The organism is Qipengyuania polymorpha (assembly GCF_019711435.1).
GTDB classification, from domain to species: Bacteria; Pseudomonadota; Alphaproteobacteria; order Sphingomonadales; family Sphingomonadaceae; genus Qipengyuania; species Qipengyuania polymorpha.
Genome location: NZ_JAIGNK010000003.1, coordinates 108358 through 163126, shown reverse-complemented (window position 1 = coordinate 163126; position 54769 = coordinate 108358). Strand labels below are relative to the sequence as shown.

Below are 54769 nucleotides of genomic sequence, written 5' to 3'. Positions count from 1 at the left end.
CGCCCGGATGCGCCTCGCGCAGCGCGGGCCATTTCTCCTGCGCTTCCTGCACGCGGTTCTCGCCGAAATGGCGGTGACCTTCGAGAAGCAAGGGCTCGATAGCCGAGGCCGGATGTTTCTTGCTCACCGCGACGAGCGTCACCTCGCCCGGGTCGCGGCGCGCGCGCTTGCACACCTGCGCGATATTGTTGCGGACCGAAGCGAGCGGAGTGTCTGCCTTTTCCATCGCGGTGCGCTATAGCGGTTTCATGAATACGCGCCAGACCCTGTCCTGAGCCTTGTCGAAGGGCCTTCCCCTGCTGTGGCTGCTCTCCGACGCGCGCAATGATGCGGGGCTGGAGGATGCAATCGCAGCTCTTCCGCGCGGGTCGGGCTTCGTTTTCCGTCACTACCACCTCGACGCCGACGAGCGCCGCGAGCGATACCAAGATCTTTCATCCATCGCGCGCAGCCGTGCGCATACCGTGCTCCTCTCACGCGCAAACGGGTGGGGAGAGGACGGCACGTACGGGGCGCAGCGGCATTCCGACGGTATGTGGCTGGCGACGGCGCATAACGGCGATGAAATCGCTCGAGCGGTGGGCAACGGCGCGGATGGCATCTTTCTCTCGCCGGTCTTCCCGACTGCCTCGCATCCGGGCGCGGCGCATCTGGGCGTGCACGGTTTCCACGTCCTCGCGCAGCAATCGCCGCTCCCCGTCATCGCGCTCGGCGGGATGAATCATGAGCGCGCCCGAGAGCTCGACTGGCCGCGCTGGGGGGCAATCGACGGACTCGTCTCGACGAAGAGCGCTTGACCTCGGACTCGCCGAGGATTCATACTGCGGCCCAAGACGGCAGAAGGGAAACATGAGAATGGCCACGCGCGCAGGCGCCAAACCCGACTGGCGGGCGGCATTCCGCCGTTCGCTGCGGCGCGCCACGCATATGGCGGGCGCTGGCGTGCTTTTCGCTCTGCTGCTGTTCCTTGCGCTCGCGCTGGTGAGCTACACCCAGACCGACCCCAGCCCCTCCACCGCCGCTTCCGGAACGTCCATCGGCAACTGGATGGGCCTCAGCGGCGCATGGGCTGCCGAGCGCGCCTATTTCCTGTTCGGCCTTCCCGCATTGTTGCTCCTGCCGTTACTCTGGATTGCCGCGCGGCGTCTGTGGACCGGCGTCGAGGACCCGGACGAAGAGGAAACGCCCGGCAAGTGGTGGAGCCCGCTGGCGCTGCTGATGCTCGCCATGGTGCTGCTCGGTACGGTGATTTCACTGCTCTTCGCGGAGAACGCTGGCCCCTTCCCGTCGGGCGCAGGCGGCTTGGCCGGTCTCTTGGGGGCAGGCGGCATCGAAGCGGTTGCGACACGATTCGGCGGAGCTTTCTCCGGCTGGATTATCGCCGCGCTCGGCCTCGTCGCTTTGGGCGGGGGGCTCGCGCTGGTCACCAAGGTCTTCGCCATCGACTGGGCGCAGTTCTTTACCCTGCCCGAAATGCTCAAGCGCCGCCCGCAGCTGTCGGACATCGACCTGCCGCTCGCGCCGAAAAAGCAGAAGCGCGCGAAGAAGCAGGTCATCGAGGACGATATTGAAGACGAGGACGATGCGCCCGCGCGTCCCGCTCGCCGTGCGCCCGAAATCGCCGACCCGGTTGCCGCGCCCGCGCCGTCAAAGGCGGCCAAGCCCAAGCAGCGCGACATGTTCGCCAATTACCAGCTGCCGAGCACCGACCTCCTCGCCGACCAGCCCGAGCACAAGGCCGCCAAGCTCGACAAGATTGCGCTCGAACGCAACGCGCGCCTGCTCGAAAACGTACTCGACGATTTTAACGTGAAGGGCGAAATCACCGCCGTGCGCGCTGGTCCGGTGGTGACCATGTACGAGCTCGAGCCCGCTCCCGGCATCAAGGCCAGCCGCGTCGTCGGCCTCGCCGAAGACATCGCGCGCAACATGAGCGCCATCAGCGCGCGCGTCTCGCCCATTCCCGGCAAGACCGTCATCGGCATCGAACTGCCCAACGCCGACCGCCAGATGGTCAGCTACAAGGAACTCGCGACCTCCAGCGCCTTCGTCGATCACAAGGGCAGCCTGCCGATGATCCTCGGCAAGGACATCGCGGGTGAGCCCATCATCGCCGACCTTGCCGCCATGCCGCACCTGCTGGTCGCGGGTACGACCGGCTCGGGTAAGTCGGTCGGCCTCAACGCCATCCTGCTGTCGCTGCTCTATCGCTTCACGCCGGAGGAATGCCGCCTCATCCTGATCGACCCCAAGGTCCTCGAACTGAAGACCTATGACGACATCCCGCATCTCCTCAGCCCGGTTGTCACCGAGCCGGCCAAGTCGGTCCGCGCGCTGAAATGGGCGGTCGAGGAGATGGAAAAGCGCTACCGGATGATGAGCAGCGTCAACTCGCGCAATATCGCGGGCTTCAACGAAAAGGTCCGCAAGGCCGCCGAAAAGGGGAAGCCGCTGGGCCGCCGCGTGCAGACCGGCTTCGACCCCGAAACGGGCGAGGAACTCTACGAGGAAGAGCAGCTCGATTACGAACCGCTGCCGCTCATCGTCCTCATCGTCGACGAGCTGGCCGACCTCATGGTCACCGTGGGCAAGGAAATCGAAGTCCTTATCCAGCGCCTCTCGCAAAAGAGCCGCGCCGCCGGCATCCACCTCATCATGGCGACGCAGCGCCCTTCGGTCGACGTCATCACCGGCGTCATCAAGGCCAATTTGCCGACGCGTATCAGCTTCAAGGTGACGAGCCGCATCGACAGCCGCACCATCCTCGGCGAACAGGGCGCTGAGCAGCTGCTCGGCAAGGGCGACATGCTCTACAAGCCCAACACCGGCGCCGTCGTCCGCGTCCACGGGCCCTTCGTCGGCGACGACGAGGTCGAACGCGTGGCCGACCATTGGCGCGAACAGGGCAAGCCCGATTACGTCGACGCTGTCACCGAGGAGCCCGAAGACGGCGGCTTCAATTTCGAGGACGAATTCACTGCCTCGGACAATCCCGAAGAGCGCAAGTACCGTCAGGCCTGCCAGATCGTCATCGAGAACCAGAAGGCCTCCGGAAGCTGGCTCCAGCGCCAGATGGGCGTCGGCTACAACACGGCGGCGAAGTGGATCGAGCGCATGGAGAGCGAAGGCCTCGTCGGCCCCGCCAACCACGTCGGTCGCCGCGAAATTTACCGAGACCAGGACGGCAATCCCATCTAGAGTGCAGGAATGAACGCAGCCAACGCCAATCCTGCCGCCGACGAACGGTCCGACCGAACAGCGGGCTGGGTGTTCTCGCCGATCGGTCGCTCGGTCGTGCCCTTGCGCAAATATTGGCGCGACAACGTGGTAGAGGACGTCGATCACCAGGCGGTGGTTGCCAAGATTGCCGTCGAGTGTCCGGCAACCGCGCGCTACATCCTGATGATCATGATGTCGGCGGGCATCGCCATCCTCGGCCTGCTGCTGTCGTCGCCGGCCGTGGTCATCGGGGCCATGCTCCTCTCGCCGCTGATGAGCCCGATCCTCGGGGTTGGCTTTGCGCTGGCGACGGGCAAGCGCAAATGGCTGGTCACAAGCGCCCGCTCGCTCCTGATGGGAAGCGTGGCAGCGGTGCTGTTCACCGCGCTGATCGTGCTGATCTCGCCACTGCAGACCGTGACCGAGGAAATCGCGGCGCGCACACGGCCGAACCTGTTCGACCTGTTGGTGGCGCTCTTTTCTTCCATCGCGGGCTCCTATGCGATGATCCGTGGGCGGGAAGGGAGCATCGTGGGTGTCGCCATTGCAACCGCCCTGATGCCGCCGCTGGCCGTGGTCGGCTTCGGCCTCGCAACCTTCAACTGGACGGTGTTTTTCGGCGCCTTCGGCCTGTTCGTGACCAACTTCCTGACCATTGCGCTCACGGCCACGCTCATGGCGCGCCTGTACGGTTTCCGGACCACGCTCTCGAGCAAGCAAGGCTGGTTCCAGAGCGGGGGCATCTTCCTCATCTTCATCGCGCTCGCCATCCCGCTGGGCCTGTCGCTGCGCAACATTGCATGGGAATCGAATTCGCAGCGCATCGTCCGCAACACGATCCAGGCCGAATTCGGCAGTCGCGCGCGTATCAGTGAGCAGGATATCGACTGGGGCACCGAACCCTTGTCCATTTCGGCCACCGTACTGACCCCCGAATTCGACACCGGCGCCAATGCGGACATCTCCCGCGCGCTCAAGGAGCGGCTCGGGCGCGATGTCGCGGTGCGGGTCGAACAGTTCCGTGTCGGAGCCGATCCGGGCGCTGCCGAGCAGGCCGCACTTGCCCGGGCGCGGGCCGCCGAACAGGCGGCGGCGACCGAGCGCCAGATCTCGACGATGGTCGGCCGCATGGCGATGGCCGCAGGCGTCGAGCGGGGCGATGTCATGCTTGATCGCGACACGCGCCGCATCGGCGCGACGGCACGACCGCTCCCGGGGCTCTCTCTCGAAGGCTATCGCGAGCTCGAGCGTCGCGTTGCCGGGGACACTCCCGGCTGGACCGTGCGCCTGCGCCCGCCACCGCTGGGCCTGCCGCCGCTCGCCCTGGGAGACGATGGCCGCGTCGTATCGGGCCAGGTCGCCGAGGGCACGGTTGCCTGGGCCGCCAAGCGAATCGACTTGCCGCTCGCCCTGCGCGGTCCGGAGGAGCCCGTCCAGGCACTTGCTACCCGCCTTCGGGCCGAAGGGATCGCAATCGAGCAAGTCGAAGTGGCCAATGGCGACCGGATCGAAATACGGTGGGCCGCCCTGCCGCAATAAGCTTGCGTGTTTGCGGGGGCGCTTGCGGGAGGTTGGTTGCAGTTGTAACGGCCCTCTCAAGAGAAGGAGTCCTCCCCATGCGCATCGGTTGCCCCAAGGAAATCAAGAACCACGAATATCGCGTCGGCCTCACGCCGGAGAGCGCGAAAGAACTGGTAATGCAGGGCAACGAGGTGTGGATCGAGACGCAGGCCGGCTGCGGCATCGATGCGACCGACGACCAATACATCGAGGCGGGCGCGAAAATCGTCGGCACGCCCGACGAGATTTTCGCCGAATGCGAAATGGTGGTGAAGGTCAAGGAACCGCAGGCGGTCGAGCGCGCCAAGCTGCGCGAAGGCCAGATCCTCTACACCTACCTCCACCTCGCTCCCGATGCGCCGCAGACCAGGGAACTGGTCGAAAGCGGCGTCACAGCAATTGCCTATGAAACCGTGACCGGTCCCAATGGCCAGCTCCCGCTCCTCAAACCCATGAGCCAGGTCGCCGGCCGTATGAGCGTACAGGCGGGTGCCACCGCGCTGGAAAAGGCCCACGGCGGCCGCGGCGTGCTGCTCGGCGGCGTGCCGGGCGTGATGCCGGGCAAGGTCGTCGTCATCGGCGGCGGCGTGGTCGGCTTCAACGCGGCGCAGATGGCGGCAGGCCTCGGCGCGGACGTCACCATCCTCGATCGCGACCCCGATGTGCTGGAAAAGGTCGGCACCCATTTCGAAAGCCGCGCCAGCACGCGCTTCTCCAACGCGGCCAACCTTTATGATGCGGTGTGCGGAGCAGACCTCGTCATCGGCGCGGTGCTCATTCCGGGCGCGGCAGCGCCGAAGCTTGTCACGCGCGAGATGCTCAAGGACATGCAGAAGGGCGCCGTGCTCGTCGACGTCGCCATCGACCAGGGTGGCTGTTTCGAAACATCACGGCCGACCACGCATGCAGAGCCGACCTATGTCGTCGACGACATCGTGCATTACTGCGTCGCCAACATGCCGGGCGCGGTTGCGCGCACCAGCACCTACGCGCTCAACAATGTGACCCTGCCGCATGCGCTGCGCATCGCGCGGATGGGCTGGAAGAAGGCGCTGGGCAACGACCCGCATCTTGCCGAGGGTCTCAACGTCCATGCCGGAGAAGTGACTTATCAGGCGGTTGCCGAGGAACTGGGCTATGATTACCGCCCGGTTGCAGAGGTCCTGACCGCCTGAGACCCGCAGGAAACGGCGCGCATGAAGTTTAACGCGCCTTTTACGATTTCCTTGCTATAGCTCCGCAGTATGGGACGGGGTATCCATCACCTGTTGCCGTTTTCCCTCGGGCGAACGGTCGCCGCGCTCGTGCTTTGCGCGCTGCTGGCGCTCGTCCACGTTCCGGCGCAGGCGCAGGAAACCTTCGAGCCCGGGTCGATCTGCCACGTCTCGGTCAAGTCCAGCGTCTCCTATGAGGATGCCGCCAGCAAGCCTGCCGACTGGACCTGCGAGGGCGCGGAGTTCGACTGGCATGCCGAGCGGCACATCATCCGGCACGATTTGTCCAATGCGACCGGAGAAGCTGCCAATCCCCGCTTCGCCGAATTCAGCCGCTACGAATTCGAGCGACTGACGGTCAGGGTCGAGGGGGAGGATGGCCATGCCGTGTCGCGCGCCTTCAGCTTTCGCGACCTCAAGCTCGGCCCGTCCAGCCTCAAGGCCATGGTGGAATTGCCCGACCCCGGGAGCCGTGTGACCAGCGTGGTGATGATCCACGAAGGCGGCTGGTTTCCCGAAAGCTTCGTGACGGCCACGCTTTCGCAGGAAGCCAAGGTGCCCGCCATCGCGGGTTACCTCCATATCCTCGCCGCAATCCTTTGCGGACTGCTGCTCGCCCCGGTGATCTTCGACCTCGTGTTCTTCAAGGCTCTGCGCGAGCCCTTCCCGCTCTATCATGCCCTGTTCTGCCTGATGGCCTTCGTGCAGACGGCATCGGTTTCCGGACTGCTGCCGATGATGCTTCCGGTTTCCTATACGGCCGAGCTCAACATCACCTATCTCAGCCTCGACGTGATGGTCGCGGCGACATTCCTGTTCGCCTATCATTTCATCGAGGACGGGCGACTGCCGCGTCGCTTTCGCCGCTGGCTGCTCGTCCTGCCGCTCGTCACCATCGTCAACGGTCTCGTTACGACCTTCAAGATGGAGTGGTTCGGATACTGGATCGACCACTACTATTTCGGCGTGCTCGTCTCGATCTTCGTAGCCTATTTCTACATCCTCCACCTTGCTCGCAAGCAGGGCAGCCGGATGGCGCCTTACCTCATCTTCGGTATTGCGCCGCTTTTCGCAATCGTCGTCCTGCAAGGTGTGGCCGTAGCGGCGATGCCGAATGTGCTCGATTTCGACGAGACCTGGCCGCAGAACTTCGCGCTGCTTTTCGAAGTCGTCGCCACGGCGCTTGCCGTTGCCGACCGTTTCATGATGATCCGGCGCGAGCGCGACCAGGCGGTGGATGCTGCGCGCGACCTCGAGATGCTGAGCGAACTTGACGAGCTGACCGGCCTCAGGAACCGCCGCGCGCTGGAAGCGCATTTCGCCGAGCTCGTCCGGCAGGGGTTCCATGCCATGGCCGTCGTCGATCTCGACCATTTCAAGTCGATCAACGACATCCACGGCCACCCGGTCGGCGACCGCGTGATCCGCAGCGCTGCGTGGGCGCTCAGTCCAGGCGACGATGCGGACCTCGCCGCTTTCCGCATCGGCGGAGAGGAATTCATCCTGCTGCTGCGCGGCGAGGATGCGGCGACCAAGGCCGAGAACCGCCGCAAGGCCATTACGGCTCGGATCATGGCCGAAGTCGACGAATTGCACCGTCCGGTCACGGCGAGCGTCGGCTATGTCGATTTTGCCGATAGCGAAGAGGATCGCTCGATCGATTTCCTGCGCCTCTACGCGCGCGCCGACCAGCTGCTGTACGAAGCCAAGTGCGAAGGCCGCAATCGCATGTTGTCGGGCGAACTGGAACTGGCCGAAGGGCTGGGCGACCCGGGCCGTCGGGCTGCCGCCGCCTGAGCGCCGCGGGCCAGACGGGCGCGTGCACCAGGGGAGATGCAGCTACTTTTCGGTAAACGGTTCCAGCACTTCGGGACGCACGCGCACCAGACGCTGGCTGTCCCGGTCGAGCATCGCCCAGGTCGTGGCCGCCGAGACGATCACCTTGCCCTGCGCATCGCGGAAGTCGACCCGGCGAATGGACGTCGCGCCGCGCGGGCTGCCCTCGATCCATGTGGAGCCGGTCACGGTCTCACCCTCGACGACATTGCCGCGGTAATCGATTTCGTGCCGCGTCACGACCCAGAAGAAACGCTTGGTATCCTCGCTCCGCGCAGCCGCATTCCAATGGGCGGTGGCCATGTCCTGAACCCAGCGGACCCACACGGTGTTGTTGACGTGGCCGAGCTCGTCGATGTGCTCGGGAGCGGCCACGAAGGTGCTTTCGTACTTATGCGTCAAGGTCTTGGCCCGAAACTGTTCGCTGTGCGATGGTGGATTAGACGTGGCAGCCGGTCCCCGTCGAGAGTAACCTGCGATAAGCACTGGTGAAACAGGCTTGGCGATCTTGGGGGAAGCCATGGCAAGACGGCAAACAGGCATCATCCGGCGGATACTGCGCGGGCTTGGTTTCCGGCTCGTCTTTCCGATCGGGACCATGCCGGTTCCCTATCATCCGCTGGTCTTCCCGCTGGCGATCGCGGGCCTCATCGGCTGGCTCGGCCTCACCATAGCCGGCACGCTGGACCGCGTGGGCGAAGGACCGATCTGGTGGCAGCCGATCGCGCCGTTCCTCGTACTCGGCGTGCTGATGTCGCTTCCCATTGTGGCATGGGCGGCAATGGTTTTCCGCGCACCGCTGCTGCAGGGGCTGCTCGGCGCGGCAATACCGCTGCTGGTCGCGGTCGAAGTCCTGACGGGGACATTGCCTCCTGCATGGCTCGTCCTGCCCGTGGCCTATGTGGCGGTTTTCGTGTTCCAGGCCTGGTACGGGCCGCGCTGGCTGGCGCAGGTGAAGACACGGAACGAGGCTTTCGAGCCGGTCGAGCCGGGCCAGGCAACGCTCGCGCTCCAGTTCAGGACGGGCCAGCCCCAGAACCTGCTCGACGATATCGACGCCGCGCGGATCTGGGCGCGCAAGGTGACGGGAAAGGACGGTTATCTCGTCCATCGCCTCACGCTGGAAGATGCGGACCGGATCGAGGCGGCAAGACCATCGCGGCTGCCGCGCAGCTGGCAATTGTCGCGCCGTGAAAGCTGGGCGGTGCTGGTGCAGTCTTGTGCCGAACCGCCCGCGGATTCGATTCCGGTCTGGGACAGGAAGGCACGCGCGCCCTTGTGGTGTGTCACCGGTCTGCGCGAATTTGCCGTACGGATCGACGGCCACACGCTCCGGCTGCACCAAGGCGCAGCGAAGCTCGTAGGATGGCTGCCCTTGTTTGTCCTTTTCCACTGGACTGCGATCTTCGGCGGCAGGAGCGAGTGGCACATCGGCTTCCCGCGCACCCGCGTCGAGAAAGTCGAATTCGACAGCCAGCAGGCGAATTCCGCCCTGCGTTCGCTCTTCGCCAGTCGTCCCGAAAGCGGCGGGACGACAGACACCACCCATGTGGACGAAATCATCGCCCATTTCGAAAAGCTGGTGGCGGAGGAGCGGAGCGAGGCGGATGCGCTCATCGCAAGGCAGGAAGAGTTCTGGAGCGAGCTGCCATCGCTTGCCGACCTGCCCAAGGAACTCAAGCCTGTTCAGGAAGCATTGGTCTCGAAGCCGGAAGCTGTCGATCACGGGCGGCTGGGCGACGTCCTCGACTGGCTCGAGAGGTGCCGCGATAGGCCCTCGCAGGCCGGTTTCTATCGGGCCTGCGCATTGCTCGACACTTTCCCAGACGAGGTACTGCTGGCCGAGGGTGCGCGTATCGCGACGATATTCAACAGCCGCAGGATCGCCTTGCAGTGGAACATTGCGCATGTTCCCGATCCCGACAAGCTACCGCCGCGCACCCCGGTCTGCGCAATGAACACGGCTGGCTTTGGCGTCTTCCGGGGCTATCCGCATATCTACCAGAGGCTCGGGGACGTGCTGCCGCAGATGGCAGGCGTTAACGAAGGCCTCGCCCGCGAATACGCCGACCCCGAACCCGGCCTCAGGACCGCAGGGACCATCAGGTCCCTGTGAAGCCCATCTGCCACAGGATGAAGGCGTATTCCTCGGCCACCTCGTAAATCGAGGCGAAGCGTCCGGACTTGCCGCCATGGCCTGCACCCATGTTGGTTTTCAGCAGCAGCTCGTTGTCGTCGGTCTTCAACTCGCGAAGCTTGGCGACCCACTTCATCGGCTCCCAAAAGGTTACGCGCGGGTCGTTGAGGCCGGCGGTGACCAGCAGCGGCGGATAGTCCTGCGCCACAACCTGGTCGTAGGGCGAATAGCTCAGTATATAGGCGAAGGCCTGCTTGCTCTCGATGGGGTTGCCCCATTCGGGCCATTCGCCCGGGGTCAGCGGCAGGTCCTTGTCGAGCATGGTGTTGAGCACGTCGACGAAGGGCACATGCGCTACCACCGCGCCCCAGAGCTCGGGATTGGTGTTGAGCACCACGCCCATCAATTCGCCGCCCGCCGAACCGCCGCTGGCGCTGATCTTGCCCTGCTCGGTGTAGCCCTTGGCAATCAGGCCCTTCGCGACATCGACGAAATCGTTGAAGGTGTTGGTGCGCTCGTTCAATTTTCCCTGCAGATACCAGTTGCGGCCCAGATCGTCGCCGCCGCGGATATGCGCGATGGCGAAGGCGAAGCCGCGGTCGACGAGGCTGAGGCGCGTGGTCGAGAAATTGGGCGGATAGGCGAAACCGTAGGCGCCATAGGCGTAAAGATGGAGCGGGCCGCCAGCTTCGCGGTCCTTGCGGCTGACGATGGAGACAGGGACCATGGTCCCGTCGCGCGCGGCAATCTCGATCCGCTCGACCTGGTAGAGGTTCGCGTCGTACCCGCTCGGGATTTCCTGCTGCTTGAGCAGTTCCAGCTCGCCGCTGGCGACGTGGTAGTCGTAGACCGAATCCGGAGTGACCATGCTCTCGTAGGCAAGGCGCAGCTTCTGCGTGTCGTATTCGGGATTGTTCGAAAGCCCGGTCGAGAAGCTCGCTTCGGTGAAGGCAACCGGCTTCACGAGATTGGGGTCGGCGTAGCTGCGCAGCTGGATCTGGTCCAATCCGCGCAAACGGCCCTCGGTGACGTAGAAGTCCTTGAACAGCTCGAAACCGTCGAGATAGAATTCGTCCGACCCGGCGATGAGCGTGGTCCATTCGCCCGGATTGTCGAGGCTCGCGGTGGCGAGGCGGAAATTCACGTGGTCGTCGTTGGTGTGGATGTAGAGCGTGCCGTCGCGCAGATCGACATCGTATTCGCGGCCCTTCTTGCGCGGCGCGATGAGGATTTGCTCGCCTGTCGGATTGTCCGTGCGCACGAGACGGACTTCGCTCGTCTCGCTGTCGCCGACGGCGATGATGAGCCAGTCTTCCTGCGCCGACAGGCCTGCGCCGACGCGAAAGCCGTCGTTTTCGGTCTCGCGGTAAAGCTCGACATCCTCCGACACCGGCGTGCCGAGGACGTGCAGCGTCGCATCGTGGACGCGCCATTGTTCGTTGGCGAGACCGTAGACCACCGCCTTGTCGTCCATCACCCAGGCAAGACCCGTCAGCGTGCCGGGAATTTCGTCGGGCAGCATCTCGCCCGTCTCGAGATCCTTGAAGCGCGCGGTGAAGCGCTCGGACCCGTTGGTGTCGCTCGAATAGGCGAGATAGCGCCCGTTCTTCGACACCGAGAACGCGCCGAGGCGGAAATACTCATGCCCCTCGGCCAGCTCGTTCTCGTCGAGGATGAGCTGCGCTTCGCCGCCCGCCACGGGCTTGCGGTAATATTTGCGGTATTCCTTGCCCTCTTCGAATTCGGACCAGTAGAGCCAGTCGCCATCCTTCTGCGGGACGGTGGAATCGTCCTGCTTCACCCGCGCCTTCATCTCTTCGTAAAGCTCGTCGACCAGCGCCTGCTGCGGTGCCATGCGCGCTTCGAACCAGGCATTCTCGGCCTTCAGGTGTTCGAGCACATCCTCGTCGTCGATGGTCGGATAGCTCTGGTCCTTCATCCAGTGATAGGGATCGGCAATCGTGATTCCGTGGTGCGAATAGGAATGGTCGCGCTTCTCGGCGATGGGCGGAGAGGTCGGTGCAGTCACGGATGTCCCTTCGGTTTCCTGGGCGTGGGATGGCGCGGCGAATGCCAGCGATGCGGCAGATAGGCATGCAGCCAGTCGAATGAAAGTCACAGGCTAACCCTCCTGTGGCGGCACAAAGGTGGAAAGACGCCGCCCAAAGTCCTATTGAGGGGAGGTGATTATGCGGGACGCCTCGTCCCGGCAAGCGCCGCATCGCCCAAAGGCAGAGCGGCCCCGATGAAAGGATTTGTCGCCCATGCTGATGCAGACCCATGAAGCCCGCCTCGACGCACTGCGCACCGAACTGCAAAAGCGCGGCCTCGACGGTTTCGTCATTCCCATTTCCGACGAGCATATGAGCGAATATGTCGGCTCCTACGCCCAGCGCCTTCACTGGTTGACCGGCTTCGGTGGCAGCGCGGGCAGCGCGGCAGTGCTCAAGGAAAAGGCCGCGATGTTCACCGATGGCCGCTACACCGTGCAGGTGCGCGAGCAGGTCGACGGCAAGCTTTTTGACTATGAGGACGTGCCCGCGACCTCGCCCGCCAAGTGGCTGGCCGAACACGCCGGGAAGGGCGCGACAATCGGCTATGACGCGTGGCTCCACGGAGTCGAGTGGGCGGAAGAGGCGACGAAGCTTTTCGCCAAGAAGGGCATCGAACTGGTGCCGGTCGACGGCAATCCTATCGATGCGGTCTGGGCCGACCGCCCCGAGCCTTCCAAAGCCGTTGCCGTCCCGCATGACGACAAATTCGCGGGCCGCTCCAGCGCGGACAAGCGCGCCGAGATTGCCGACTGGCTGAAGCAGGAAGGCTATGACGCCACCGTCATCACCGCGCTCGATTCGGTCGCATGGGTGCTCAACATGCGCGGGCAGGACGTGGACAACACCCCCGTCGCGCTGTCCTATGTGCTGGCCCATGCCGACGGCACGGCGGAACTCTTCATCGCGCCCGAAAAGGTGACGCCGGAACTCACCAAGCATTTCGGCAACGCCGTGCGCGTGCGCGACCGGGCCGATTTCGAGCCTGCGCTGGCAGGCCTCAAGGGCAAGACCGTCGCAGTCGACCCCAAGCATGCGGTCGCGGGCATTTTCCACGCGCTCGAGGATGGCGGCGCGACCGTTGTGCGCGATGCCGACCCCGCGGTCCTGCCCAAGGCGATCAAGAATCCCGCCGAGCAGCAGGGCCACCGTGATGCGCAGGCGCGCGACGGTGCGGCGGTGGTGAAATACCTGCGCTGGATCGAGGAGAACGCTCCTTCCGGCGAGATCGACGAGTTGACCGCGGCGGCCAAGCTGCGCGAATTCCGCGGCCTCAGCCCCGACATGAAGGACACCAGCTTCGACACCATCAGCGCTGCTGCCGGCCACGCCGCGCTGCCGCATTACAAGGTGGACGAGGACAGCAATATCCCGATCCCGCCTTCCAGCATCTACCTGTGCGACAGCGGCGGCCAGTATATGGACGGCACGACCGACATCACCCGCACCGTGTGGGTCGGTCCGGGCGAACCGACGGCCGAGATGGTCGACCGCAACACGCGCGTGCTCAAGGGCCATATCGAGCTCGACCTCGCGCGCTTCCCCGACAAGACCAGCGGCGGCGCGCTCGATGCGCTGGCGCGCATGCACCTGTGGCAGGCGGGTGTGGATTATGGCCACGGCACCGGCCACGGGGTCGGCAGCTATCTCTCGGTCCACGAAGGCCCTCAGCGCATCTCCAAGCCCGGCGGCGCATTCCCCGGCACCGAGACCCCGCTGCAGGAAGGCATGATCCTTTCGAACGAGCCGGGCTATTATAAGCCGGGCGAATACGGCATCCGTATCGAGAACCTCGTGCTGGTGGTCGACGCCGATATCGAGGGCAGCGAGGGCAAGTATCTCACTTTCGAAACGCTCACCCATGTGCCGCTCGACCGGAAACTGGTCGACAAGAGCCTGCTGACCGAGCGCGAAATTCACTGGTGGAACAGCTACCACGCGAAGACGCGCGACATCCTCGCGCCGCAGCTCGAAGGCGAGGACCTCGCCTGGCTCGAGCGGGAATGCGCGCCCTTGTAGGATTACGTGCGTTCCCGTAATGTTCCAATGGTCGCGAGTCGTTTGAAAGAGGAGTCACGCGGATGATTGGATATGTTACGGTCGGCACCAACGACCTCGAGAAAGCCGCCAGGTTTTATGACGCCATCGCCGCCGAAATGGGCGTCGGGCGGATGATGGAATTCGAGACCTTCATCGCCTGGGGCAAGTGGGATGGCGGCGCGGGCATCGCGGCCACCAAGCCCTTCGATGGCAATGCGGCGAGTGTCGGCAACGGCGTGATGGTCGCGCTCGAGGCCAAGGACCGCGAGCAGGTCCAGCGGCTCTACGACATCGCGCTGGCCAATGGCGGCAGCTGCGAAGGCGAACCCGGTCCGCGCGGCGAACCCGACGAGAATGGCATGCTGTTCTATGCCGGCTATTTCCGCGACCCTGATGGCAACAAGCTCAACGCTTACCTGATGGACAAAGTTGGCTGAGCTTTCGCCCGTGTGAATGGGGGCTACCCGCTGCGACACTTCGATACAATTCGGCTGTGATCGGGCATAAAGCTGCGACAATGCGCCTTTAGAAAGGATACACGAGTTGCGGCGGGTCCCTCCTGTTTCTCCCCCTCCCAATGGGTCCGTCGCAACTCTCCTTAGATTTCTGGAGACAGCCTGATGAAAAAGACCGCCCTGACCCTTTCCGCCGCTGCCCTTGCCCTGACCGGCACGGCAGCGCTTGCCCATAACCACATGGCGAAGATCGATGCCGATGGTGACGGCAATGTCACCCGCGCCGAACTGACCACGCATGGCGCGGAAATGTTCGCCAAGATGGATGCCAATAATGACGGCGTCATCAACGCGGGCGACCGCGCAGCCCACCGCATGGAACGCTTTGCCGAGGCCGATACCAATGGCGACGGCGAACTTTCGCAGGCCGAAATGAAGGCCATGCGCGAAGCTCGCATGGAGCGTCGCAGCGAGCGCCGCGAAGCCCGCGCCGAGCGCCGTGCAGACCGCATGGCAGAACATTTCGCCAAGATGGACACCGACAATTCGGGCGGCCTTTCGCAGGAAGAACTGCAGGCCATGCACGAAATGCGCGGCAAGCGTGGCCATCATGGGATGCGCGGCGGCCATCGCGGCGGCATGAAGATGCTTCGCATGGCAGATGCAGACGGCGACAAGTCCGTCACCCGCGCCGAATTCGACGCAGCTCTCGCCGCCCATTTCGCCAAGGCCGATGCCAATGGCGACGGCAGCATCTCAGCCGAAGAGCGCGAAGCCGCTCACAAGGCGATGCGCGCCGAATGGAAGGCCAAGCGCGAAGCGCGCACGCAGTAATCCGCTTGCGCCAGAGGCAAACCCGAAGGTAGGCGCTCAACGCGAAAGATGAACGAAACAGCGCCCACCACCCTGCTGCTCGTCGATGACGAAGCGACATTGCGCGAACCCCTGGCCGAGTATCTCACCGGCCAGGGGTTCGACGTGCGGGAGGCGGAAAGCGCCGCCGCGGCGCGGAGCCTGCTGGGCAGCGAAACTCCCGACCTCGTCCTGCTCGACATCATGATGCCGGGCGAGGACGGCTTGTCGCTCTGCCGCCACCTCGTCGAAACGCGCAAACTTCCCGTAATCCTGTTGACCGCCAAGGGAGAGGCGATGGACCGCATCATCGGCCTCGAAATCGGGGCGGACGATTATGTCACCAAGCCCTTCGAACCGCGCGAGCTGGTGGCACGCATCCGCTCGGTCCTGCGCCGCGCCGACCGTGCGCCGGAAGCTCCGGCTGACGAGCTTTCGTATCGCTTCGAAGGCTGGACGCTCGACCCGCTAAAGCGCCGCCTGACCGACCCCGAAGGCACGCTGGTCCCCATCTCGACTGCCGAGTTTCGGATGCTGCGCGCCTTTTGCGACCACCCGCGCCGCGTGCTCGACCGCGACCAGCTCCTTGACATGGTGCAGGGCCGCGAGGCGCATCTTTTCGACCGCGCGGTCGACAACCAGGTCAGCCGCCTCCGCCGCAAGATAGAGGCGGATACGAAGGACCCGCAGTTCATCCAGACCGTGCGCGGCGGCGGCTACCGTTTCGGCGCCGACGTCACCCGCGTCGCGCCGGACGAGGCATGAAGCGCCTGCTGCCCAAGAGCCTGCTCGGACAGGTCACGCTGGCAGTCGCGCTGACGCTTTTCCTCGTGCAGGGCGTGAATGCCGTTTTCGCCTGGAATATCGAAAAGGACCGCGTCGAGACCGCGCTTGTCAACACGCTCGGCCTGCGTCTCATCGCATCGCAGCGCTTGCGCGATTCCGATGAAACCAACCTCGTAGTGCGTCTCGACCCGCGGCCCCCTCGCCAATTCGAGCAAAGGGATGGCGCGCCGCGACCGCCGCGCCGGGGAGGACGCCGGTTCAGCGGGACCGACTTTACCCGCGCTGAAATTTTCGAAAGCCTCCCTGTCGACCGCGCCCTGCCGGAACTCGAAGAGCGGCTGGCCGAAACGCTGCGCAACAATGGCCGCGACTTCACCGAATTGCGAATGGTCGCCCGACCCGTCTCTGCCGACCCCGTCGCCCAGCGCTTCCTGCGCCGTCTCGCCATGCGCTGGGGACTGCAGGATGACGACATTCCCTCTGAAATCGCAGTCGCCGGGGTGAGCGATGGGGAGCGATGGGACATCGTGCGTGCGCCCATCCGGTCGCCGCATCGCCATTTCGGCCCAGTCTTCCCGATGGCTCGCGCGGCGTTGCTGACCGCATTGCTCTGTTTCGTCCTCTGGTTGGTCCTGCGCCGCATCACCGGCCCGCTTGCCCAGCTTACGCAGCGCACCGAGCGCTTTTCGCAAAAGCCCGGCGCGGGGAAGCCGATGGAGCCGAGCGGCCCGGAAGACGTGCGACGCCTCATCGCCGCGCACAACGCGATGGAGGCGCGCATCGGGGCAATGCTGGACGAGAAGGACGTGATGCTCGGCGCCATCGGGCATGACCTCAAAACCCCGCTCGCCGCCTTGCGCGTGCGGGTCGAAGGCGTGGAAAACGAGACCGCCCGCGCGCGCATGGTCGACAGTATCGAGGACATCACCCGCACGCTCGACGAAATCCTCGGCCTCGCCCGCGTCGGCAAGTCCGATGCGTCCCCTGAGAAGACCGACCTCGCCGCGCTCGCCGCCTCGGTGGTCGAGGAGTTCGAAGATACCGGCGAGACGGTCGCGCTCGAAGCTGCGCGCGTTGTCGCGCCCGTGCATCTCACATGGCTGAAGCGCGGTTTGCGCAACCTCGTCTCGAACGCGCTTCGTTACGGCGGCAATGCGAGTGTCACGGTCCTCACCGAAGAGAATTCCGCCATCCTGCGGGTCGAGGACACGGGCCCGGGCATCCCCGAAGAGCGCATCGCCGACATGCTCGAACCCTTCACCCGCGGCGAAGCCAGTCGCAACCGGGCAACCGGCGGCGCGGGGCTGGGCCTCACGCTGGCGCGTGCAGTGGCCGAACAGCATGGCGGGACGCTGGAGCTATCGAACCGCCCCGAAGGCGGCCTGCGCGCCGAATTCCGCCTCCCGCTCTAGCGCATCAGCCCGCCGACGATATTGCGCACGAAGGCATTGAGACCCGTGCGGACCGGGTCGGCGCGTGATTTCTTCCCCAACACGGTGGCTACCGCGACCGAGGTCAGCGATCCTGCCGCAGCCTTGGCCGCTGCCTTGCCTGCCTTGGTCCACATGGACGTGGTCTTGCGTTCGCGCTTGCCCACTTCCTCGCGGCCCTTTTCTTCGACCTCTTTCGCCGTTGCCGCGGCATCGGCGGTCTTGGCGGCGAGAACTTCCTCGGCGCTTTCGCGGTCGACCGCCTCGTCATATTTGCCGTCGAGGTCGCTCACCGAATTGATGATTTTTCGCTCCTTCTCGGTGACAGGGCCGAGGCGCGAATGCGGCGGCTTGATAAGCGTGCGCTGCACCACCGTGGGCGCGCCGTCTTCGGAGAGCGTCGAGACAAGCGCCTCGCCGACCTTCAACTCGGTGATGGCCTGCTCGACATCGAGCTCCGGGTTGATGCGAAAGGTTTCGGCGGCGGCCTTGATGGCGCGCTGGTCGCGCGGGGTGAAGGCGCGCAAGGCGTGCTGGATGCGATTGCCCAGCTGGCCGGCGATTTTCTCCGGAATATCGATGGGGTTCTGCGTGACGAAATAGACGCCGACACCCTTGGAGCGGATAAGTCGGACGACCTGCTCGACCTTGTCTTCGAGCGCTTCGGGAGCGTCGTCAAACAAGAGGTGTGCCTCGTCGAAGAAGAACACCAGTTTCGGTTTCTCCGGGTCGCCCACCTCGGGCAGCGTCTCGAACAATTCGGCCAGCAGCCAGAGCAGGAAAGTCGCGTAGAGTTTGGGGCTGCGCATCAGCTTGTCGGCGGCGAGCACGTTGATGATGCCGCGGCCCTGCTCGTCTTTCGCGAGGAAGTCGTCGATTTCCAGCGCCGGCTCGCCGAAGAACATGTCGGCGCCTTGGGCTTCAAAACTCAGCAGCTGGCGCTGGATGGCACCGACGCTGGCCTTGGAAACATTGCCGTATTTGCCCGAAAGGTCCTTCGCGTTTTCGTAAGCGAAGGTCAGCATCGCCTGCAAATCGCCGAGGTCGAGCAGCAGGAGGTTGTTCTCGTCGGCATAGCGGAAGACGATGTTGAGCACGCCTTCCTGCGTCTCGTTCAGGTCGAGCAGGCGCGCGAGCAGCAGCGGTCCCATTTCTGAAATCGTCGTGCGGATGGGAAAGCCCTTTTCTCCGTACAAGTCCCAGAACACCGCGGCGTTGTCGGCATAGGCATAGTCTTCCATGCCCAGTTCCTTCGCGCGGCCTTCGAGCTTGTCGGCATGCTTGAACTGGGGCGAGCCGGCCATGGAAATGCCCGCAAGGTCGCCTTTCACATCGGCGACGAAGACCGGCACGCCATTGGCCGAAAAGCTCTCGGCCAACCCCTGCAGCGTCACCGTCTTGCCGGTCCCGGTCGCGCCTGCAATCAGCCCGTGGCGATTGGCCTGCTCGAGCCGAAGGTGCTGGTTCTCGCCATTCGCGCCCAGTCCAAGGAAAATCGTGCTCACATGCGCTCCCGCCATAGGTTCAGTCCTCCCCCGATGTGGCGCAGGGGTGGAGCCAAGGTCAAGCAATGGCTCGACTTGGGGCGCAAGGGCTGTAAATGCTCATCGCACATGGCGGGCAAAACTCCCTTCGTATTGCTGGACGATGCACGGACAAGCGGCGCGGCCGACGCGCTGCTCTATGAAAATCCGCGCGAGGTGTTCGTTGCCTACCGGCCCGAGGAGGTCGAGACGGTGCTCGAAGCTGCCGAGGCTGCGCGGCGCAGCGGCGGCGAGCTTGCTGGATACATTGCCTATGAAGCGGGCCTTGCACTGGAAGAGCGACTGGCCGGATTGGCCGCTGCAAAGACCGGCGCTGCTGGGCCGCTGGTTTGGCTAGGCCTGTTCGATGCGCCCGAGCGTATTGCCGCGAGCGACATGCCAGAATGGCTGGCGTCGCGCGCACAAGGTCCTGGGAGTGTCGGCCCGCTTGAGCCACAGGTTTCTCCCGGAGCTTACGAGAAAGCGTTTGGTGAGCTGCAGGAAGCCATCCGCGCGGGCGACATTTACCAGGCGAACCTGACCCTTCCGCTCGCAGGCAATTTCACCGGTGACCCGCTGGGACTCTATGCCGCGCTCAGACCAGCGGCGCAGGCGGGCTATGGCGGGGTGATTTACGACGGTTCGCACTGGCTGCTCAGCCTGTCGCCCGAACTCTTCGTCTCGCTCAAGGGCAGCGAGGCCAAGGCCAAGCCGATGAAGGGTACGCGGCCTCGCTCGTCCCATGCGGTGCAGGACGAGGCGCTGGCCGACGAACTGGCCTCCTCGGTCAAGGACAAGGCCGAGAACCTGATGATTGTCGATCTGATGCGCAACGACCTCGCCCGCGTGGCTGAGGCGGGCAGCGTGGCGGTCGACGAACCCTTCGCCATCGAGAGCTATCCCACCGTCCACCAGATGGTCAGCGTGGTGAGGGCTACCTTGCGCGAAGGTATGGGCGCGACCGACCTCGTGCGCGCGCTCTTCCCCTGCGGCTCCATCACCGGCGCGCCCAAAATCCGCGCGATGGAGCTTATCGACGCGGTCGAGCGCAGCCCGCGCGGGCCCTATTGTGGGGCCATCGGACGTATCGGTGCTGACGGCGATGCGGCCTTCAACGTCGCCATCCGCACGCTGCGCCTCACCGAAATCGAGAACCAGCGCGGCAAGGCAGTGCTGGGTGTGGGCGGGGCCATCGTCGCCGACAGCGAGCCGCGCACCGAATGGCGCGAGGCGCTGCTCAAAGGGGCCTTTGCCAGCAAGTCCTCGCCCGAACATCGCGCCGCGCAATTCGACCTTATCGAGACCCTGCGTTTCACGCCCGAAGAAGGCATCCCGCTGCTCGAACGCCATCTCGAACGCATGAAGGCGAGTGCGGCGGAACTGGGTTTCAGCTTCGACCGCCACGAAGCGCGCAATCAGATGCACGCCTGCTGTTTCGTGCTCGACAAGCCATCGCGCGTGCGGCTGCTCGCGGCTCGTAGCGGAGCCATCGTGCTCGAAGCGCAGGAAATGCCCGAGGCCTGGCCCGAGCCTGCGGAGTGCATCATCCTCCCGCTGCCCGTAGACCCGGGCGACTGGCGGCTGCGGCACAAGACCACCGACCGCGGCTTTTACGAGGCCGCACAGGCCGTGGCCCGCCGCAACGGCGCGAACGAAGCGCTCTTCGTGCGCGAGGATGGCTTGCTGACCGAAGGCGCAATCACCAATATCTTTGTCGAGCGGGACGGTGTATTGCTGACCCCGCCCGCCTCGCTGGGGCTTCTGCCCGGCGTGCTTCGCCAGTCGCTTATCGACGAAGGCAGAGCGCGCGAGGCCGAGCTGACCCTTGCCGATATCGAGGACGGTTTCCTCCTCGCCAATTCCCTGCGCGGCCTGATGCCTGCGCGATTGAAAGTCTCATGACCCAGATTCCTATCATCTTCGAAGACGGCGAAGCGCTCGTCATCGACAAGCCCGCCGGCCTCCCGGTCGACCGCCCCAAGCGCGGCGGCCCGTGCCTCGAAGACCATTTCGAGCAGCTCAAACTCGGCTTCCAGCGCGCCCCGCATCCCGTGCACCGGCTCGATACGGACACGAGCGGCTGCCTGCTGCTGGCGCGCAATCCCAAGGCGCTCAAACGCTTCGCCAAGGCCTTCGAGGAGCGGCTGGTCGAAAAGCGCTATCTCGGCATCCTTGCCGGTATTCCGGAGGGCGATGAGGGCACAATCGAGATCTCGCTTTCCAAAATCAGCAGCGCGGGCAAGGGCTGGCGCATGATCGCCGCGAAGAAGGGCAAACCCTCGGTCACCCACTGGCGCAAGCTGATGGAGCATGACGGCAAGGCGCTGGTCGAATTCCGCCCCGAAACCGGTCGCACGCACCAGATTCGCATTCACTGCGAGGCCGGGCTCGGCCTGCCGCTGCTGGGCGACCCGGTTTACGGCAATGGCCCGAACAAAAAGGGCGGTGCTCCGCGCACCATGCTCCATGCCGCCGGCCTGATGGTCCCGCGCGAGAACAAGCCCGCCATCGAGGCCGCCGCGCCATTGCCGCAGGATTTCGCGCGCCTCGGCTTCACGGATGGGTAGAATTGCCGACCGCGCGCTGGAGGTGGCCGAGGAGAAATTCATCGCCTCCTCCGGCCCCGGCGGGCAGAATGTAAACAAGGTCGCCACCGCGGTGCAGCTGCGGGTCGATGTGTTCCAGCTTGGCATGCCGCCCGAAGCCCTCGAACGGTTGAAGGAAATTGCGGGCAGCAAGTTCACCAAGGCGGGTGAAATCGTCCTCACCGCAAACGAATACCGCACGCAGGAGCAGAACCGCGAAGCCGCGCGCGAACGGCTGGTGGCGCTGCTCGGCGAGGCACTGACCCCGCCGAAGAAGCGCAAGAAAAGCCGCGTGAACCGCGTCGGCAAGGTGAAGCGCCTCAAGGCCAAGAAGGCGCGCGGCGAAGTGAAGGCCAAGCGCGGCAAGGTCGACTGGTAGCGCTTACGACGCTTGACTTTTCCCCGTGAATCACCCAATGGGCGCGCCACACGGCGGTGCAGCTCGCGCCGCCCTTATTATTTCGGCCGGATTCGGCCCCTCAGAAAGATCTTTAGGAACACGCCATGGCGAAGCCCGCAACCGTCAAGATCAAGCTCGTCTCGACCGCCGACACGGGCTTCTACTACGTGACGAAGAAGAATCCGCGCAACCACACCGAAAAGTTCGTCTTCAAGAAGTACGACCCGGTGGCGCGCAAGCACGTCGAATTCAAGGAAGCCAAGATCAAGTAATCCTGGCGGGGCGTCGGCTCGTTTCGTCGCTCCATTAGCTGAACCTCGGGAACGCCATTGGTTCAGTGACAGTTCAATGCTCCAAGTGTAATTCCAGGAGCATGAGCACCTTGTCTATCTTCAAGAATCGCCCCGTCGCATCGGCCCTCGCATTGGCGATGGCCGTCGGCGTCCCCGCGTCTTTCTACGCTGCCCCGGCCCCTGTCGAGGCAGCCGCTGGCGACCTCGATAAGGCCGTCGCTGCGCTGCGCGGCATTTCCACCATGAAGGCGGATTTCGTCCAGACCGACCGTAACGGCCAGGCCGTTTCGGGCGTCATGACGCTGAAACGCCCCGGCAAGATCCGCTTCGAATACGAAAAGGGCGTGCCGCTCCTCGTCGTTTCGAACGGCAAGTCGATGTATATGATCGACTACGAGGTGAACCAGGTCCAGCGCTGGCCGATCAAGAATTCGCCGCTCGGCGCGCTGCTCGACCCGAGCCGCGACGTGAAGAAATACGGCCGCCTCATTCCCACCAGTCACGACGACGTGGTGAGCATCGAGGTGCGCGACCCCAAGCGTCCGGAATTCGGCGTCATCACTCTCATCTTTGCCCGCGATGCCTCGGCCCCCGGAGGCCTGCGCCTCACGCACTGGGTGGCGCTCGATTCGCAGAATCACCGCACCACGGTTCGCCTCAGCAACAACCGTTACGGGGTTGCCGTTGCTGACAGCGCGTTCAGGTTCCGTGACCCGCGCCGTTCGTCCCGTCGTCCGGGATAAACGCTTCGGCGACGAACCGTTTGGCTTGTGCGATTCGCTGAAGGCGAATGTTCATTGAGCAGCAAGCCAAAGGGGCCTAAAAATGGGGCTATCGAGACGGCGGTCGGCAATTTCCCCCCTGTTGATTGACCGATCCAAATGTCGCTCGGTATCCAAGCGTGACGAACGCTCACAAGGAACCCTCAAGCCAATGCCCCCGGCTTGAGGGTTTTTTGTGCGCTTTTGTGTTTCGAGCCCGCCTCCGCGGGCTCGTCCGGCCCGGTTCTTGGTCGCGGCAGCCAAAGCGCGACCGCGCGTCGGCCGGTTAGGCCGAAGCCAAGCCGCACGTATGTGCGGCGCCCGGCGTTTGAGGGCGCAAAACAAAAAACTTCACCTAGACCCTCGCGCCAACGCCCCCTATCCGATGGCCATGGTTTCTGTCGCTACCTGGAATATCAATTCCGTCCGCCTTCGCATGCCTATCGTCGAGCGTTTCCTGAAGGAGACCTCGCCCGACGTACTCTGTCTTCAGGAAATCAAGTGCCAGGAGCACCAGTTTCCCTACAAGGCCTTCAAGGCGCTGGGATACGAACATGTCGCCGTGCATGGTCAGAAGGGCTATCACGGCGTGGCCACGGTCAGCCGCCTTCCCTTGCGCGAATTCTCGCGCCACGACTGGCAGGACAATGGCGAAGCGCGGCACGTCGGTGTCGAGCTTCCCGAGCATGACGGGATGATTATCGAGAACGTCTATGTACCCGCGGGCGGCGACGAGCCCGACCGCGAGAAGAACGTGAAATTCGGCCAGAAGCTCGACTTCCTCGAGCGTATGACGCGCTGGGCCGATGCCATCGATCGTCCGACACTTATCGTCGGCGACTTCAACATCGCTCCGCTCGAAAGCGATGTGTGGAACCACAAGCAGCTGCTGAAGGTCGTCAGCCACACGCCTATCGAAGTCGAGAGCCTGCAGCGCTTCATGGATGCGCATGGCTGGTCCGACATCGGGCGCGAGCACATCAAGGCGCCCGAGCGCTATTACAGCTGGTGGAGTTACCGCGCGAAGGACTGGAAGGCGAACGATCGCGGCCGCCGTCTCGACCATATGTGGGCGAGCCCCGAGCTGGCGAAGCAGGCGAGTGCCCACTCGGTCCACGAATATGCGCGCGACTGGGAAAAGCCGTCGGACCATGTGCCGCTGGTGACGGAGTTCGACATCTGAGCGAGCCCTCTCCTTCGCGGCGCGCGGCGCTGGCGGTGGACGCGCTGCGCCACGGCTGGCCGCTCGCCATCGAGGGCGCGCCGCTGTTGCAGCCGGTGGAGACCGCGTTCTCCGATGTGTCGGGAGAGGCCATGCTGGTTTCGGCCAGCCGGGCGGCGACGCTCAAACTCGCCAACCAGCGCGAGGCGGCCGTACCGCGCCAGCCAGTGTTGATGCGCGGGGCGGAGGTTTTCGATTTGCCCGCAGCGCTGGCGGTCGCGGACCCGGCGCTCGATTTGCAAAGCCCGCTCAAGGGCCCGTTCAAGGCGCTTGAACTCGGATGGGAAGAGCAGGCGCGTGCCGCGCTCGAACTGGCGCGTATCGCGGGTATTCTCCCTGCCTTTCTAGTCGCGCCTGAAGGTTCGGGAGAGGCTGCCTGCCTGAAGGCGAGCGATGTCGAAGCTTTTTCCGACCCTTCGCGCCTGCGCATTGCAACACGTGCGAAGCTGCCGGTCGCGGCGGCCGAAGGTGCGCGCATCGTCGCTTTCCGCAGCCCGGACGACACGCGCGAGCATGTCGCGCTCGTCATCGGCAAGGAAGATTCCTCCAGCCCGCCGCTGGTGCGCCTGCATTCCGAATGCTTGACCGGAGATATTCTCGGCAGCCTCAAATGCGACTGCGGCCCGCAGCTCGATGCTGCCCTCCAGGCGATGGCGGAAGAGGCGGAGAAGGGCGGCTGGGGCGTGCTGCTCTATATGCGGCAGGAAGGGCGCGGCATCGGCCTCGTCAACAAGCTGCGCGCCTATCGGCTGCAGGACCAGGGGTTCGACACGGTCGATGCGAATACCCGGCTCGGCCTGCCCGATGAAGCGCGTGATTTCCCCACCGCCGCGCGTATGCTCGACTTGCTCGGTGTGAAGGAGATCCGGCTGATGACCAACAATCCTGCCAAGGTCGACGCGCTCGAGGCGACCGGGGTGAGCGTTGCCGAACGCGTGCCCCACTCGCTCCCCGACAATCCGCACAACGCGCGCTACCTCGCGACCAAGCGCGACCGGGCAGGACACATTCTCCCATGAGCGCGCTGACTATCCGTCCTGAAAAGCCTTCCGACCACGCGCAAATCGGCGTCGTCACTGATGCCGCGTTCGCCGAAGTCGAACATAGCGACGGGAGCGAGGTGCAAATCGTCGAGAAATTGCGCAGCGACGGCGACCTGACGCTATCGTTGGTAGCCGAAGACGGAGAACGCATTGTCGGCCACGTCGCCGTCTCTCCAGTCACGATTTCCGGCGGCAGCACCGGCTGGTACGGCCTCGGCCCCATCAGCGTATTGCCCGCCCACCAGCGCGAAGGTGTCGGGCTGCGCCTCATGCAGCGCGCGATTGCCGACATGCGCGAAATGGGCGCGAAGGGCATCGTGCTGCTGGGTGAGCCTGCCTATTACAGCCGCTTCGGCTTCGAACACGACCCTGAGCTTTCCTATCCGGGACCGCCCGCAGAATATTTCCAGCGCTTGGTGATGGAGGGCGAAGCGCCCAGCGGAACAGTGACCTACGCGCCCGCGTTCGGCTGAAGCCGCTTGCCGATGGCCTGTCCCATGCGGACGGCATCGCCCGCCTTCAAACTCTCGTCCCACGCGACCCGGCCGGGTTCGAACAGCAGCACCACGGTCGAGCCGAGGATGAAGCGGCCCATCTCGTCGCCTGCGTCCAAATCATGCGCGCCCGGGTCGAAACTCTCGCGCACCAGCTTGGGGTGATGCGTCTCGACGAGGCCAGACCATACGGTCTCGATACCGGCGACAATCATCGCGCCGACCATGACGCTGGCGAAGACACCGTCGGGACCGGTAAAGAGGCAGGCAAGCCGCTCGTTGCGCGCAAACAGCCCGTCGACATTCTCCGCCGTCACCTGGTTCACCGAGAACAGCTCGCCCGGCACATAAGTGGTGGAAGCGAGCGAGCCCGCTGCGGGCATGTGGACGCGGTGATAATCGCGCGGGGAGAGGTAGATGGTGGCGAACTGGCCGCCTTCGAAGCGCCTGGCCGCATCCTCGTCCCCGCCGAGCAGCTGCGCTGCCGTGAAGTGCCGCCCCTTGGCCTGGAATATGCGACCCTCCTCGATCGTGCCAATCTGGCTTACCGCGCCGTCGGCAGGGCTGAGGATATGCGTCGAAGTATCGGCCAGTGGACGCATCCCGGGCTTCAGCTCGCGCGTGAAGAAGTCGTTGAAGCTCTTGTATTCGTCGATACCGCGCGCCGCTTCGCTCATGTCGACATCATAGGCATCGATGAAGCGGCGAATCAGCAGGTCCTTGAGGAAAGGCACCTCGGACGAGGCAATCTTGCCCGCCCCGCGCGAGACGAGATGATGCGGCAGGGCATGCTGGAGCCAGATGAAGGGGGATGTCATGGAATTTGTCCTTAGTGGCAGCGCGCCTCAGCGCAACTGGCTGTCCTTGCTGCCGCGGCGGTTGATGCCCGACTGGCGGGTGGCGGCATCGCGGCCCGACTGGCACTCGACACAGGTGCGCACGCCGGGAAGCGCCTTGCGCCGCCTTTCGGGGATAGGCTCGCCGCATTCGTCGCAATATTTCGCGCTGTCGCCTTTCGGCATGCGGGCGCGCGCCGCGCTGACTGCGTCGCTTACGGTGTCGTCGATCTGGTCCTGAACGGCGCCGTCGCGCGCCCATCCGCCTGCCATGGGAAACTCCTTTGCCCGCTCAACGGGCGGAGGCCTCGAGGCGTTCCGTCAGAGGAAAAGCGCGGCGAAGGGGATGAGACCGACCGAAGCTGCCGCAACCGCGCCCACAATCCACTCGGGAAAGCGATGGGGGTTCGAGGCAAATGGCTTGGCCATTGGGCGGGTTTATGATGGAAAGGTTAATATCTGCCTTACCGCCATCCCCGCAAACCGCTTCGCTGCGGCTAATTGTCGGAGGGCGGACGACCCCGGCGCGGGGCGGGGCTGTGCTTGACCTCGATCCCGCGCTTGGCGAGCGCTTCGCGTAGTAGCATTTCGATCTGCGCATTGGCGCTGCGCAATTCGTCTGCTGCCAGGCGCTCGACCGCGGCGTGTACCGCCGGGTCGAGACGCAAGGCGAAGGCTTTCTTCTGTGCCATCGGACCCTTGGGCGCTCGCTCAGTAAATCGAACCGGCGTTGACCACCGGATGCGCGTCCTTTTCGCCGCAGAGTACGACCAGGAGGTTCGAGACCATCGCTGCACGCCGTTCATCGTCGAGTTCGACGATGTTGTCTTGCGATAACTTGGTCAGCGCATCCTCGACCATGCCCACTGCGCCCAGCACGATCTTGGCGCGCGCCGCAATGATGGCATCGGCTTGCTGGCGCTTGAGCATGGCGCTGGCAATTTCGCTGGCATAGGCAAGGTGGGTTAGGCCCGCCTCGTCGACCACCACGCCCGCGACCTGCAGCCGGTCGTTGAGTTCTTCGAGCAGCTCGCGGTTGACCACCTCGGCCCCGCCGCGCAGCGTCACTTCCTCGCCCTCGAAATCATCATAGGGATGGCGCGAGCCGACCGTGCGCAGGCCTGCCTCGATCTGGATGTTCACGAACTCCTTGTAGTCGTCGACGTCGAAGCTGGCCTGTGCGGTGTCGCGCACGCGCCACACGACGTTGCAGGCGATCTCGATCGGGTTGCCGCGCAGATCGTTGATCTTCACGCGTTCGGAATGGATGTTGTGCGCGCGTGCCGAGATCTTGTTCTTGCCCATCCACGGCCATACCCAGCGCAGCCCCTCGGTGCGCTCGGACCCCTTGTATTCGCCGAACAGCGTGATGACCGCAGCCTGGTTCGGCTGGATCATGAAGAAGCCGGAAGCGAGGATCAGAACGCCGATCAGCGAAAGCACGAGAGTGCCTGCGAAGGCGAGCTTGGCGATCTTGGGCGATCCGTCAGCCGGCACCATGCCGGGAATGAGGAACGCAAGTACGGCGAGCACCGCGACCAGAACGAGAAGCATGATGTAACCGTTGAAGCTCTTCGCCGCGGTCTCGCGGCTGGTCTTCATTCCGGAAAGTTCGACCGACATATGAGGTTCCCCTGTGATATAAACATGATATCATATTTATATCGAATCTTACCTTTGTCAATCGGAACCGGTCAGTGGCGGGCAATCTCCATGAGGAAGCGCTCGCCATAGGCCTCCAGCTTCTTGGCACCGACCCCGCCCACCTGTCCCAGTGCCGCGATGCTGGCAGGGCGGGTCGCGGCCATTTCGCGCAGGGTGCTGTCGTGGAAGATGACGTAGGGGGGGACCTGCGCTTCGCTGGCGAGCTCGCGACGCAATTCGCGCAAGGCTTCGAACAGCGGGTCGCCAACGGGATTGGCTTCGTCGCCTCCGCGGCGGGAGCGACGCTGCCGCTTGGGCGGTACAACGATTTCGACCTCGCGTGTCCCTTTGAGGATTTCGCGCGCGCTGCCACCCAGCGCGAGGCCGCCGTGCTCGGTCGGCAGCAAGTCGCCGCGGGCCTGCAGGGCGCGCCCCAAGGGCTGGAGCAGCCGCGCGTCATCGCCCTCGACGATCCCGTAGACACTGAGCTTATCGTGACCGCGCTGGCGGATGCGGTCGTCCTCTGCGCCGGTCAGGACTTTTTGGAGGTGTCCCATGCCGAAGCTCTGCCCCGTGCGGTAAACGGCGGACAGCAGCTTGCGCGCCAGCTCAGTCACATTGGTGAGATCGGGCGCGTCGAGGCAGTTGTCGCAATTGCCGCAAGTCTCGGGCGGGTTCTCGCCGAAATGGCGCAGCAGCACGGCGCGGCGGCAATGCGGCGTTTCGACAAGCCCTGCCAGCGCATCGAGCCGCGCGCGCTCGGCATTGCGGCGGTCCTCGTCGACTTCTGCCAGCCTCGAGCGCGCGGTGGCGAAGTCGCCCGCGCCCCAGAACATGGTGGCAGCCGAAGGGTCCCCGTCGCGGCCCGCGCGGCCTGTCTCCTGGTAATAGGCCTCGATCGACTTGGGCACGCCGACATGCGCGACGAAGCGGACGTCGGGTTTGTCGATGCCCATCCCGAAGGCGACGGTGGCGACGATGACCATGTCCTCACTGGCCACGAAGGCGGCCTGGTTTGCGGCGCGTGTCTCCGGCGCCAGGCCGGCATGATAGGGCAAGACCTCGCGGCCCGTTGAAGCGGCGAGCTTTTCGGCGAGGTCCTCCACCTTTTTGCGTGTCTGGGCGTAGACGATGCCGGGGCCGGGCCGCTCGGTCATCAGCGTGGCAATCTGGCGCACCGGATTGTCGCGGTGGCGGATGGTGTAGCGAATATTGGGGCGGTCGAAACCGGCCAGCACAAGCCCATCTTCGGGAATACCGAGCTGGGTCAGCACATCGCCGCGTGTTTGCCGGTCTGCCGTCGCGGTCAGCGCGAGGCGAGGCACCTCCGGGAAAGCATCCATCAGCGGGCGCAGCATGCGGTAGTCGGGGCGGAAATCGTGGCCCCATTCCGATACGCAATGCGCCTCGTCCACCGCGAACAGCGCTATCCGTGCCGAGCCCAGAAAGTCGCGGAACTGCGGCTGGCTCGCGCGTTCGGGAGCGACATAGAGCAGGTCCAATTCGCCCGCGCGGTAGGCGTCCTGCGTCTCGCGCCAGTCGGCATCGGCGCTGGTCAGCGTTGCAGCGCGGATGCCATTGGCGCGCGCGCTCCTCAACTGGTCGTGCATTAGCGCGATGAGCGGGCTGATGACGACGCAGGTCCCCTCCAGCATGACCGCGGGAAGCTGGTAGGTGAGCGACTTGCCCGCGCCGGTCGGCATGACCGCGAGGCTCGACTGGCCTGCCAGCGTGCGCTCCACCACCTCGTGCTGCCGCCCGCGAAAATCGTCGAAGCCGAACGTGGCGCGCAGGGCTTCGCGGGCGTTGTCGAGTGTTGCGACCATTCGCCCCTGTTGCCACACGGCGCGCCGCGCGCAACCGCCGCAGGTACATTTTCCCTTGGCGAAGTCGCAAACAAGCGATTAACCACGGCTCACAGCCTATTGAAGGAGAACAAGATGAAGTTCCGTATCGCTGCCGTTGCAGCCACCAGCCTCGCCCTTGCCGCCTGCGGCAGCGCGGACGATGCCTCGACCGAAGCCGAAGCCGACACGGTCGAAGTCGCAGCCGATGAAGCCATGGCCACGGTCGAGGAAGAGCCCGTCGCCGACCCCGAGGCAGCCGTCGAGCCAGTCGAAACCACGCCGAGCGCAGCCGAAGCCGCCTCGGTCGAAGCAGCAGGCGACAGCGCCGCAGCCACCGCAGAAGCCGCGATGGACGCGATGGGCGAAGACCCGCCCGAGTAAGCGCACCGGTCACAAGGGGGCGGGCAGGAGCAAAGGCTCCGCCCGCCCTTTTCCGTAGCGGCTTTGTCGCACATCACTTTGGAAGATAGCATCGCCGCCATGAAGCGACTCGTCCTGCTGCCCGTGCTGGCATTAGCTGCCTGCAATTCCTCCACCGAGGGCGCCGACCCTGGCCCCGTCACGCAGGAGGAAGCCGAAGCGCTCGACGATGCCGCTTCGATGCTCGACGAGCAGCGCATGCCTGACGAGACACCTGAGGCGGAAACACAGCCGGAAACCGGAGGGGGAGAGACCGAATGAGCACCAATCCCGGAATGGATGAAGACACATTCGCCCAGTTCCTCGAACAGCTCGAGCGCTATGTTCGCGAACGGCTCATCCCTGCGGAAAAGGACGTCATCGAGAATGACGCCGTGCCCGAGGATATCCTTGCCGAGATGAAGGACATGGGCCTCTTCGGCCTGACCGTCCCCGAAGACTTCGGCGGCGCGGGGCTGAACATCACGCAATATGCCAAGGTCGTGCAGACCATGGCCTATGCTGCGCCAGCCTATCGTTCGATTTTTTCCATCAATGTCGGCATGTTCAATTCCGCCATCAAGAACGGCGGGACCGAGGCGCAGAAGGCTGAATGGTGGCCGCGGATTGCCGAGGGTGCGATTGCGTGCTTCGGCCTCACCGAGCCGGGTAGCGGCAGCGACAGCGCGGCGATGCAGACCATGGCGAAGCCCGACCCCGACGGGAACGGCTGGATACTGAACGGCACCAAGCGCTACATAACCAATGCGCCGCACGCCGACGTTGCGCTCATCATGGCGCGCACCGAGAAGGAGGCGCTGCCCAAGAACGCGCATGTCAGCGCTTTCATCGTGCCGATGGAAACGCCGGGTGTTTCGACCGGCAGCCCGGACAAGAAGATGGGGCAGGCGGGCAGCCATATCTCCGACGTCATGCTCGACGACGTGCATGTGCCGGGCGATGCACTGCTGGGCGGCGAGACGGGGCAGGGCTTCCGCTTTGCGATGATGAGCCTCGACAATGGCCGCATTTCGGTCGGCGCGGCAAGCGCTGGCTATGCGCGCCGCGCACTCGACAGCGCGACCAAATATGCGACCGAGCGGCAGGCATTCGGCGAGCCCATCGCCAACTTCCAGCTCATCCAGCAGATGCTCGCGGAAAGCTGGACCGAGATTTACGCGGCAGAGGCGATGATGGCCGATGTCACCGCGCGCGTGGACCGGGGCGAGGACACGGTGAAGCACGCTGCCGCCTTCAAGGTCTTCGCATCCGAAATGTGCGGCCGCGTGGTCGACCGCGTGGTGCAGATTTACGGCGGCGCGGGCTATCTCGCCGAATACGACGCCGAACGCTTCTTCCGCGATGCGCGCATCTACCGCATCTATGAAGGCACGACGCAAATCCTCCAGTTGCAAATCGCCAAGCGGATGCTGCGCGAATATGCGGCGGGCCTCTGAGGAGTGTACGGCCTCCTTGAAGACCTGAGCATCATCGAGGCTTCCAGCTTCGTCGCCTCGCCCACGGCGGGCCTCTATTGCGCGCAGATGGGCGCCGAGGTGATCCGCGTGGACCACAAGGAGGGCGGGCTCGATTACGACCGCTACATGCTGACGAAAGAGGGGCGCAGCCTGAGCTGGGAGAACCTCAACCGGGCAAAGAAATCGGTCGCGCTCGACCTGCGCAGCGGTGAAGGTCGCGAGCTACTGGTGGAGCTTTCGGCGAAGACCGGCAATCTGATCACGAACCTGCCGGAGAAAAGCTTCCTCTCGCACGAAGCGGTGGCGGCCAACTGCCCCGACCTCGTCAGCGTGCGCATCATGGGCTGGCATGACGGGCGGCAGGCGATGGATTTCACTGTCAATGCGGCTTCAGGCTATCCGCTTATGTGCGGGCCGGAGGAGTGGGACCTCGCGACCGCCCCGCCGGTCAACCAGGTCCTGCCCGCGTGGGACTTCATCACCGGCGCCTACTGTGCCTTTGCGCTGGTCTCCGCCATTCGCCACCGCGACAAGACCGGCGAGGGCAGCCAGCTTCGCGTGCCCCTTGGCGATGTCGCTATCGGCACGGTCGCTAACAGCGGGGCGATGGCCGAAATGCTCTATCGCGGCGGCGACCGCGAGCGGCTCGGCAATGCCATCTGGGGCGCCTTCGGGCGCGATTTCCGGACCAAGGACGGGGTCCGCTTCATGGTGGCTGCCCTGACCGCGAAACAATGGAAGGGCCTCGTCGAAGCTTTCGGCGTGGCGCAGCCTATCGCGACGCTCGAGGCTGAAACCGGAGCGCGCTTTGCCGATGGCGACGACCCGCGTTTCAGGCATCGCCACGCGCTGTTCGACATTTTCCAGGAGGTCGCATCGGGCCACGACTGGGAGGCACTCGAAGCGCGTATGGCGGCGGAGGGCTGCACCTTCGAACGCTATCGCACGATGCACGAGGCAGCGAACGACCCGGTGCTGGTCGGAAACAACCCGCTGTTCACGCGGTCGAGCGCCAACCCCTCCGGCTTTGAATACCCGGCCACGCGGAGCTTCGCCAATATCCCGGGACGCGCGGCCGGCGAGCCCGCGCCCGCACCCTTTCTCGGACAGCACACCGAGGAAGTGCTGGCGACGCGTCTCGGCCTCTCCTCCGGCGCGATCGGCGATCTCATCGACCGCGACATTGCCCGCCTTTCCGATAAGGACTGACCCATGACCCAACTCCGCCGCGTCGCCATCTGCAAGCCGCTTCGCACACCCGTGGGCAAGTTCCTCGGGAGTCTCGCCCCGCTGGAGGCTGGCGAACTGGGCGCGGCCATCATCAAGGCGCTGGTCGAGCGTTCGGGCGTGGACCCGATGCGTGTCGACGATGTGGTCTTCAGCCAGGGCTATGGCAGCGGCGAGGCACCCGCCATCGGGCGCTGGAGCTGGCTTGCGGCAGGCTATCCCATCGAAGTGCCCGGCTTCCAGCTCGACCGGCGTTGCGGGTCCGGACTGCAGGCGGTCGCCACGGCGGCGATGATGGTCCAGACCGGCGTCGCCGACTGCGTTCTCGCGGGCGGGGTCGAGAGCATGTCGAATGTCGAGCATTACACGACCAAGGCCCGCCACGGCGCGCGGCTGGGCGACATGGTGCTGTGGGACCGCCTCACCCGGGGCCGCCTGATGAGCCAGCCGATCGAGCGTTTCGGTGTCATCACCGGCATGATCGAGACGGCAGAAAACCTCGCCAAGGATTACGGCATCAGCCGCGAGGCCTCGGATGAATTCGCCGTCCGTTCGCATCGGAACGCGGCGAAGGCATGGGAAGAGGGAAAGTTCGAAGAACAGCTGGCGCCGGTCGAAATTCCCCAGCGCCGCGGCGATCCGGTCGTCTTCGCCAGGGACGAGGGCTTCCGCGAGGATGCCGATATGGAGAGCCTGTCGAAACTGCGCCCCATCGACGGCAAGCGTGACCCCGATGCCATCGTCACCGCCGGCAATGCCAGCCAGCAGAACGATGCGGCCGCCGCCTGCCTCGTGGTGGCGGAAGACAAGGTCGAGGAACTCGGCCTCGAACCCATCCTCTGGTTCCATTCGTGGAGCGCGGCGGGCTGCGATCCCAGCCGCATGGGCATCGGTCCGGTCCCGGCAGTCGAGCGATTGTTCGCGAAGAACGGCCTCGGCTGGGACGATATCGGCCTCATCGAACTCAACGAGGCCTTCGCCCCGCAGGCGCTGGCCGTGATGAAGGGCTGGGGCTTTGCCGAAGACGACAGCCGCCGCGAGATCGTCAACGTCAACGGCTCGGGCATTTCGCTCGGCCATCCCATCGGTGCGACGGGCATCCGCATCCTCGCCGATATGGCGCATGAGATGCAGCGGCGCGAGGTTCGCTACGGGCTCGAGACCATGTGCATCGGCGGGGGGCAGGGCATGGCCGCCGTGTTCGAACGTGCCGCCTAGTCTATCGGGTAATTCGCTATCGGCTTGAGCGCGCCATAGGTCTCGACCAGCGGCTCGTGGTCAAGGTCTGGGAATTCGAGTTCGGCGGGTTCGCACTCGGTATCGGGCAGTCGGTCGAGAAGGTCGCGCACCAGCGTTAGCCGTCCCTGCTTCTGGTCGTTGAAATCGACCAGCGTCCAGGGCGCCCACTCGGTGTGCGTGCGCGCCAGCATTTCCTCGCGCGCCCTGGTGTAGGCATCGTATTTGTCGCGCGCGGCGAGGTCGATGGGCGAGAGTTTCCAGCGCTTGAGCGGGTCCTCAAGCCGTTCGCGCAGCCGCTCTTCCTGTTTCTCCTGGTCCGCGCCCAGCCAGTATTTGAACAGCAGGATGCCGTCGTCGATGAGCATCTTCTCAAAGGTCGGCACCTGGTCGAGGAACTGTTCGACCTGTTCGTCGCTGGCAAAACCCATCACTTTCTCGACGCCGGCGCGGTTGTACCAGCTGCGGTCGAACAGGACGATTTCGCCCGTTGTCGGCAGGTGCTTCACATAGCGCTGGAAATACCACTGGCCGCGTTCGTCCTCGGTCGGTTTGCCGAGCGCTACGGTGCGGCACTGACGCGGGTTGAGTTTTTCGGAAACCGCGCGGATCGCGCCGCCCTTGCCTGCCGTGTCGCGGCCTTCGAAGAGGACCACGATACGCTGGCCGGTCACCCGCGCCCAGCGGGCCATCCCCACCAGCTCTTCCTGCATCGGTTCGATTGCGTCTTCGTAATCCGATTTCTTCATTACGCCCCCTCGCGGATAATTTGCGTCGCGCCCGCAAGAGTAGTATCAACGGTAACGATATGGCTACACTTGCAGAATCCGAACAGGACTTTAGCCGCCTTCCGGACCTTCCGGCAGACGTTTTTACCGCGCCGCTGAAAAAGCCCGAACATGTCGGCGACGACTGGCTCGAGCCGAAGCAGACTGTCTACGACAGCGAAGACGACGCGATCTGGAACGACCTGTTCAAGCGCCAGATGGAAATGCTTCCCGGCCGCGCAGCAACCGCCTTCATGGAAGGCACCGAAAAGCTCGACCTGGGGCGCGGCGGGGTGCCCGAGTTCGGCAAATTGTCGGAAGAGCTCGACAAGCTCACTGGCTGGAGCGTGGTGCCCGTGCCCATGCTCATTCCCGACCACGTCTTTTTCTGGCACCTTGCCAACCGCCGCTTCCCGGCAGGAAACTTCATCCGCACGCGTGAGACCTTCGACTACATCCAGGAACCCGACGTGTTCCACGATGTCTTCGGCCATGTGCCGATGCTGACCGACCCGGTCTATGCCGATTACATGCAGGAATACGGCAAGGCCGGCTGGAAGGCGATGCGTTACAACCGGCTGAAGGCACTGGGCTCGCTCTACTGGTACACGGTCGAGTTCGGCCTGATCGAGGAAAAGCCCGGCGATATTCGTGCCTATGGCGCTGGCATCCTCTCGGGTCCGACCGAGGTGGTCTATTCGGTTGAGGCGGAAAGCCCCAACCGCATCATGCTCAACGTCGACCGCGTGATGCGCACGGATTATGTCATCAGCGATTTGCAGCCGACCTATTTCGTGATTCCGAGCTTCGAGGACCTCTATCGCCAGACGGTGGAGCGCGATTTCGACAAGCTCTATAAGAGCCTCGGCCCGGGCTTCACCTATGCCAATACGGCAGTCATCGACGTTGATTACGTCGTGAACCGCGGCACGCTCGAATACACGCTGCGCGGCGGGCGGGGGTCGGGGGCGAAACCGGTATAGGCAAAAGAAAACGGGCGCCCGATTGCTCCGGCGCCCGTCGGTATCCCGTAGGAACGGTCGACCTTACATCGTTTCGTCGACTTCGTCTTCCATCGACTCTTCCATGGCATCGGTCTGGTCGTCGATCGCGTCGGCCTGGTCTTCGGTGATTTCGCCAGCTTCTTCCATCTGGTCGACCTGCGCGTCACGCACATCTTCGGTCGCTTCGATTTCGTCTTCTGCCTGGTTTTCGGCAGCGCTGTCACAGGCAGCAAGGCCCAGCGACATGGCAGCGGCAGTGGCGACGAGAGTGGTTTTTGCGAATTTCATTCTGTTTCCCCTTGAGTGGTTCAGGGTTGTCAGCCGGCGTGTCCGGCGCAACCTTCATGGCAAAAATGTGTCAAGCGGGTGGTTTGTTCCCGAGCCATTTCGCAAAGCCAAAAGAAAACGGCCCGGGATCGCTCCCGGGCCGCCTGTAATCCCGAAAGACCGGAAGCTTACATGCCGTCCATTTCGTCGGCAGCTTCTTCCATGTTGTCTTCAGCTTCGTCGGCTGCTTCGTTCATGGCGTCAGCTTCGGCTTCCATGCCAGCTTCTTCCATGGCGTCAGCTTCGTTTTCCATCGCGGTTTCGGTGGCTTCAGCCTGGTCTTCCATGGCTTCTTCCTGCGGACCGTCGCATGCTGCGAGACCGAGGCTCATGGCTGCTGCCGATGCGACGAGCGTAGCTTTGGTGAACTTCATTGTTTCTTCCCCTTTATGACGAGACAGGCACGCCCCATGGCGGTCGTCTCTATGTGAATTGATAACGTGTGGCGGAATTATGGCAAGGCCTTGCGGCGCCAGAGATTGTAAAGGCCGATCAGGACGATAGCTCCGAGCATCGCCCACAGCAGGGTGCTGGCGCGGATGGCACCGAGAAAAACGCCGCCCGATGTCGCCATGCCCGCGACGAGCGAACCGATAAGGCCGGCCACCACATTGCGCAGGATTGCGCGCCCTTCTTCTATTTCAAGGGCGATTGTCGCCAGCCAACCAAGCAGCGCGCCAGTAACAATCAGGATAATCAGGCCCATTCATTCGTCCTCGGGAAACGTCTTCGGAAACCCAATTCGCGCCTCGCCGAATAGTTCCTGAAACGCGACGAACCGCGCTCTAGAAATAGGTTTAGAGCAACACCAGCAGGCCCACGCCCAGCAGCACACGATAGACCACGAACACCATCATCGATGCCTTCTTGAGGAAGTTCATCAGGAACATCATCGTGGCCAGCGCGGTGAAGAACGTCAGAATGCCCGAGACGAGAGCATCCTGCTGCATTTGCGCCGTCGCCTCGGAGAGGTCGAGGGCAGCAAGAAGGCCTGCGCCCGCCACCGCGGGGATAGCCAGCAGGAAGGAGAAGCGGGCCGATTCCACCCGGCCATAGCCGAGCGCGCGCGCTGCGGTCATGGTCGCGCCCGAGCGGCTGGTGCCGGGGATGAGCGCCATGGCCTGCGCAATGCCAACCAGCACGGCGTCCTTGAGGTTCATGTCCTCATAGGCCTTGGTGTGCTTGCCGAACTTGTCGGCGAGGCCGAGGAGTATCCCGAAGACGATGAGGTTCGTCGCCACGAGGTCGGTCGAACGGAAGCCCTCGAGATAGCCGCCCATCTTGATGAACAGCCCCGCCAGCACGGCCGGGATCGTGCCGATCAGGATAAACCAGAAGAGCCTGCGCTGTTCGCGGTCCTTGCCGAGACCCACGCTGGCGAAACCGCCGCGCGCAAGGCCCATCACGTCCTTGCGGAAATAGAGGATAATCGCGAGCAGTGAGCCGACGTGCACCGCGACGTCGATCAGCGGCCCCTGGTCGGGGAAGTCGGTCAGTTTCGGGATCAGGATGAGGTGTCCCGAGGAGGAAATCGGGAGGAATTCCGTGATGCCCTGGACAATCGCGATGATGAGTTCTTGCAGGAAGGTCATGGCGCGGAGCGATGGCACAATGCCTTTCCAAGTCAAACAAAAACCCCGCCGGGGAAGCCCGACGGGGTCCTTGTTGTCTAGCCGCTGGCTTTACCAGATGCGGATGCGCTCTTCTGGCGGCAGGTAGAGGTCGTCATCGGGCGTTACGCCGAAGGCTTCGTACCATGCGTCCATGTTCCGCACGATACCATTGGTGCGGTACATGGCGGGGCTGTGCGGACCGTTGCGCAGCTGGCTGCGGAGCGAATCCTCGCGGTAGGCAGAACGCCAGACCTGCGCCCAGGCGAGGAAGAAGCGCTGGTCGCCCGTAAGGCCATCGATGACCGGTACTTCCTGGCCTTCGGTGGCCAGCTTGTAGGCGCGGTAAGCCATCGAGAGGCCGCCGAGGTCGCCGATGTTCTCTCCTAGTGCGAGACGGCCGTTGACGCAGGTCTCCCCGTCATCGAGCGGGCAGAACTCGTTGTACTGGGCCACCAGCTTGTCGCCGAGGGCATCGAAATTCGCGCGGTCCTTTTCGGTCCACCAGTTGCGCAGCGCGCCCGAGGCATCGGACTTGGAGCCCTGATCGTCGAAGCCGTGGCCGATTTCGTGCCCGATGACACCGCCAATCGCGCCGTAATTCACCGCGATATCGGCGTCCTTGCCGAAGAACGGCTGCTGCAGGATGCCGGCGGGGAAGACGATTTCGTTCTTCGACGGGTTGTAATAGGCGTTCACCGTCTGCGGCAGCATGAACCATTCGGTGCGGTCGATGGGCTGGCCGAGCTTGGCGAGGTTGTCTTCCATGCCCCACTTCGTCGCGGCCATCATGTTGGCAATCGGGTCGCCAGGCGTGATGACGAGACCGTCGTAGGTCTCGAGGTTGTCGCGGTAGCCGATCTTCGGGTCGAAGGTATCGAGCTTAGCCATCGCCTGGACCTTGGTCTCATCGGTCATCCAGTCGATTTCCTTCAGCGATTCTGCCAGCGCGAGGCGCAGGTTCGCCACCAGCTCGTCCATCGCCGACTTGCTTTCGGGCGGGAAGAAACGCTCGACATAGGAGGCGCCAAGAAGTTCGCCGAGCATGCCCTCGGTCGCGCCTACGGCTCGCTTCCAGCGGTCACGCTGCTGAGGCACACCGCGAAGAGCCGTGCCATAAAAGGCGAAGTTCGCCTCGTCGAAACGCGTGGGCAGGATGGCTGCGTTGTTCGACAGGAAGTTCTTCAGCGTCCATGCGCGCAGCACTTCCATGTCGGTTTCGGCCAGCAGTTCCAGCATCGCGGGCGTGCCGCCGCCGATCTTGGCGACCGTCTCTTCGGTCAGTTCCAGCTCGGCAATGCGTTCTGCCGAAGGCGGGATGTCGCCGACGATGTAGCGATCGTTATCGGCAAGGCCCATCGCGTTGATCATCGCGGCGATGGGGAAGGCATCGGAGAGGCCCTCCACCTCTTCGGGAGTGAGAGCGTTATAGGTGAGATCACGGTTGCGGCGCACCGTGCGGTCCCAGGCAACCTTGCGTGCGAAACTGTCCTCGAGGTCATAGACCTGCTGCGCTATTCCGGCAGCATCCTCGAAACCGGCCTCGCCCATGAGGAACGTCAAATAGTCCTGGTAGGCCTTGCGAACGGCGAGACCCTTCTCGCTCTCGTCGAAATAATATTCACGGTCGGGCATGCCGAGGCCGCCGCTGCCGAGGTAGAATGAATAGCGCGTCGGTTCCTTGCTATCGACATTGACGAAGCCGCCGATGGGCGAGGGGTAGCCCGGCGTCGCCCACAGCGTGGCGAGCTCGGTCAGCGTGTCGGCCCCGCGGATTTTCGCGAGGTAAGGTTCGGCAGGTGCGAGGCCGGCCGCGTTGATGGCGTCGGTATCGAGGTAGCTGGTGTAGGCATCGACAATCCGACGCTCGTTGGCGGTCAGCTCGCTCGCGGGCTTGCTGGTCAGTTCATCGATAACCGACTTCACGTCGAAGGTCGATTTTTCGCCGAGGAGGTCGAAGGCGCCGAAGCGTCCGCGGTCGGCGGGAAGCGGGTTGTTGTCGATCCAGACCTGGTTCGCATAGGCGAAGAAGTCGTCACCCGGGTCGATATCGGGCGAGAGGTAATCGGTGTCAAAACCCCAATCGCCGAAGCTCATGGTCGGTGCGGCGGTTTCCTCTGCGGGTGCGTCTTCGGCCATGGCAGGTGCGCTCATGGCAAGGGCCAGCGCCGATGCGCCGAGGGCAAGAATTCTGGTCTTCATGTAGTCTCTCCGGTCAGTCCCGGTCGTGCTCGCTTCCCCAAGCGTGCGTGCAACCGCGTGCAGCCTGTCTAGCAGCCTTTCCGCCGGAGAGTCGCAGTTTATCGAGGGTTTTGGAGGCTTGGTCGAAGCGTCAGGCTGCTTCGTGGCCGAATTGGAGCTTGGCAAGGCGTGCATAGAGGCCGCCATTGGCCGCCAGCTGGTCGTGCGTGCCTTGCTCGACGAGGCGCCCGTCCTCCATCACCACGATACGGTCCGCTGCGCGCACGGTGGCGAGGCGGTGGGCAATGACCAGCGTTGTGCGGTTCTCCATGAGGTGGTCGAGCGCGTCCTGCACCAGTCGCTCGCTTTCGGCGTCGAGCGCGCTGGTCGCTTCGTCTAGCAGCAGGATGGGCGCATCGCGCAGCAGCGCGCGGGCGATGGCGACGCGCTGGCGCTGGCCGCCCGACAATTGCGTGCCGTTTTCACCGAGGTAGGTGTCGAGCCCCTGCGGCAGGTTCTCGATGAATTCGGTGGCGTTCGCGGCGCGCGCCGCGGCCCAGATGTCCTCCTCGCTCGCATCCCAATTGCCGTAGCGCAAATTGTCACGCGCGCTTGCCGAGAAGAGCACGCCTTCCTGCGGCACGAAAGCGATGCGCTTGCGGACCTCGGCCGGGTCGGCCTTGGTCAGCGGGATGCCGTCGAGGCGGATGGTGCCTGCCTGCGGGTCGTAGAACCGCTCGGCAAGCTGGAAGATGGTCGACTTGCCGCCGCCCGAGGGGCCGACAATGGCGACGGTTTCGCCCGGTTCGACTTCGAGCGTGAAGTCGGTGAGCGCAGGTGTCTCCAGCCGCGTCGGATAGCGGAAGGTCACATTGCGGAACGACAGGCTGCCGCGCGGCGGGCTAGGCAGCTCTTGCGGTTTCTGCGGTGCGGCAATGTCGGGGGTTTCCTCGAGCAGTTCGGAAAGGCGGCTGGCCGCTCCGCTTGCACGCAGCAGGTCGCCATACACCTCGGTCAATGCTCCGAAGGCCCCGGCAACGAGGCCGGCGGTGAGCACGAAAGCGGCAATAGTACCCCCAGAAATCGTGCCTTCGTTGACCGCGTCCGCGCCGCGCCAGACCAGCATGGTAATGCCGCCGAAGACGACGAAAATGACGATTGCGGTGAAGGCCGCGCGGATGATGATACGCCGCTTGGCGACAGTGAAGGTGCGCTCTACCGCATCGCGGAAACGGCCATGTTCGCGCGTTTCCTGGTTGAAGCCCTGCACGATTTTCATTGCCGAGAGGACCTCGGTCACCATGGCGCCGATATCCGCGACGCGGTCCTGGCTGGTCCGGCTGACCTTGCGCAGGCGTCGCCCGAAAAAGGTGATGGGAATGACGATGGCCGGAATGATGAGCAGCATACCCGCCGTCAGGCTCGGCACGAGGTAGAAGAGGTAGGCCGTGCCGCCGATCGCGACGAGCGTATTGCGCAGCGCGACCGAGACCGTGCTGCCCACCGTGGTTTCAATGAGCGCCGTGTCCGAGGTCATCCGGCTGGAGATTTCCTTGGGGCTGTTTTCCTCGTAGAAACCGGGTGCGAGACGCAACAGGTTTTCCTGAACGCGCAGGCGCACATCGGCGACGACGCGCTCGCCCAGCCAGCTGACGAAATAGAACCGCATCGCCGTGCCCAGAGCGAGCACGCAGACGATCATCAGGAGATAGCGGAACCAGCGCTCCATCTCGGCAACGTTGCCACCTTCGCCGAAGCCGCTGTCGATGACCATCTTGAAGCCGGCAGGAATGGCCAGCGTCGCCGCCGCCGTTATCAGCAACGCGACCAGCGCGAGCGCGACATGGCCGGGATATTTCGCCATCGAGGCGAAAACCATCGCCAGCGGCTTGAGGCTGCGACTCTCGCGTTCGCCCTTGCGGCGGAATAGCCCGCGTTTCGCTTTCGGATTGGTGCCCGTCTCGTCCATCGCGCCCAACTAGGCACGGGCGGCGGTAAAATCCACAGCAGACACGCCTTACCGGCACTTTTACCCAGTTTGTGCATTGCACAATGAGAATTCACGCGGCACACTCCTCGCTCTTTATCGAGGATGCCCGCGAAAACGACAACGACTGCGCGGGTCGCAGGGGATTACGATGCTTTACCACATGCACGAGCTGCAGAAGAGCTGGCTGTCGAGCGCCAGCACCTGGGCTTCCATCGGGGCGGAGATGCTCTCCAACCCCGCGCTACCCTTCGGCTACATGGGCATGGGGCCGATGGCTTCGAGCGCGCTCGAAGTCTTCGCGCATGCCACCGCGACCTATGGCAAGCCAGCCTGGGGCATCGAGAGCGTGACGGTCGGCGATCAAGAATATCCGGTGGTCGAGGCCACGGTGGTCAACAAGCCTTTCGGCGATCTGAAGCGTTTCGAACGCGAGAACCTGCCCGAAGATGCGCCGCGGCTCCTCATCGTCGCTCCGATGAGCGGCCATTATGCCACGCTGCTGCGCGGCACGGTCGAGCGGATGCTGCAGGAATATGTCGTCTACGTCACCGACTGGGCCGATGCGCGCACCGTGCCGCTGCATGAGGGCCAGTTCGACCTCGACGATTATATGGATTACGTCATCGAGTTTTTCGAGCATATCGGCCCTGGCGCGCACGCCATGGCGGTGTGCCAGCCCTCGGTCCCCGTCTTCGCCGCCACCGCCATCATGAACCGCGACGGCCACGAGTGCGCACCGAAGACGCTCACCATGATGGGCGGGCCCATCGACACGCGCTGCTCGCCCACCAGCGTCAACGACCTCGCGATGGAGCGGCCCATCGAGTGGTTCCGCCACAATGTCATCGCCACCGTACCCATGCAGTATCGCGGCGCGGGGCGGCAGGTGTACCCCGGCTTCATGCAGCTTGCCGGCTTCATGAGCATGAACCTCGGCAATCACATGATGAGCCATTACGAGATGTTCAAACACCTCACCGCCGGCGACGAGGCCAGCGCGCAGGCGACCAAGGATTTCTACGACGAATACCGCAGCGTCTGCGACATGACGGCCGAGTTCTACCTGCAGACGGTGCAGGAGGTGTTCCAGGACCACTCGATCCCCAACGGCACCTTCATGCACCGCGGCAAGCGCATCGACCTCGGCGACATCACGGAGACGGCGCTACTCGCCATCGAAGGCGAACGCGACGATATCTCCGGCCTCGGCCAGACCCGCGCCGCGCTGGAGCTGACGCCGAACCTCGATGCGAGCAAGAAGCGCTACTACATGGCCGAAGGCGCCGGGCATTACGGTATCTTCAACGGCAGCAAATGGCGCGGCAAGATCGCCCCGGTGGTGGAGGAATTCATCGCGGCGCATGGGTGAGGGCGACTCGCTCTCCTGACCGGGGAGCTGCCGGATCGGCCCTTACACAAGTCGCGCCAATTCAAGTGCTTTGCCGTGTTTTGCGATTCACCTGCCTGAAGCGTATGCTCTCTGCTCCCGAAGCCAAGGGTCGCGGGAGGAAGCCATGCGTTTTTCCAAGCTTGCTGCGTCCGTCGCAGCCCTCACCCTGGTCACCGCCTGCAGCACGGGCGAAGCCGGAGAGCCCGCCACCGATGAAGCCGCTACGGATCCCGACGACCCGATGCAGAGCGCGCTTTCTGCCGGTCCTCCCGACGTAACCGACAATGCCACGGTGCTCGACGCGGATGGCAATGTGCTGCGCGAAGGGACGAACGGCTGGACCTGCATCGCCGAGACGCCCGGGATGGGTCCGATGTGCAACGATGCGGTCTGGATGGAGGCGCTTGGCGCGATGCAGGCCGGCGGGGAATTCCCGACCGGAAAGTTCGGCGTGTCCTACATGCTCGCAGGCGAGGGCGGCGCGCCCGGCGTCAGCAATATCGATCCGGCCGCCACCGAGCCCACCGACGACAATATGTGGATCAAGGACGGGCCGCACATGATGCTGATCCTGCCCGACCCCGCGCTCTATGATGGCATGAGCAACGATACCTCGCAGCCGGTATACGTGATGTGGAAGGATACGCCCTTTGCGCATCTGATGGTTCGCATAGCTGACGAAGAGTAGGGAGGGCCCATGCTCAGCATTTCCAAGCCGTCTCCAACCCGTGTCGACATCATTCTCGACGGGGCAATCGATGCCGACATCATGCGCAAGGCGCTCGACGATTTGATCGCCAAGTCCGAAGGCGTGAAGGGCGGCAAGATGCTTTACCGGATCACGAATTTCGAGCTCCCGACCCTGGGTGCCATCGCGGTGGAGTTCAGCCGCCTGCCCAAGCTCTTCCGCCTCCTCGGCGCCTTCGATAAATGCGCGGTGCTGAGCGATTCCGACTGGCTCAGGAAAGCCGCGGAGATCGAAGGGGCGCTGTTTCCGGGGCTGGAGATAAGGAGCTTCGGCCTCGACCAGGAGGATGTCGCCGAAACGTGGTTGTCGCTTTAGCCCAACCGGGCCGCATGCCATGCCACGTGCTCGGCCATGAAGGTCGAGATGAAGTAGTAGGAGTGGTCGTACCCCTCCTGCATGCGGATTTCCGCTGGGATGCCCGCCTTGGCGCAGGCCATCGAGAGGAGGCCGGTCTTGAGCTGCTCCTCAAGGAAATTATCCGCCGTGCCCTGGTCGACCAGCAGGTGGTTCACCCGCGCGCCGTTCTCGATCAGCGCGACTGCATCGTATTCGGCCCAGGCCTCGCGGTCCTCACCGAGATAGCGTGACAGCGCTTTCTCGCCCCATGGCACCTTGCTCGGCCCGACGATGGGGGCGAAGGCGCTGACCGAGCGGAAGCGGCCGGGATTGCGCAGGCCCATGGTCAGCGCGCCGTGGCCGCCCATCGAATGGCCGGTGATGCCCTGCAGCGCCATGTCGGCGGGGAAGTTCGCCTCGATAATCGCGGGCAGTTCGTCCTCGATATAGCTGCGCATGCGGTAGTGTTTCGACCATGGCTCGCGGGTCGCATCGACATAGAAACCTGCACCCTTGCCGAAGTCATATTCGTCGCTGGCGTCGGGGACGTCGTCACCGCGCGGGGAGGTGTCGGGCGCGACGAAAATCACCCCGTGCTCCGCGCATGCCTGCCGGTATTCGCCCTTCTCGGTCACATTGGCATGCGTGCAGGTGAGGCCCGACAGATACCACAGGACCGGCAGCTTCGCGCCATCGGCGTGCGGCGGGACATAGACCGAGAAGGTCATTTCCGTCCCCGTCGCTTCCGACTGGTGCGAGAGGACGAACTGGTCGCCGCCGAAGGCCTTGTTCTGCGAGAGATGGTCGAGGGTCATGGGGTCTCCTGCGCGGGGATATCCGCGACCAGCGGCGCATGACCCCAGTGTTCGAGCAGGCGCAAGAGGTCCGCGCCGGACAGCCCGATGGTCGCGGTGTTGCGAAGCGGGTGGACGTTGACCCGCGCAGCCTTTGCGAGGCTGCGGTCGAGCACCACCGTGATGCTGCCCGGAGGCGCATGGATTGCGCCCAGAGGGGTGACCGAGCCAGGCGTTAGGCCGAGCAATTCCAGCATCGGTTCGGGCTTGCCGAAGCTCACCCTTTTGCAGCCGATGGCGGCGGGCAGGGCCTTCAGGTCGACCCGCATTTCGCCGGGCACGGTGACCAGCCAGAAGTCCCCGTCCTTGTCCTTCAGGAACAGGTTCTTGGTGTGCTCGCCCGGAATGCTCGCCTTGATATCGCGGCTTTCCTCGACGGTGAAGACCGCTTCGTGCTCGTGGATATCGAAGGGGATTGCGAGGGCATCCATGTCCTCCCGCAATCCCGCTTCGCCCTTGTCCGCCAAGGCTCAGCCCGGACGGTACATCGCGCAGACCTTGTTGCCTGCCGGGTCGCGCAAATAGGCGAGGTAGAGCTTCATCCCTGCGCCCTCACGGATGCCCGGCGGGTCTTCGATTTCGGTGCCGCCATTCTCGCTGCCCGCCTTATGCCAGGCATCGGCCATTTCTTCGCTCGATGCGGCAAAGCCGATGGTCGAGCCGTTGCCGCAACTCGCGGGCTGCCCGTCGATGGGCTTGGTGATGAGGAAGATGCCGCCATTATGCATGTAGATGACGCGGCCCTTGGGGTCGACCTGACCCTCGCGCCCGCCCAGCGCCTTGAAGCAGGCATCGTAGAACTTCTTCGAGGCGTCGATATCGTCGGCCCCCAGCATCACATGGCTGAACATTATTCTCTCTCCTTGGTGAATATATCAGTCGAAGACCACCACGCTGCGGATGCTTTCGCCCGCGTGCATGAGGTCGAAGGCCTTGTTGATTTCTTCCAGCTTGAGGATGTGGGTGATCATCGGGTCGATGGCGATCTTGCCGTCCATGTACCAGTCGACGATCTTGGGCACGTCGGTGCGGCCCTTGGCTCCGCCGAAAGCGGTGCCGCGCCAGTTGCGGCCCGTCACCAGCTGGAACGGGCGCGTCTCGATGGTCTTGCCCGCTTCGGCCACCCCGATGATGATTGAGGTGCCCCAGCCCTTGTGGCAGCATTCCAATGCCTGCCGCATGACATCGGTATTGCCGGTGCAATCGAAGCTGTAGTCCGCGCCGCCGTCGAGCATCTCGACCAGCGTTGCCACGACGTCGCCCACCTCTTTCGGGTTCACGAAGTCGGTCATGCCGAACTTCTCGCCCCATTCCTTCTTGCTGTCGTTGATGTCGACGCCGACGATGCGGTCCGCGCCTGCCATCTTCGCGCCCTGAATGACGTTGAGGCCGATGCCGCCAAGCCCGAACACCACGACATTGTCGCCCGGTTTCACCTGCGCCGTATTCACCACAGCGCCCACGCCCGTCGTCACCCCGCAGCCGATATAGCAGCTGGTCTGGAAGGGCGCGTCTTCGCGGATTTTCGCGACCGCGATTTCGGGCAGGACGGTAAAGTTCGAGAAGGTCGAACACCCCATGTAGTGGTAAATGGGCTTGCCCTGGTAGCTGAAGCGCGTCGTCCCGTCGGGCATCAACCCCTTGCCCTGCGTCTCGCGAATGGCGCTGCACAGGTTCGTCTTGCCCGAAAGGCACATTTTGCACTGCCGGCATTCGGGGGTGTAGAGCGGGATGACATGGTCGCCCGGCTTGACGCTGGTCACGCCCTTGCCGACCTCGCGCACGATACCGGCGCCTTCATGGCCCAGCACGCTCGGGAACAGCCCCTCGCTGTCGAGCCCGTCGAGCGTATAGGCATCGGTATGGCAGATGCCCGTCGCCTTGATTTCAACCAGCACCTCGCCGTCTTTCGGACCTTCGAGATCGAGCTCGACAATTTCGAGCGGCTTCTTTGCTTCGAAGGCGACGGCGGCTTTAGTTTTCATCTGAAACGAATCTCCTCTTGCTGGAAGGCGTAGGGAAGCGAGCGGGCAGGGGCAAGCAGCGTTGCTTGCGGTTAAGGGCCTGTCCGCTAGAAGGCCTGCCATGAAAGCGCTTCTCGCACCGCTCGCCCTGATTGCCATCGCTCCTGCCGCGCTTGCGCAGGAAGGGCCTCCTGCCGCCCCGCAACCTGCGGAAGAAGCCGAAGCGCTGCCGCAGCTGACCGCAGAGCAGGAAGCTTCGTTCCGCTGTGCCATGACATTTGCGCTCGTCTCCGGCTGGCAGAAGGGTGGCGACGAGCGCGGCGCGGCGTGGGAGGACATGGAGGCCAATGGCGGGAAAGAGTTTTTCGTGCGCACCATGGCCTCACTCATGGACGACCACGGCCTGACCCGTCCGCAGGTCATGCGGCTTATCGCAAATGGCATGGAAGACATGCAGGAACGAATGCTCGAAGACGTCGAACTACGCATGCCGGCATGCCTGCTGATGAAACAGGCATCGGGCCTCTAAACGCCCGTTCAGCCCCCTTTCAGCGGCGTTTTGCTAGTCATTCCGGGTAGCCGAAACCACCCGGGGAATCCCCATGCGTAAACTCGTCCTGTCCGCCCTCGCCGCGAGCGTTGTCGCCGCGCCTGCTCCCCTGCTTGCGCAGGACGAGGCGCAAGACGAAGCACCGCTCGCGCTGGAAGAGCCGGGCGATGACTTCTCCGGCATGGCAGAGCGCTTCAAGGACCCCGAGCAGCAGCGCCAGATGGCGCTCATGCTGCGTACGATGAGCGAGGTCTTGCTAGACATGCCGCTCGCCCCGCTGATGGAGGCCCTGAACGACGTTGGGGGCTCGGTCGCAGGCGAGGATGCGCCCGAGGTCGACCCGGACGCGACCTTGCGTTCGATGGCACCCGAGGCCGACCGCGTGCCCGAGGAAATCGAGAAGAACCTGCCGCGCGCACTCGACGCGATGGGTTCGATGGCCGAGGCGATGGAAAAGATGATGCCGGCGCTGAAGGACATGGCCGAGCGCATGAAGGAAGTCGGGCCAACGAACGAATAGCAAGCCGTCTGATTGTCCTTGTAAAAATTTGATACAGCCACGCTGGCTCATGTGGATTTTGCTGCGCGGGTGAGGCATGGGGTTTGCCAGCATGTGGCAGCTCCACCAATTCCCCTTGTGTCCCTTCAGCCGGAAACTGCGCCTTCTCCTGGGCGAGAAGTCGGTTGCCTACGAACTCGTGCGCGAGAATCCGTGGGACGGGCGCGATGCGTTCTGGCAGTTGAACCCGGCGGGCAAGACACCGGTGCTGCACGACCCTGCGCGCCGCGCGACGCTGTGCGATAGCCAGGCAATTTGCGAATTCATCGAGGAAACGGTCGAGCGCAATCCGATGATTTCGGGCAATGCGATGCAACGCGCGGAAATCCGCCGGCTGGTCGCGCTGTTCGACGAGAATTTCTACGCCGACGTGACCGAGCCTGCGCTGCACGAGAAGATGAAGAAGCGCCTCATCACCAAGCAGCCGCCCGACGGGCAGGTGCTGCGGAGCATGGGCCGGATGCTGCACGGCCATCTCGATTACATCGACTGGCTGGTCGACACGCGCCAATGGCTGGCGGGGCCGCAGCTGAGCCTCGCCGACCTCACCTGCGCGGCGCATCTTTCGGTGGTCGATTACCTCGGCGCGGTCGACTGGCGCGGGCACGAGCAGGCGCAGGGCTGGTACATGGTCATGAAAAGCCGCCCCAGCTTCCGCCCGCTGCTTAGCGAGAAGATGGACGGGCTACCGCCGCCACGGGAATATGCTTCGCTGGATTTGTGAGGGGCCGCTAAGGGCGCTGTTCTTTCGAATTCAGACACTCGACCATCCACAGCTCGACCCGACAGACAAAATACAGGATCACCCAGATGATCGGGATGGCGACCAGCGATCCGGCTAAGACTGGACCTGGCGGCGGGTCGTCGACTTCCATATCGACCATCCAATAGAGAAGATTGGCGATGAACAACGCCGGGACAATGCTCGCCCCGATGAGTGCGGACAGTTGGGTCTTCCGAGTTAACCCATAGGCCAAGATCGTCGCCACCAGAGGGACGGCCAGAAGTCCGGCGAATGTGATCAAGAGATAGGTCGGAATTTCCATAGCGGATTGTTATCTCTTCCCATGTTCCAAGACAACCTCTGGCGCCTACCTCTGGCAAATCGGACAAAACCACGTGCTGCGGCCGCCCTGCACGATGCGGCGGATCGTGCCGCTGTCCTCGTGGTGGCAGGGTTCGCCCTCGCGGCCGTAGACGTGGAAGCGGGTGGCGAAATAGCCGAGGTTTCCGTCGGGCTGGGCGAAATCGCGCAAGGTGCTGCCACCGTCGCGGATGGAGCGTTCCAGCACGTCCTTGATCGCGGGGACGAGGCGGCGCAGCTGCGGCATGGTAACCTTGCCGCCGGCCTTTCGCGGATGGATGCCCGCGTGCCACAGTGCCTCGCAGACGTAGATATTGCCGAGGCCCGCCACGATGCTCTGGTCGAGCAACAGCAGCTTGATCGCCTGTTTGCGCCCGCGTGTTGCCTCGCGCAGGTGCTCGGGAGTGAGACCTTCGCCCAGCGGCTCCGGCCCCAGCGCGGCGAAGGGTTTCCATGTCACCAGCTCGCCGCTCGTCATCAGATCGACCGAGCCGAAGCGGCGCGGGTCGTTCAATGCGAAGCGGTGGCCTGCGGTTTCGATCACCAGATGGTCGTGCTTCTCATCCGCCTCCGGGTCGATCCGCCAGCGCCCGCTCATGCCGAGATGGAAGATCATCGCATGGTCACGGCTGGTGTGGATGAGGCCGTATTTCGCCCGGCGCGACAGGTGCGTCACGCTGGCGCCTGTCAGCGCCTGCACCAGATCGGGCGGGAAGGGGCGGCGCATATCGGGGCGGTTCACGCTCACCCGCGTGATCGTCTCGCCTTCGAGGAACCGCGCAAGGCCGCGCACCGTTGTTTCGACTTCGGGAAGCTCTGGCATGAAAACCCCTCTAACACCCTTTGCGCTCCGCTCAATTCCCCCTAAGGCCCATCCTTATGAACACGCCCATGAGTGACACCGTTTCCTTCGGCTACGAAGACATCGATGCGAGCGAAAAGACCGGCCGCGTGGGCGAGATCTTTTCGAGCGTCGCCGCCAAATACGACATCATGAACGACGCGATGAGCGGCGGGATGCACCGGCTCTGGAAGAACCGCTTCGTCGCGCGCGTGAAGCCGCAGCCGGGTGAGCAGATCCTCGACATGGCCGGCGGCACGGGCGACATCGCCTTCCGCATGGCGGAGCGTGGAGCGAGCGTGACCGTGTCGGACATCAACCAGGACATGCTCGACGTCGGTATCGAACGCGCGATGGAGCGCGGGATCGACGGCCTCGTCTGGAGCCGCCAGAACGCCGAGGAGCTGGCGTTCTCGAGCCGCACTTTCGATGCCTACACCATCGTCTTCGGCATCCGGAACGTGACCTTCATCGACAAGGCCCTGAAGGAGGCGCACCGCGTGCTGAAGTACGGCGGGCGCTTCTATTGCATGGAATTCAGCCAGACCGACTGGCCCGGCTTCAAGGAAGTCTACGACCTCTATTCGCACCAGCTCATGCCCAAGATCGGCAAGGCGATTGCCAATGACGAGGACAGCTATCGCTACCTCGCCGAATCGATCCGCCGCTTCCCGAAGCCGCCCGAATTCGAGGCCATGATCCGCAATGCAGGCTTCGAAAACACGCGGGTCGAGAAAATCCTCGGCGGCGCGGTGAATATCCATTCGGGGTGGAAAGTCTAAGGCGTGGCACGTCCCGCAACGCATATCTGGCGGCTCCTGAAATGGGGCCGCACGCTGGCGAGGCACGGCGCGCTGCGCGGTATCGAGCGCGATCCCAACACGCCGCCGCCGGTCAAGCGGCTGGCACGGATTGCGCGGCTCGGCACGGTGCAGCCGAGGGAGCCCGATTACGCAGGCGCCTTCCGCGATATCGGCCCGGCCGCCATCAAGCTGGGCCAGACGCTGGCAACGCGGCCCGACCTCGTGGGCGAGGAAGCGGCGAAGAACCTCCTGAGCCTGCAGGACGACCTGCCGCCCGTTCCCTTCGAGCAGATCAAGGCCAGCATCGAGGCGAGTTTCGAGCAGCCTCTGGAAAACCTCTGGGCCGAATTCGACCCCGTGCCGGTGGGCGCGGCCTCGATTGCGCAGGTCCACCGCGCGGTCACGACCGAAGGCAAGACGGTCGCCGTCAAGGTCCTGCGCCCCGGCGTGCGCGAGCAGTTTGCCAAGGATATCGACACGTACGAATGGGCCGCCGCCCATCTCGAAAGCTTCGGCGGCGAGGCTGCGCGCCTGCGCCCGCGCCTCACCATCGCCAATTTCAAACGCTGGACCAATCGCGAGCTCGACCTGCGCCGCGAAGCCGCCAGTGCGTCGGAACTTGCCGAGCACATGGTCGGCACGGAGAAATACGAGATCCCCGGCATCGACTGGGACCGGACCAATGGCCGGGTGATGACCGTCGACTGGATCGACGGGATCAAGATCAGCGACACCGAGGCGTTGATTGCCGCGGGCCACGACATGGACGAGCTGGCGAGCCGCCTCGTGCTCGCCTTCCTCAAGCAGGCGATCGCGGCCGGCTTCTTCCACGCCGACATGCACCAGGGGAACCTGTTCGTGAAGGCGGACGGGACCATCGCCGCGATCGATTTCGGCATCATGGGCCGGATCGACCGGCGCGCGCGCATGTGGCTGGCGGAAATCCTCTACGGCCTGACGACAGGCAATTACCGCCGCGTCGCCGAAATCCATTTCGAGGCGCAATACGTCCCGAGCTATCACAATGTCGACGAGTTCGCGACGGCGCTGAGGGCCGTGGGCGAACCCATGCGCGGCAAGCCGGTGAGCGAACTCAGTGTCGGCCAGATGCTCGACGGGCTGTTCGCCATCACGCGCGATTTCGACATGCAGACGCAGCCGCATTTGCTGCTGCTGCAGAAGACCATGGTGATGGTCGAGGGCATCGCCACCCAGCTCAATCCCGCCATCAATATGTGGGACGTTTCCGCGCCCTACGTGCGCAGCTGGATTCGCGACGAGCTGGGCCCCGAGGCTGCGATTGCAGACCGTATCCGCGAGGATACCGAGACGCTGCTGCGCATCCCCGACCTCGTGCGCCGGATCGAGGACCGCTTCCCGCCCAAGGGCGGCGCGCCAGAGCCGCCGCCGCTACCCGAAATCCCGATCGAGTTCGGACCCGGCGCACCCAGGAAGGAGCGCCGCGGATGGCTCGGCTACATAGCCGCGATGGGCGTGGGCGGGCTGGCCGTCTGGGCCGCGCTTACGCAGGGTCTGCTGGGATAGGCCTGCCACCTGGAAAGGTTTTGATGGCCAGCACCATGACGACGATGTGTAGGGCTTCGACCGTCATCGGGCCGTACCAAAGCTCGTAATCGCCAACGACAATCAGGTTCACCAACCGCCCGGTAAAGGCGATTACGAACAGCGCGAGCGCGGGCCACAGGATGTCCGCGCGGCGCTTCCATGCAGCCCACCCTTCGCACAGCGCAGCGACGAGGAAGAAGGCGGTAAAGTCCGCCCGCATGGAAGAAAGCCCCTGCGCATCGGGCGAACGCAGGCCGAAATCGGCACCGGTCGTGGCAGGGTCGAGGAAGAAACTCACCCCCAGGAAAAGGTTCAGCAGCGCCCCCAAGGCCAGCAGGACTACCAGTATGAAGTGCATCGCAAACTCCCCCTTTGTTACCGTTTTCTCAACCATAGGCTGGCATGGCTAGCCGTCAATCGCGCGTATGTCGGCAAGGACGTGCCGAATCATCTGCGCTGGAAATGAGTGACGGGGGGCGCTAGCAAGCGCATCGATGACGCAATGGGAATACACCAGCCGGTCCGCGCAGCTGACGCCGCGCAGCACGAAAACAGCAGGGGAGGGCGCGTGAGCGGTCCGAAAATCCTGCTCGTGATCGGGGGCGGTATCGCCGCCTACAAGAGTTGCGAGCTCGTGCGCCTCATCAAGAAGGCGGGCGGCGATGTCACCTGCGTCCTGACCGAAGGCGGCCAGCAGTTCGTCACTCCCATGGCGCTCGCTGCGCTCAGCGAAAACAAGGTCTACACCTCGCTCTTCGACCTGAAGGATGAGGTCGAGATGGGGCATATTCAGCTCTCGCGTCAGGCCGACCTCGTGGTCGTGTGCCCCGCGACGGCGGACCTTCTTGCCAAGATGGCCGCGGGCATTGCCGACGACCTTGCCACCACGCTCATCCTTGCGACCGACAAGCCGGTCGTCACCGTGCCGGCCATGAACGTGCGCATGTGGGAGCATTCTGCCACCCAGCGCAACGCGGAGTGGCTGCGCCAGGCGGGCGTTACCGTGATGGACCCCGACGAAGGCGCGATGGCCTGCGGTGAGTTTGGCCCCGGCCGCCTGCCCGAGCCTGCCGCCATCCTGCAGGCAATTGCCGAGCAACTCGACCTCGATATCGAAGTGCCCGAGCTCGCCGCGCCCGCACCGCAGCTCGAAGCTCCCAAGGCGAAGGCCAAGGCCAAGCCGGTGGCCGAAGAAATTGAGGAGGACGAAGACGAGGGCGAAGAGGAGGACCTGTCCTCCGGCTCGGGCCTCGGCAGCCTTCTCAATGCCATCATCCCGCGCTCGACTGCCAAGCGCAGCCAGGAAGAAATCGAGGAAGATTTCGACGAGGCCAGTTTCGACGAAGCCGAAATGGACTTCGAGGAAGAAGCCTTCGAAGACGGCAAGTTCGAAGTCGACATGGACAGCCCGCTGCTCGCCAAGAAGGGCGGTGCGGCTGCTGCTCCCCCGACCGATGCCGAGGCCATCAACGACCAGGTCGGGAAGAAGGACGCGCGCGCCAAGGCCCAGCCCATCCCCGAAGAGGTCGAGGTGCTGGAACCCGAAGCCGTCATGGCCGCCGACCCGCTCCACGGGCAGGCGATCTTCGACGAGGACCCCGAGCATCGCCCGCTCTACGGCAAGCAC

General features: G+C 64.1%; 57 protein-coding genes (2 of these 57 running past the window's edge). 34 read left to right on the top strand and 23 right to left on the bottom strand.

Features of this window, described 5'->3' with window-relative positions:
* Nucleotides 1–226, bottom strand: partial view of a YggS family pyridoxal phosphate-dependent enzyme gene (locus tag K3152_RS09575; protein WP_221573901.1) — the 5' portion only. Its footprint begins 440 nt before the window's first position; 226 of the gene's 666 nt are visible here — the first part of the coding sequence; its start codon is at nt 224–226; its stop codon lies off the left edge, out of view.
* A 52-nt stretch (nt 227–278) separates the two neighbouring features.
* On the opposite strand from K3152_RS09575, the gene K3152_RS09570 reads away from it, so the two are divergent.
* From K3152_RS09570 to K3152_RS09550, 5 genes are all read left to right on the top strand, one after another.
* Nucleotides 279–797 carry a thiamine phosphate synthase gene (locus tag K3152_RS09570; protein WP_221573900.1) on the top strand — a complete coding sequence of 173 codons (519 nt, stop codon included), beginning with the start codon at nt 279–281 and terminating at the stop codon, nt 795–797.
* Nucleotides 798–855: 58 nt separating this feature from the next.
* Nucleotides 856–3198: a DNA translocase FtsK gene (locus K3152_RS09565; protein WP_221573899.1), complete on the top strand. Its 2343-nt coding sequence runs from the start codon at nt 856–858 to the stop codon at nt 3196–3198.
* 9 nt (nt 3199–3207) lie between these two features.
* A complete protein-coding gene (locus K3152_RS09560) occupies nt 3208–4758 on the top strand; it encodes a DUF389 domain-containing protein (protein WP_221573898.1) in 1551 nt (516 codons plus the stop codon).
* A 77-nt stretch (nt 4759–4835) separates the two neighbouring features.
* Entirely contained in the window at nt 4836–5954 is a 1119-nt protein-coding gene (gene ald / locus K3152_RS09555; RefSeq protein WP_221573897.1) for an alanine dehydrogenase, read from the top strand.
* 69 nt (nt 5955–6023) lie between these two features.
* Complete coding sequence (locus tag K3152_RS09550) at nt 6024–7790, top strand: sensor domain-containing diguanylate cyclase (protein ID WP_221573896.1); 1767 nt, start codon at nt 6024–6026, stop codon at nt 7788–7790.
* 42 nt (nt 7791–7832) lie between these two features.
* On the opposite strand, the gene K3152_RS09545 is transcribed toward K3152_RS09550, so the two are convergent.
* Entirely contained in the window at nt 7833–8231 is a 399-nt protein-coding gene (locus K3152_RS09545; RefSeq protein ID WP_247713338.1) for an acyl-CoA thioesterase, read from the bottom strand.
* Nucleotides 8232–8349: 118 nt separating this feature from the next.
* Between K3152_RS09545 and K3152_RS09540 the strand changes: the two genes are divergently transcribed.
* On the top strand, nt 8350–9945 hold the full coding sequence (locus K3152_RS09540) for an ABC transporter permease (RefSeq protein ID WP_221573894.1): 1596 nt from the start codon (nt 8350–8352) through the stop codon (nt 9943–9945).
* Here the strand turns inward: K3152_RS09540 and K3152_RS09535 are convergent.
* The gene (locus K3152_RS09535) at nt 9932–12043 is read right to left on the bottom strand and encodes a S9 family peptidase (protein WP_247713380.1); all 2112 of its coding nucleotides are present in this window, start codon (nt 12041–12043) and stop codon (nt 9932–9934) included. The genes K3152_RS09540 and K3152_RS09535 overlap by 14 nt on opposite strands.
* 187 nt (nt 12044–12230) lie before the next feature.
* Here K3152_RS09535 and K3152_RS09530 point away from each other — a divergent pair, with 187 nt between their 5' ends.
* From K3152_RS09530 to K3152_RS09510, 5 genes are all read left to right on the top strand, one after another.
* Nucleotides 12231–14036, top strand: coding sequence for an aminopeptidase P family protein (locus tag K3152_RS09530; protein ID WP_221573893.1), 1806 nt, complete (start codon nt 12231–12233; stop codon nt 14034–14036).
* Between the two features lie 62 nt (nt 14037–14098).
* A complete protein-coding gene (locus K3152_RS09525; RefSeq protein ID WP_221573892.1) occupies nt 14099–14494 on the top strand; it encodes a VOC family protein in 396 nt (131 codons plus the stop codon).
* A 183-nt stretch (nt 14495–14677) separates the two neighbouring features.
* Nucleotides 14678–15346, top strand: a complete 669-nt coding sequence (locus K3152_RS09520) for an EF-hand domain-containing protein (RefSeq protein ID WP_221573891.1) — start codon at nt 14678–14680, stop codon at nt 15344–15346.
* 48 nt (nt 15347–15394) lie between these two features.
* On the top strand, nt 15395–16129 hold the full coding sequence (locus K3152_RS09515) for a response regulator (protein ID WP_221573890.1): 735 nt from the start codon (nt 15395–15397) through the stop codon (nt 16127–16129).
* Complete coding sequence (locus K3152_RS09510) at nt 16126–17562, top strand: sensor histidine kinase (RefSeq protein WP_221573889.1); 1437 nt, start codon at nt 16126–16128, stop codon at nt 17560–17562. Before K3152_RS09515 ends, K3152_RS09510 begins: the two co-directional genes overlap by 4 nt.
* Here K3152_RS09510 and K3152_RS09505 read toward each other — a convergent pair.
* Nucleotides 17559–19085, bottom strand: coding sequence for a helicase HerA-like domain-containing protein (locus tag K3152_RS09505; protein WP_221573888.1), 1527 nt, complete (start codon nt 19083–19085; stop codon nt 17559–17561). The two genes, K3152_RS09510 and K3152_RS09505, sit on opposite strands and share 4 nt — an antisense overlap.
* A 108-nt stretch (nt 19086–19193) precedes the next feature.
* Between K3152_RS09505 and pabB the strand changes: the two genes are divergently transcribed.
* The 8 genes from pabB (at nt 19194) to K3152_RS09465 (ending at nt 25880) form a co-directional block, all read left to right on the top strand.
* Nucleotides 19194–21005, top strand: a complete 1812-nt coding sequence (pabB, locus tag K3152_RS09500) for an aminodeoxychorismate synthase component I (RefSeq protein ID WP_221573887.1) — start codon at nt 19194–19196, stop codon at nt 21003–21005.
* Nucleotides 21002–21670 (top strand): RluA family pseudouridine synthase, encoded by a 669-nt coding sequence (locus K3152_RS09495; RefSeq protein ID WP_221573886.1) that lies wholly within the window; start codon nt 21002–21004, stop codon nt 21668–21670. The genes pabB and K3152_RS09495 overlap by 4 nt, the downstream gene beginning before the upstream one ends.
* A complete protein-coding gene (gene arfB, locus K3152_RS09490; RefSeq protein ID WP_221573885.1) occupies nt 21663–22067 on the top strand; it encodes an alternative ribosome rescue aminoacyl-tRNA hydrolase ArfB in 405 nt (134 codons plus the stop codon). The genes K3152_RS09495 and arfB overlap by 8 nt, the downstream gene beginning before the upstream one ends.
* Nucleotides 22068–22192: 125 nt before the next feature.
* Nucleotides 22193–22360, top strand: a complete 168-nt coding sequence (rpmG, locus tag K3152_RS09485) for a 50S ribosomal protein L33 (RefSeq protein WP_006832561.1) — start codon at nt 22193–22195, stop codon at nt 22358–22360.
* Nucleotides 22361–22461: 101 nt separating this feature from the next.
* Complete coding sequence (locus tag K3152_RS09480) at nt 22462–23124, top strand: LolA family protein (RefSeq protein ID WP_221573884.1); 663 nt, start codon at nt 22462–22464, stop codon at nt 23122–23124.
* A gap of 409 nt (nt 23125–23533) precedes the next feature.
* On the top strand, nt 23534–24325 hold the full coding sequence (xth, locus tag K3152_RS09475) for an exodeoxyribonuclease III (RefSeq protein WP_221574369.1): 792 nt from the start codon (nt 23534–23536) through the stop codon (nt 24323–24325).
* 35 nt (nt 24326–24360) lie between these two features.
* On the top strand, nt 24361–25383 hold the full coding sequence (ribA, locus tag K3152_RS09470) for a GTP cyclohydrolase II (protein WP_345719788.1): 1023 nt from the start codon (nt 24361–24363) through the stop codon (nt 25381–25383).
* The gene (locus K3152_RS09465) at nt 25380–25880 is read left to right on the top strand and encodes a GNAT family N-acetyltransferase (protein ID WP_221573883.1); all 501 of its coding nucleotides are present in this window, start codon (nt 25380–25382) and stop codon (nt 25878–25880) included. The genes ribA and K3152_RS09465 overlap by 4 nt, the downstream gene beginning before the upstream one ends.
* Here K3152_RS09465 and asd read toward each other — a convergent pair.
* The 5 genes from asd to recQ all read right to left on the bottom strand — a co-directional run bounded on the left by asd (nt 25859) and on the right by recQ (nt 30207).
* Nucleotides 25859–26719: an archaetidylserine decarboxylase gene (asd, locus tag K3152_RS09460; protein WP_221573882.1), complete on the bottom strand. Its 861-nt coding sequence runs from the start codon at nt 26717–26719 to the stop codon at nt 25859–25861. The genes K3152_RS09465 and asd overlap by 22 nt on opposite strands.
* 27 nt (nt 26720–26746) lie before the next feature.
* On the bottom strand, nt 26747–27010 hold the full coding sequence (locus K3152_RS09455; RefSeq protein ID WP_221573881.1) for a DksA/TraR family C4-type zinc finger protein: 264 nt from the start codon (nt 27008–27010) through the stop codon (nt 26747–26749).
* A 224-nt stretch (nt 27011–27234) separates the two neighbouring features.
* Nucleotides 27235–27429 (bottom strand): type II toxin-antitoxin system antitoxin, encoded by a 195-nt coding sequence (locus K3152_RS09450; protein WP_221573880.1) that lies wholly within the window; start codon nt 27427–27429, stop codon nt 27235–27237.
* A 19-nt stretch (nt 27430–27448) separates the two neighbouring features.
* Nucleotides 27449–28360: an SPFH domain-containing protein gene (locus K3152_RS09445; RefSeq protein ID WP_247713336.1), complete on the bottom strand. Its 912-nt coding sequence runs from the start codon at nt 28358–28360 to the stop codon at nt 27449–27451.
* 71 nt (nt 28361–28431) lie between these two features.
* Nucleotides 28432–30207: a DNA helicase RecQ gene (recQ, locus tag K3152_RS09440; protein ID WP_221573879.1), complete on the bottom strand. Its 1776-nt coding sequence runs from the start codon at nt 30205–30207 to the stop codon at nt 28432–28434.
* A gap of 114 nt (nt 30208–30321) precedes the next feature.
* On the opposite strand from recQ, the gene K3152_RS09435 reads away from it, so the two are divergent.
* The 5 genes from K3152_RS09435 (at nt 30322) to K3152_RS09415 (ending at nt 34550) form a co-directional block, all read left to right on the top strand.
* The gene (locus tag K3152_RS09435) at nt 30322–30609 is read left to right on the top strand and encodes a hypothetical protein (protein ID WP_221573878.1); all 288 of its coding nucleotides are present in this window, start codon (nt 30322–30324) and stop codon (nt 30607–30609) included.
* A gap of 99 nt (nt 30610–30708) precedes the next feature.
* Nucleotides 30709–30909, top strand: coding sequence for a hypothetical protein (locus K3152_RS09430; protein ID WP_221573877.1), 201 nt, complete (start codon nt 30709–30711; stop codon nt 30907–30909).
* Nucleotides 30906–32084 carry an acyl-CoA dehydrogenase family protein gene (locus tag K3152_RS09425; protein WP_247713335.1) on the top strand — a complete coding sequence of 393 codons (1179 nt, stop codon included), beginning with the start codon at nt 30906–30908 and terminating at the stop codon, nt 32082–32084. The genes K3152_RS09430 and K3152_RS09425 overlap by 4 nt, the downstream gene beginning before the upstream one ends.
* Nucleotides 32085–32087: 3 nt before the next feature.
* On the top strand, nt 32088–33314 hold the full coding sequence (locus tag K3152_RS09420) for a CoA transferase (protein ID WP_221573876.1): 1227 nt from the start codon (nt 32088–32090) through the stop codon (nt 33312–33314).
* Nucleotides 33315–33317: 3 nt separating this feature from the next.
* Nucleotides 33318–34550 (top strand): acetyl-CoA C-acetyltransferase, encoded by a 1233-nt coding sequence (locus K3152_RS09415; RefSeq protein WP_221573875.1) that lies wholly within the window; start codon nt 33318–33320, stop codon nt 34548–34550.
* On the opposite strand, the gene ppk2 is transcribed toward K3152_RS09415, so the two are convergent.
* Nucleotides 34547–35317 carry a polyphosphate kinase 2 gene (ppk2, locus tag K3152_RS09410; RefSeq protein WP_221573874.1) on the bottom strand — a complete coding sequence of 257 codons (771 nt, stop codon included), beginning with the start codon at nt 35315–35317 and terminating at the stop codon, nt 34547–34549. The genes K3152_RS09415 and ppk2 overlap by 4 nt on opposite strands.
* A 59-nt stretch (nt 35318–35376) precedes the next feature.
* Between ppk2 and phhA the strand changes: the two genes are divergently transcribed.
* On the top strand, nt 35377–36318 hold the full coding sequence (gene phhA / locus K3152_RS09405; protein ID WP_221573873.1) for a phenylalanine 4-monooxygenase: 942 nt from the start codon (nt 35377–35379) through the stop codon (nt 36316–36318).
* Between the two features lie 63 nt (nt 36319–36381).
* Here the strand turns inward: phhA and K3152_RS09400 are convergent, their stop codons facing one another.
* The 6 genes from K3152_RS09400 to K3152_RS09375 form a co-directional block, all read right to left on the bottom strand.
* The gene (locus K3152_RS09400; RefSeq protein WP_221573872.1) at nt 36382–36627 is read right to left on the bottom strand and encodes a hypothetical protein; all 246 of its coding nucleotides are present in this window, start codon (nt 36625–36627) and stop codon (nt 36382–36384) included.
* 167 nt (nt 36628–36794) lie between these two features.
* Complete coding sequence (locus K3152_RS09395; RefSeq protein ID WP_221573871.1) at nt 36795–37040, bottom strand: hypothetical protein; 246 nt, start codon at nt 37038–37040, stop codon at nt 36795–36797.
* 77 nt (nt 37041–37117) lie between these two features.
* Nucleotides 37118–37372, bottom strand: coding sequence for a GlsB/YeaQ/YmgE family stress response membrane protein (locus K3152_RS09390; RefSeq protein ID WP_221573870.1), 255 nt, complete (start codon nt 37370–37372; stop codon nt 37118–37120).
* A 91-nt stretch (nt 37373–37463) separates the two neighbouring features.
* Nucleotides 37464–38258: an undecaprenyl-diphosphate phosphatase gene (locus K3152_RS09385; protein WP_221574366.1), complete on the bottom strand. Its 795-nt coding sequence runs from the start codon at nt 38256–38258 to the stop codon at nt 37464–37466.
* A gap of 90 nt (nt 38259–38348) precedes the next feature.
* On the bottom strand, nt 38349–40478 hold the full coding sequence (locus K3152_RS09380; protein WP_221573869.1) for a M13 family metallopeptidase: 2130 nt from the start codon (nt 40476–40478) through the stop codon (nt 38349–38351).
* Nucleotides 40479–40608: 130 nt separating this feature from the next.
* Nucleotides 40609–42426 carry an ABC transporter transmembrane domain-containing protein gene (locus K3152_RS09375; protein WP_221573868.1) on the bottom strand — a complete coding sequence of 606 codons (1818 nt, stop codon included), beginning with the start codon at nt 42424–42426 and terminating at the stop codon, nt 40609–40611.
* A 169-nt stretch (nt 42427–42595) separates the two neighbouring features.
* Here K3152_RS09375 and K3152_RS09370 point away from each other — a divergent pair, with 169 nt between their 5' ends.
* The 3 genes from K3152_RS09370 (at nt 42596) to K3152_RS09360 (ending at nt 44900) form a co-directional block, all read left to right on the top strand.
* Nucleotides 42596–43816, top strand: a complete 1221-nt coding sequence (locus K3152_RS09370; RefSeq protein WP_221573867.1) for a polyhydroxyalkanoate depolymerase — start codon at nt 42596–42598, stop codon at nt 43814–43816.
* A 145-nt stretch (nt 43817–43961) separates the two neighbouring features.
* Nucleotides 43962–44525: a hypothetical protein gene (locus K3152_RS09365; RefSeq protein ID WP_221573866.1), complete on the top strand. Its 564-nt coding sequence runs from the start codon at nt 43962–43964 to the stop codon at nt 44523–44525.
* Between the two features lie 9 nt (nt 44526–44534).
* A complete protein-coding gene (locus K3152_RS09360; protein ID WP_221573865.1) occupies nt 44535–44900 on the top strand; it encodes a SpoIIAA family protein in 366 nt (121 codons plus the stop codon).
* On the opposite strand, the gene fghA is transcribed toward K3152_RS09360, so the two are convergent.
* Genes fghA through K3152_RS09340 form a run of 4 tightly spaced genes read right to left on the bottom strand, consistent with a single transcriptional unit; the run spans nt 44897 to nt 47760 of the window.
* The gene (gene fghA / locus K3152_RS09355; protein WP_221573864.1) at nt 44897–45736 is read right to left on the bottom strand and encodes an S-formylglutathione hydrolase; all 840 of its coding nucleotides are present in this window, start codon (nt 45734–45736) and stop codon (nt 44897–44899) included. The genes K3152_RS09360 and fghA overlap by 4 nt on opposite strands.
* Complete coding sequence (locus K3152_RS09350) at nt 45733–46206, bottom strand: prolyl-tRNA synthetase associated domain-containing protein (protein WP_221573863.1); 474 nt, start codon at nt 46204–46206, stop codon at nt 45733–45735. Before K3152_RS09350 ends, fghA begins: the two co-directional genes overlap by 4 nt.
* A 39-nt stretch (nt 46207–46245) precedes the next feature.
* A complete protein-coding gene (locus K3152_RS09345) occupies nt 46246–46626 on the bottom strand; it encodes a VOC family protein (RefSeq protein ID WP_221573862.1) in 381 nt (126 codons plus the stop codon).
* 24 nt (nt 46627–46650) lie between these two features.
* A complete protein-coding gene (locus tag K3152_RS09340; RefSeq protein WP_221573861.1) occupies nt 46651–47760 on the bottom strand; it encodes an S-(hydroxymethyl)glutathione dehydrogenase/class III alcohol dehydrogenase in 1110 nt (369 codons plus the stop codon).
* 100 nt (nt 47761–47860) lie between these two features.
* On the opposite strand from K3152_RS09340, the gene K3152_RS09335 reads away from it, so the two are divergent.
* The 3 genes from K3152_RS09335 to K3152_RS09325 all read left to right on the top strand — a co-directional run bounded on the left by K3152_RS09335 (nt 47861) and on the right by K3152_RS09325 (nt 49572).
* Nucleotides 47861–48268 (top strand): hypothetical protein, encoded by a 408-nt coding sequence (locus tag K3152_RS09335; protein ID WP_221573860.1) that lies wholly within the window; start codon nt 47861–47863, stop codon nt 48266–48268.
* Nucleotides 48269–48341: 73 nt separating this feature from the next.
* Nucleotides 48342–48809 (top strand): hypothetical protein, encoded by a 468-nt coding sequence (locus tag K3152_RS09330; protein WP_221573859.1) that lies wholly within the window; start codon nt 48342–48344, stop codon nt 48807–48809.
* Nucleotides 48810–48900: 91 nt separating this feature from the next.
* Nucleotides 48901–49572 carry a glutathione S-transferase family protein gene (locus K3152_RS09325; RefSeq protein WP_040964761.1) on the top strand — a complete coding sequence of 224 codons (672 nt, stop codon included), beginning with the start codon at nt 48901–48903 and terminating at the stop codon, nt 49570–49572.
* A 7-nt stretch (nt 49573–49579) separates the two neighbouring features.
* Here K3152_RS09325 and K3152_RS09320 read toward each other — a convergent pair whose 3' ends face one another.
* Both K3152_RS09320 and mutM read right to left on the bottom strand, forming a co-directional pair.
* Entirely contained in the window at nt 49580–49894 is a 315-nt protein-coding gene (locus K3152_RS09320; RefSeq protein WP_221573858.1) for a hypothetical protein, read from the bottom strand.
* A 45-nt stretch (nt 49895–49939) separates the two neighbouring features.
* A complete protein-coding gene (mutM, locus tag K3152_RS09315; RefSeq protein WP_221573857.1) occupies nt 49940–50755 on the bottom strand; it encodes a bifunctional DNA-formamidopyrimidine glycosylase/DNA-(apurinic or apyrimidinic site) lyase in 816 nt (271 codons plus the stop codon).
* Nucleotides 50756–50823: 68 nt separating this feature from the next.
* Between mutM and K3152_RS09310 the strand changes: the two genes are divergently transcribed.
* Together K3152_RS09310 and ubiB are read left to right on the top strand one after the other, a co-directional pair.
* Complete coding sequence (locus tag K3152_RS09310) at nt 50824–51555, top strand: class I SAM-dependent methyltransferase (RefSeq protein ID WP_221573856.1); 732 nt, start codon at nt 50824–50826, stop codon at nt 51553–51555.
* Between the two features lie 3 nt (nt 51556–51558).
* Entirely contained in the window at nt 51559–53121 is a 1563-nt protein-coding gene (ubiB, locus tag K3152_RS09305; protein ID WP_221573855.1) for a 2-polyprenylphenol 6-hydroxylase, read from the top strand.
* Here the strand turns inward: ubiB and K3152_RS09300 are convergent.
* Nucleotides 53099–53500, bottom strand: coding sequence for a hypothetical protein (locus K3152_RS09300; RefSeq protein WP_221573854.1), 402 nt, complete (start codon nt 53498–53500; stop codon nt 53099–53101). The two genes, ubiB and K3152_RS09300, sit on opposite strands and share 23 nt — an antisense overlap.
* A 144-nt stretch (nt 53501–53644) precedes the next feature.
* Between K3152_RS09300 and K3152_RS09295 the strand changes: the two genes are divergently transcribed.
* A protein-coding gene (locus tag K3152_RS09295) for a bifunctional phosphopantothenoylcysteine decarboxylase/phosphopantothenate synthase (protein WP_247713334.1) crosses the window boundary here: on the top strand, nt 53645–54769 show its 5' portion. The gene runs 657 nt beyond the window's last position; only the first 1125 of its 1782 coding nucleotides appear in the window; it begins with the start codon at nt 53645–53647; the stop codon falls past the right edge of the window.

What these genes read in the sequence shown, in the direction of transcription:
- K3152_RS09565 (WP_221573899.1), top strand. Translation starts at nt 856, where the DNA reads ATGGCCACGCGCGCAGGCGCCAAACCCGACTGGCGGGCGGCATTCCGC.
- K3152_RS09560 (WP_221573898.1), top strand. Translation starts at nt 3,208, where the DNA reads ATGAACGCAGCCAACGCCAATCCTGCCGCCGACGAACGGTCCGACCGA.
- ald (WP_221573897.1), top strand. Translation starts at nt 4,836, where the DNA reads ATGCGCATCGGTTGCCCCAAGGAAATCAAGAACCACGAATATCGCGTC.
- K3152_RS09550 (WP_221573896.1), top strand. Translation starts at nt 6,024, where the DNA reads ATGGGACGGGGTATCCATCACCTGTTGCCGTTTTCCCTCGGGCGAACG.
- K3152_RS09540 (WP_221573894.1), top strand. Translation starts at nt 8,350, where the DNA reads ATGGCAAGACGGCAAACAGGCATCATCCGGCGGATACTGCGCGGGCTT.
- K3152_RS09530 (WP_221573893.1), top strand. Translation starts at nt 12,231, where the DNA reads ATGCTGATGCAGACCCATGAAGCCCGCCTCGACGCACTGCGCACCGAA.
- K3152_RS09525 (WP_221573892.1), top strand. Translation starts at nt 14,099, where the DNA reads ATGATTGGATATGTTACGGTCGGCACCAACGACCTCGAGAAAGCCGCC.
- K3152_RS09520 (WP_221573891.1), top strand. Translation starts at nt 14,678, where the DNA reads ATGAAAAAGACCGCCCTGACCCTTTCCGCCGCTGCCCTTGCCCTGACC.
- K3152_RS09515 (WP_221573890.1), top strand. Translation starts at nt 15,395, where the DNA reads ATGAACGAAACAGCGCCCACCACCCTGCTGCTCGTCGATGACGAAGCG.
- K3152_RS09510 (WP_221573889.1), top strand. Translation starts at nt 16,126, where the DNA reads ATGAAGCGCCTGCTGCCCAAGAGCCTGCTCGGACAGGTCACGCTGGCA.
- pabB (WP_221573887.1), top strand. Translation starts at nt 19,194, where the DNA reads ATGGCGGGCAAAACTCCCTTCGTATTGCTGGACGATGCACGGACAAGC.
- K3152_RS09495 (WP_221573886.1), top strand. Translation starts at nt 21,002, where the DNA reads ATGACCCAGATTCCTATCATCTTCGAAGACGGCGAAGCGCTCGTCATC.
- arfB (WP_221573885.1), top strand. Translation starts at nt 21,663, where the DNA reads ATGGGTAGAATTGCCGACCGCGCGCTGGAGGTGGCCGAGGAGAAATTC.
- rpmG (WP_006832561.1), top strand. Translation starts at nt 22,193, where the DNA reads ATGGCGAAGCCCGCAACCGTCAAGATCAAGCTCGTCTCGACCGCCGAC.
- K3152_RS09480 (WP_221573884.1), top strand. Translation starts at nt 22,462, where the DNA reads ATGAGCACCTTGTCTATCTTCAAGAATCGCCCCGTCGCATCGGCCCTC.
- xth (WP_221574369.1), top strand. Translation starts at nt 23,534, where the DNA reads ATGGTTTCTGTCGCTACCTGGAATATCAATTCCGTCCGCCTTCGCATG.
- K3152_RS09465 (WP_221573883.1), top strand. Translation starts at nt 25,380, where the DNA reads ATGAGCGCGCTGACTATCCGTCCTGAAAAGCCTTCCGACCACGCGCAA.
- asd (WP_221573882.1), bottom strand. Translation starts at nt 26,719, where the DNA reads ATGACATCCCCCTTCATCTGGCTCCAGCATGCCCTGCCGCATCATCTC.
- K3152_RS09455 (WP_221573881.1), bottom strand. Translation starts at nt 27,010, where the DNA reads ATGGCAGGCGGATGGGCGCGCGACGGCGCCGTTCAGGACCAGATCGAC.
- K3152_RS09450 (WP_221573880.1), bottom strand. Translation starts at nt 27,429, where the DNA reads ATGGCACAGAAGAAAGCCTTCGCCTTGCGTCTCGACCCGGCGGTACAC.
- K3152_RS09445 (WP_247713336.1), bottom strand. Translation starts at nt 28,360, where the DNA reads ATGTCGGTCGAACTTTCCGGAATGAAGACCAGCCGCGAGACCGCGGCG.
- recQ (WP_221573879.1), bottom strand. Translation starts at nt 30,207, where the DNA reads ATGGTCGCAACACTCGACAACGCCCGCGAAGCCCTGCGCGCCACGTTC.
- K3152_RS09435 (WP_221573878.1), top strand. Translation starts at nt 30,322, where the DNA reads ATGAAGTTCCGTATCGCTGCCGTTGCAGCCACCAGCCTCGCCCTTGCC.
- K3152_RS09430 (WP_221573877.1), top strand. Translation starts at nt 30,709, where the DNA reads ATGAAGCGACTCGTCCTGCTGCCCGTGCTGGCATTAGCTGCCTGCAAT.
- K3152_RS09425 (WP_247713335.1), top strand. Translation starts at nt 30,906, where the DNA reads ATGAGCACCAATCCCGGAATGGATGAAGACACATTCGCCCAGTTCCTC.
- K3152_RS09415 (WP_221573875.1), top strand. Translation starts at nt 33,318, where the DNA reads ATGACCCAACTCCGCCGCGTCGCCATCTGCAAGCCGCTTCGCACACCC.
- ppk2 (WP_221573874.1), bottom strand. Translation starts at nt 35,317, where the DNA reads ATGAAGAAATCGGATTACGAAGACGCAATCGAACCGATGCAGGAAGAG.
- phhA (WP_221573873.1), top strand. Translation starts at nt 35,377, where the DNA reads ATGGCTACACTTGCAGAATCCGAACAGGACTTTAGCCGCCTTCCGGAC.
- K3152_RS09400 (WP_221573872.1), bottom strand. Translation starts at nt 36,627, where the DNA reads ATGAAATTCGCAAAAACCACTCTCGTCGCCACTGCCGCTGCCATGTCG.
- K3152_RS09395 (WP_221573871.1), bottom strand. Translation starts at nt 37,040, where the DNA reads ATGAAGTTCACCAAAGCTACGCTCGTCGCATCGGCAGCAGCCATGAGC.
- K3152_RS09390 (WP_221573870.1), bottom strand. Translation starts at nt 37,372, where the DNA reads ATGGGCCTGATTATCCTGATTGTTACTGGCGCGCTGCTTGGTTGGCTG.
- K3152_RS09385 (WP_221574366.1), bottom strand. Translation starts at nt 38,258, where the DNA reads ATGACCTTCCTGCAAGAACTCATCATCGCGATTGTCCAGGGCATCACG.
- K3152_RS09380 (WP_221573869.1), bottom strand. Translation starts at nt 40,478, where the DNA reads ATGAAGACCAGAATTCTTGCCCTCGGCGCATCGGCGCTGGCCCTTGCC.
- K3152_RS09375 (WP_221573868.1), bottom strand. Translation starts at nt 42,426, where the DNA reads ATGGACGAGACGGGCACCAATCCGAAAGCGAAACGCGGGCTATTCCGC.
- K3152_RS09370 (WP_221573867.1), top strand. Translation starts at nt 42,596, where the DNA reads ATGCTTTACCACATGCACGAGCTGCAGAAGAGCTGGCTGTCGAGCGCC.
- K3152_RS09365 (WP_221573866.1), top strand. Translation starts at nt 43,962, where the DNA reads ATGCGTTTTTCCAAGCTTGCTGCGTCCGTCGCAGCCCTCACCCTGGTC.
- K3152_RS09360 (WP_221573865.1), top strand. Translation starts at nt 44,535, where the DNA reads ATGCTCAGCATTTCCAAGCCGTCTCCAACCCGTGTCGACATCATTCTC.
- fghA (WP_221573864.1), bottom strand. Translation starts at nt 45,736, where the DNA reads ATGACCCTCGACCATCTCTCGCAGAACAAGGCCTTCGGCGGCGACCAG.
- K3152_RS09350 (WP_221573863.1), bottom strand. Translation starts at nt 46,206, where the DNA reads ATGGATGCCCTCGCAATCCCCTTCGATATCCACGAGCACGAAGCGGTC.
- K3152_RS09345 (WP_221573862.1), bottom strand. Translation starts at nt 46,626, where the DNA reads ATGTTCAGCCATGTGATGCTGGGGGCCGACGATATCGACGCCTCGAAG.
- K3152_RS09340 (WP_221573861.1), bottom strand. Translation starts at nt 47,760, where the DNA reads ATGAAAACTAAAGCCGCCGTCGCCTTCGAAGCAAAGAAGCCGCTCGAA.
- K3152_RS09335 (WP_221573860.1), top strand. Translation starts at nt 47,861, where the DNA reads ATGAAAGCGCTTCTCGCACCGCTCGCCCTGATTGCCATCGCTCCTGCC.
- K3152_RS09330 (WP_221573859.1), top strand. Translation starts at nt 48,342, where the DNA reads ATGCGTAAACTCGTCCTGTCCGCCCTCGCCGCGAGCGTTGTCGCCGCG.
- K3152_RS09325 (WP_040964761.1), top strand. Translation starts at nt 48,901, where the DNA reads ATGTGGCAGCTCCACCAATTCCCCTTGTGTCCCTTCAGCCGGAAACTG.
- K3152_RS09320 (WP_221573858.1), bottom strand. Translation starts at nt 49,894, where the DNA reads ATGGAAATTCCGACCTATCTCTTGATCACATTCGCCGGACTTCTGGCC.
- mutM (WP_221573857.1), bottom strand. Translation starts at nt 50,755, where the DNA reads ATGCCAGAGCTTCCCGAAGTCGAAACAACGGTGCGCGGCCTTGCGCGG.
- K3152_RS09310 (WP_221573856.1), top strand. Translation starts at nt 50,824, where the DNA reads ATGAGTGACACCGTTTCCTTCGGCTACGAAGACATCGATGCGAGCGAA.
- K3152_RS09300 (WP_221573854.1), bottom strand. Translation starts at nt 53,500, where the DNA reads ATGCACTTCATACTGGTAGTCCTGCTGGCCTTGGGGGCGCTGCTGAAC.